Raw genomic sequence first — 57,163 nt, 5'->3', positions numbered from 1 at the left:
TGGATAGAGGAGGGCTCCGGCCCGCGCTTCCAGATCAACGCCCAGAACTGCGTCCACTGCAAGACCTGCGACGTGAAGGATCCCAACGGCAACATCACCTGGGTTCCCCCGGAGGGTGGCGGCGGCCCGAACTACGAGGCGATGTAAGGGCGGCCGAACAAGCGGACCTGGTCACGAAGGTGATCCAGCGCACGTTCGCGTGAGGATGAGGCCGCGGCTACCGGTCGCGGCCACGATAAGGCCATAGTAGCGGCGTCTTGGGGCTGCTTCTGACCAGTGACTGACCGATTTGGGGCGTGCGGAGGGGGCCGTCCGGTCCGAATCCTTGCGGCGAAGCGCCAAAAGCGGCATTGTCGGCCTGACGGTTCCGGGTCGCGATGCCACCGGCCGCGTTCGCATGCGATACGGCCTCCTGCTGCAAACCCAGGCACTACCAACTCAAGGCGAGCCCTGATGTTTTCAAATCGTTTCAACTGCTGGACTGCTGCCGCCATCGTCCTCATGGGCACCGCGATCGTGGCGGTCCCCGGCGCGGTCCTGGCGCAGACGCCGGATCACCCGGAGAACACGGCGGCGCAGTTTCCGACCCGAAACGATCTGAAGTCGCTGACCGGTGCCGGCAGCTATCTCGCCGCCCGCCACGCCAGCGTCGAGCGCGACGCGGCGTCCGCCGCCGCATTCTACCGTTCGGCGCTCCGCACCGATCCGAAGAACAACGAGCTGCTCGACCGTGCCTTCATCTCGTCGGTCGCCGACGGCGACATCGACGAGGCGGTCAAGCTCGCCGAGCGCATCCTCACCATCGACAAGACCAACCGTGTCGCGCGTCTCGTCGTCGGCGTGCATGATCTCAAGCTGAAGAAGTACGCTGCCGCGCAGACCAACATCAACCAGTCGATCCGCGGCCCGATCACCGATCTCGTCGCCACGCTGCTGTCGGGCTGGGCCGCCTATGGTGCCGGCGATGCCAAGGGCGGTGTCGCCACCATCGACAAGCTGGCCGGTCCGGAATGGTATCCGCTGTTCAAGGACCTCCATACCGGCATGATCCTCGAGCTCTCCGGCAAGGAGAAGGACGCCGGCACCCGCTTCGAGCGCGCCTACAAGCTCGACGATTCCATGCTGCGCGTGACCGAGGCCTATGCGCGCTGGCTCTCCCGTAACAAGGATTCAGCCGCCGCGACCACCATCTACCAAGCCTTCGACAAGAAGCTCGCGCGCCATCCGCTGATCCAGGACGGCCTGCGCGAGACCAAGGCCGGCAAGAAGATGCCGCCGCTGGTCGATTCCGCTCAGGCCGGCGCCGCCGAGGCGCTCTACGGCATCGGCGCCACGCTGACCCGCCGCGGCGGCGAGGATCTGGCGCTGGTCTATCTCCAGCTCTCGCTCTACCTCCAGCCGACCCATCCGCTGGCGCTGCTCTCGCTCGCCGATCTCTATGAATCGGTGAAGCGGCCGCAGATGGCGATCAAGGTCTACGAGCGCGTGCCCGCGACCTCGCCGCTGAAGCGCAATGCGCAGATTCAGCTCGCCATCGATCTCGACTCCGCCGACCGCACCGACGAGGCGATCAAGATCCTCAAGGGCGTCACGACGGAGGATGCCAAGGACCTCGAAGCCATCATGGCGCTCGGCAACATCGAGCGCGGCCGCAAGCGGTTCGGCGACTGCGGCGCGACCTATTCGCGAGGAATCGACGTGCTGCCGGCCGGCAGCGACAAGGCCAACAGCGTCTGGTACTACTATCGCGGCATCTGCGAGGAGCGCTCCAAGCAGTGGGCCAAGGCCGAGGCCGACATGAAGAAGGCGCTCGAGCTGCAGCCCGATCAGCCGCACGTCCTCAACTATCTCGGTTATTCCTGGATCGACCAGGGCGTGAATCTCGACGAAGGCATGAAGATGATCAAGCGGGCGGTCGAGCAGCGTCCCGACGACGGCTACATCGTCGATTCCCTCGGCTGGGCCTATTACCGCATCGGCAATTACGAGGAGGCGGTGAAGAACCTCGAGCGCGCGATCGATCTCAAGCCCGAGGATCCCACCATCAACGACCACCTTGGCGATGCCTATTGGCGCGTCGGCCGCACGCTGGAGGCAAAATTCCAGTGGTCGCATGCGCGCGATCTCAAGCCCGAGCCGGAAGAACTGCCGAAGATCGAGGCCAAGATCGCCAATGGTCTCGCCGACGACAACTCGAACTCTTCGGCCGCGCAGGCGGAGAAGAAGAAGGACGACGGCAAGGGCGGCTAAGAGAGCGTTTGGGGGCTGATCGCCAATGTCGGCGTTGATTGAAGAAGGGCGGGCGAAGGTCAATTTGAGCCTTCGCGTCGTCGGCCGTCGTGCCGACGGCTATCATGATCTCGAGAGCGTGGTCGCGTTTGCCGATTGCGCCGACCGGCTCACCTTGGAGCCGGGCGGCGAGCTGAAGCTCACCACCACCGGGCCGCTGGCTGCAGCCTGTGGCGAGACCTCCGACAATCTCGTGTTCAAGGCGGCCAAGCTTCTGGCCGAAGCCGTGCCGGGCCTGAAGCTCGGCGCCTTCGCGCTCGACAAGGTGCTCCCCGTGGCCGCCGGCATCGGCGGCGGCTCGGCCGATGCCGCGGCGGCGCTGCGGCTGCTCGCCCGTCTCAACAATCTCTCGCTCGACGATTCCCGTTTGCAGCAGGTCGCGCTTGCGACCGGCGCCGACGTGCCGGTGTGCCTGTTCTCGCGCGCCTGCGACATGACCGGCGTCGGCGAGCAGCTGCTGCCGCTCGCGCTGCCGAGCATGCCTTGCGTCATGGTCAATCCGCGCGTGCCTGTTGCCACCAAGGATGTGTTCCAGGCGCTGGGCCTGCGCAACGGCGAGCTTCTGGTTGGCGTCACCGACGTCATCCGGGCTCCGGCCTGGCCGGAGGAGGGCGCCTCGATTTCCGATTGGATCGAGGTTCTCGACACCGTCGCCAACGACCTCGAGGCGCCTGCGCTGCGGATCGAGCCCGTGATCGGCGAGGTGCTGGACGCCTTGCGCGATTCCGCCGGCGCCAAGCTCGCCCGCATGTCCGGCTCGGGCGCGACGTGCTTTGCGATCTATGGCGCGCCTGCGGAGGCGCATGCCGCCGCCGAAAAGATCCGGCGCGATCACCCCGGCTGGTGGGTGCATGCGGGGACGTTGAGCTAGGGTACCGCTGCCGTAGGGTGGGCAAAGGCGCGATAGCGCCGTGCCCACCGTTCACTCCCGTTGCGCGATGAAAGCGGTGGGCATGCTTCGCTTTGCCCACCCTACGACGGTCAGCTAGTCGCCGCTTTCCTCGGTCAATCCCAGAAACTGCCGGATCGCACCCAATACCTCCTGCGGCTTGTCGTGCTGCAGCCAGTGTCCCGCCCCGGCGATGGTCTCGATGCGCGCGTTCTGGAAATACCGCTCCAGGCCTGCGGCCTTTGCGCCCACCAGAAAACTTTCGCCGGCATTGAGCAGCAGCGTTGGGCAGGCGATGCGTGACCACAGCGTGATGTGGTCGTCCGGCCAGAGCCGGTGCGGCGCAGAGGCGCGCTGATAGGGATCGAACTTCCAGCTAAAAGTGCCGTCCTCGTTCTGCCGTGCGCCATGCGTGGCCAGATGCAGCGCGAGGTCGCGGGACAACCGCTTGTTGTGAAGCACCATCTGCGCCGCGGCGTGCTCGAGCGTCGCATATCGGCGTGGCGTGCGGTCGTGCAGCTTGTCGAGCTGGCCGACCCATTTGCCGATGCGCTCGTGCACCGGCGGCTTTGGTGTATCCGGCAACATGGTCACGCCGTCGAGGACGACGAGCTTGGTGACCTGCTCGGGGAACGAGCCCGAATAGATCAGGCTCACCATGCCGCCCATCGAATGGCCGATGAGAGTGACCCGAGGCGCTGCGATGCTGCGGACGAGTTGTGCGAGATCGTAGACATATTCGGTGAGCGCGTAGCTGCCGCCTTTCGTCCAGTCGGAATCGCCGTGGCCGCGCAGGTCGGGCGTGAGCACGTGAAAATGCGGCTGCAACGATCGGGCGATGTGATCCCAGCTGCGGCAATGATCGCGGCCGCCATGGACCAGGATCAGAGGTGGCGCGCCTTCGTTGCCCCAGTCGGCGTAGTGCAGCCGCAGGCCGTGCGATTCATAGAAGCGGTCTTGCGGGGAGCTATCCATTTGCCGGCCGCCGCGCCAGCGCGAGCGAGAGGCCGAGGCCTGCGATGAAGACGCCGGAGCCCTGCGTGAGGCGCCGCATCAGATGCGGACGTCCGATCAGCTGCGCGCGCGTCGCCGAGGCCATCAGCACCACCACGACGTCGGCGAGCGTGTTCAGCGCCACCGAGATCGCGCCAAGCGCGATGAATTGCAGCGTCGGGTTTGATCCCGCAGGATCGAGGAATTGCGGAATGAAGGCGAGGAAGAACGCCGCCGTCTTCGGGTTCAACGCCTCGACCAGCACGCCGTCGCGGAAGGCGCGCTTGTCGCCGACGGGCTCGCTCTCGAGCGATAGTGCGCGGCCGGCGCTGCGAAACGTCTTGATGCCGAGCCAGACCAGATAGAGCGCGCCGACGAATTTCACGGCGGCAAACAGCTCTGCGCTGGCCAGAATGACGGCCGAGATGCCGAGGCTGCCCGCGACCACATGAACCAGTCCGCCCAGCGCCGTGCCCGCGGTCGATGCAAAACCGCTGACGCGCCCCTCCGACAAGGTCCGCGCCGCGACGTAGAAGATGCCGGGGCCGGGAATTGCCGCTATGAGGAATGCTGCGGCCAGGAACAGCCAGAAACTGGTTTCGGTCATCCTGTTTTCGTAGCCGAGCGAGCGGCGATTGCAAGGCCTCTCGTTCAGCCCATCCGGCGGAAGATCACGCTGGCATTCACCCCGCCGAAGCCGAATCCGTTGGAGATGGCATGCTGCATCGGCATCGGCCGCGCTGCATCGGCGACGATGTCGATGCCGTCTGCGCCGGAATCCGGATTTTCGAGATTGAGCGTCGGCGGCGCGATCTGGTCGCGCAGAGCGAGCACGGTGAAGATCGCTTCCAGCCCGCCGGCGGCGCCGAGCAGGTGGCCGGTAGCCGATTTGGTCGCGCTCACGGCAATGCCGCGGTTGCGGCCGAACAACGCCGCGATTGCGCCGAGTTCGCTCTCGTCGCCAGCCGGTGTCGAGGTCGCATGCGCGTTCAGGTGCTGCAAATCCGCGGGCGCAAGGTTGGCTTGCCTGAGCGCGATCTCCATGGCGCGGCGGGCACCATCGCCATCCGGTGGACCCGATGTCATGTGATAGGCGTCCGCGGTCGTGCCGTAGCCGACGATCTCCGCGATCGGCGTCGCACCGCGCGCCAGTGCATGCTCCAGCGCCTCGATCACCAGGATGCCGGCACCTTCGCCCATGACAAAGCCGTCGCGGTCGCGATCGAACGGACGCGAGGCGCGTGCGGGCTCGTCGTTGAAGCCGCTCGACAGCGCGCGCGCCGCGGCAAAGCCACCGAGGCTGACGATATCGATGCAGGCTTCCGCGCCGCCGCAGATCGCGACATCGGCTTCGCCGGCGCGGATCATGCGCGCGGCATCGCCGATCGCCTGCACGCCGGCCGCGCAGGCCGTGACGGGCGTGCCCAGCGCTCCCTTGTAGCCGTATTTGATCGAGACGTGGCCGGCGGCGAGATTGGCGAGGAACGAGGGGATCGTGAACGGCGACAGCCGGCGCGCGCCGCGCTGCTCGGTGATGCGCACGGCTTCCGCCATTGCAGGAAAGCCGCCGACGCCGGAGGCGATGATCGTCGCTGTACGTTCCAGCGCGGCTGCATCCTGCGGCGTCCATTTGGCCTGCGCGACGGCTTCTGCGGTGGCGAGCAGCGCGAACAGGATGAAGCGGTCCATCTTGCGCTGGTCCTTTGGCGCCACGGCCTGCGCCGGGTCGAAGCCGCCCTCGGCATCATCGGCCTTGTCGGGCACGAGACCGGCGATGCGTGCGGGAAGCGCCTGCGCCCATTCCGGCAGAGGCCGCAGCCCGCTTTGGCCGGCGAGCAGCCGCCGCCAGGATAGCTCGACACCACAGGCCAGCGGCGACACCGCGCCCATTCCCGTCACGACGATACGACGCATGTCAATCTCCAGCCGGCGCGACGGCCGGGTTCATGGCCCTGAGCGAGGCAAGCCGCGCGCGCATGCCGCGGCTGGCGCGGGGACCGGGAATGGCGACCGTGTTGGCGAGCGTGATCGGGCGCATGTCGGCGGTGTCGACCACGACCGGATTGAGCGGGCGAGCGTCGCTCCGGTTCGCCAGCAGGATGGATTCACCTTTGGGTGCGAGATGCTTGTTGCCCCAGGCGAGCAGCGCGACGATGACCGGGAAGAAGTCCCGTGCCTTGTCCGTCAGCACATATTCGTAGCGCGGTGGCCGCTCCTGATAGCGGCGGCGGACGAACATGCCGCTCTCGACGAGATGCGCAAGCCGCCGCGACAGGATGTTCGGCGCGATCCCGAGGCTTTGAGAAAACTCGTCGAACTTCGTCGCCCCCTGGAAGGCATCCCGCAGGATCAAGATGCTCCACCATTCGCCGACCGTCTCCACGGCGCGGCCAACGGGGCATTCCAGGATGGAGGGGGATTTGGGCTGCATGGGAGGGAAGGCTAGGTCAGTTACTTGCAAAATGCAAGTTACTGGATAGGCCGGGTGCGGGTGGCGTGGGCGGTGGGAATGCGAAGGCCGGGTCGGCGGAGAAAAGGAGCTTTGGCGAGTGAGAATGCAGTGTATTTGCCGAACCGCTCTCGCGTGCCCCGGACGCAGCGCAGCGCCTCTTGGCGGTGCGCTGCAGAGCCGGGGCCCATGTCGCCGGTCGTCAGGTGCCACATGGGTCCCGGCTCAGCGCAGCAGCGTTTCACGCTGCAGCGCGTCCGGGACACGAGACGGAGTACGCCGCCGCGTCCCCAAACTCCGTCACTGCGAGCGCAGCGAAGCAATCAAGACTGTCTCCGCGGAGGGATTCTGGATTGCTTCGCGGAGCCTGTCATCGGGCCGCGCTACGCGCGGACCCGTTGGCTCGCAAAGACGGTGTTGATGCAGCGCGCACCTATCTATCGCCGTCACCCTGAGGTGCTCGTCTTTTCGACGAGCCTCGAAGGGCGACGGCCCGGCTGCATCCCGGCCGTACATCCTTCGAGGCTCGCGGCGCGATGCTTGGCATCGCGCCACTCACGCCTCCAGCGACAACGGCTTCGCCGTTGCGCGGGGATGACGGGGCCGGCAGTAGTGCGGAATCGGAGAGAGTCAGCCGCGCCTAGTGCGACCGCGCCAGGCAGAACGCCACGACCTGTTCCAGCGCGCTCTTCATCGGCGAGGGCGGGAACAGCGCGAGTGCGTCGACGGCCATGTCGCCGTAGTGCTGGGCGCGGCTCAGCGTATCCTCGAGCGCGCGATGCTTGTTCATCAACCCGATGGCGTGATCGAGGTCGCTGTCGCCGATCTCGCCGCGCTCCAGCGCCCGGATCCAGAACGCGCGCTCGGTGTCGTTGCCGCGGCGGAAGGCGAGCACGACCGGCAGGGTGATCTTGCCTTCGCGGAAATCGTCGCCGGTGTTCTTGCCGAGCTTGGCGCTCTTGCCGCCATAGTCGAGCACGTCGTCGACGAGCTGGAAGGCGATGCCGAGATTCATGCCGACCGAGCGGCAGGCGGTCTGCTCCGCCTTCGGGCGGTTGGCGATGACGGGGCCGACCTCGCAGGCGGCGGCAAACAGCTCGGCGGTCTTGCCGCGGATCACGGCGAGATATTCGTCCTCGGTGGTCGCGGTGTTCTTGGCTGCGGCGAGCTGCATCACCTCGCCCTCGGCGATGGTGGCGGCGGCCGCGGAGAGGATGTCGAGCGCGCGCAGCGAGCCGACCTCGACCATCATGCGGAAGGCCTGGCCGAGCAGGAAGTCACCGACCAAGACGCTCGCCTCGTTGCCCCAGAGCATGCGCGCCGAGAGCTTGCCGCGGCGCATCTCGCTCTCGTCGACGACGTCGTCGTGGAGCAGGGTGGCGGTATGCATGAACTCGACGCTGGCCGCGAGCTTGATATGGCCGTCGCCGGTATAGCCGGCGAGGTTGGCCATGGCGAGGGTCAGCATCGGGCGCAGGCGCTTGCCGCCGGAGGAGATCAGGTGGTTGGCCACTTCGGGGATCATGGTCACGTCCGAACCGGTCCGCGACAGGATCGTGGCGTTGACGCGCTCCATGTCAGGGGCGACAAGGGCAACCAGCTCTTCGATCGACGCGCCGGGAGTTTCGAAAGGTACGATGACGGCCACGCCGGTCTCCAATATTTGCCCCGGAAGGGCTATTCTGATGGAAATACAATAGAAACTGGCGGCGGATGCGGCAAGGCCCGCGGAACCATTGACATTTGCCGCTTTAGCCACCCTCAGGCAGGAGATCTGCGTTTTGCGTGAACTGGTTCGGACCAACGATATGGTGCTGGTGTCGGCGATCGGCGCGCTGCTCGACGGTGCCAACATCCATCATCTGGTGCTGGACCAGAACATGAGCATCATCGAGGGTTCGCTCGGCATATTGCCGCGGCGGATCCTGGTTCATGAGGACGACGCCCAGGAGGCTCGGGAGCTCCTCACCGCAGCCGGCCTCAGCCACGAACTGCGCGGCGATGATTGAGGCCGCAGATATTACCGAGGACGCCTTTCTCGGCGGGCAGTTGCGCTTGATGCAGAAGCGATCCGGCCATCGCGCCGGGCATGACGCCATCCTGCTTGCAGCGGCGACCGACGCCAAGACGGGGGACCGCGTGGTCGATTTCGGCGCCGGCGTCGGCACGGCCGGACTGGCGCTGGCCCGGCGCGTCGCCGGGATCAGGCTCAGCCTGGTCGAGATCGATCCGGAGCTGGCCGAGCTCGCGCGCGGCAACGCGGCGGCGAATGCGATTTCCGCCGAGACGATCGTGCTCGACGTCACGGCCGAGGCGCAGGCCTTTGCGTCAAACGGGCTGTCGCCCGACAGCTTCGACGTGGTCTTGATGAATCCGCCGTTCAACGATCCGGCCCGGCATCGCGGCTCGCCGGATCCGGCGCGTCACACCGCCCATGTGGCGACGGAGGAGACCCTGCATGCGTGGGTGCATGCAGCGCGGCGCATCCTCCGATCGAACGGCGTGCTGACTCTGATCTGGCGCGCGGACGGCCTAGCCGATGTCATGGCAGCGCTGTCACGCGGCTTCGGCAGTCTCGCGATCCTGCCGGTTCATGGCGAAGCGGGAAAGCCCGCGATCCGCGTGCTGGTGCGCGCAGTCAAAGGCGGCCGGGCTCCGACACGATTGCTGCCGGGCCTCATGCTTAGCGAAGAGTCAAACGTGCCAAAAAAAGAGGTGAGGGATATTCTGAAGGGGAGGGCGGCGTTGCCGCTGGCGGAGCCGTGACGGCTTACTGCGGAAGCGATTCCGTCTGCTGCTCTTGCGGGGACGTAAAGCGAATCGCCGTGAAAAGCGCACCGATCAGCAGCATCAGCAGATAGATCTTCATGGCGTTTCCTCCGCCGCCTATTGCAGCTTCCCAACGGGAAATCGCAAAACACGTTCCAGGCACTTCCAATGACACTCGCGTGATAAGAAATGGTTAATCAGAGGTAACGGCATGGCCGAGCAATTGAACGATCGAGAGAGTTCCGGCCTTGCCGACAAGCTCATGCAATATCTGCCGGCGCGCTTTCGGCCGGGCACGGCAGTCGTGCCGGTGGTGCGGCTGTCAGGCGTGATCGGTGCGGTGACGCCGCTGCGCCCCGGCCTGACGCTTGCCGGCGTCGCGCGGGTGCTCGAGCGCGCATTTTCGTATCGGCACGCCAAGGCCGTGGCGCTGGTGATCAATTCTCCCGGCGGCTCGCCGGTGCAGTCGCGCCAGATCTACCTGCGCATCAAGCAGCTGGCGGCCGAGAAGAAGCTGCCGGTGCTCGTGTTCGTCGAAGACGTCGCGGCCTCCGGCGGCTACATGATCGCCTGCGCCGGCGATGAGATCATCTGCGATCCGTCCTCGATTCTCGGCTCGATCGGCGTAGTTGGCGGCAGTTTTGGTTTCCAGGAGGCGATCAAGCGGCTCGGCATCGAGCGGCGCCTCTACACGGCAGGCGAGCACAAGGCGATGCTCGACCCGTTCCTCCCGGAGAACCCCGATGACGTCGTCAGGCTGAAGGCGATCCAGCGCGAGATCCACCAGATCTTCATTTCGCTGGTCAAGGAGAGCCGCGGCGCACGGCTGAAGGGAGCGGACGACGCGCTGTTCACGGGCGAATACTGGGCCGGCGAGAGCGCCATCTCGCTGGGGCTTGCCGACGGCATCGGCGATCTCCGCTCAACTCTTCGTGCCCGCTACGGCGAGAAGGTTCTCACCCCCGTGATCGCGCAGCCGACCGGGCTGCTCTCCGGCCTTTTGGGGCGGAGATCGCCCGGCGCGGGGCAGCTTTCAGCCCTGGAATCAATGGCCGGCTTGCCGGACGAGCTGATCTCGGCGGTCGAGACGCGGGCGATTTGGGCTAAATTCGGGTTCTAGTCCGGGCCCTCCCGCGCCATTTGGTCCGGGGCGAGACAATTGCGGCATAGCCCCGACTGCGCGACAATGCTCGTGGGGGCTGAGCACTAGACAAGGATCGACCGATGCCGCCGTTCGTCGCTTTCGCGGGCGTCCTGGGCGGGCTTGCCGTGGTCCGCTGGGCCTACAAGACCGCTGTCCGGATCAACCAGGAGCTGGAGGAGATGCGCCTGTCGCGCGTCGCCGAGGCCGCCCATATGGGGGAAATCCAGACGCTGAAGCGCGACCCCGTGACCGGAGCTTACCGGCCGGGTTAACCAGTGCCGTAGGGTGGGCAAAGGCGCTCTTGCGCCGTGCCCACCATCCCTTCCGCAATCGTAGTGACGATGGTGGGCACGCTTCGCTTTGCCCACCCTACCGCACCGTCCGGGATGAGGGACTGTTGGCCCGAATCCACCCCCTTCGCCTTGATTCCCATCCCCGCCGTCGATACGGTCCCGCGCGATTCAAAACCCCCCGCGAGAGCCTGATCTGACGATGGACGCCTCATTGCCCGCCCATATGCGCCCGGAACGCTCGTTCCAGGGCTTCATCCTCGCGCTCCAGCGGTTCTGGGCCGAGCAGGGCTGCGTGATCTTGCAGCCCTACGACATGGAGATGGGCGCGGGCACCTTCCATCCGGCGACCACGCTGCGCGCGCTCGGGCCAAAGCCGTGGAACGCGGCCTATGTGCAGCCCTCGCGCCGGCCCAAGGACGGCCGCTACGGCGAGAACCCGAACCGGATGCAGCACTACTACCAGTTCCAGGTGATCATGAAGCCGTCGCCGCCGAACCTGCAGGAGCTGTACCTGAAGTCGCTCGCGGCGATCGGCATCGATTCCGCCGTGCACGACATCCGTTTCGTCGAGGACGATTGGGAGAGCCCGACGCTGGGCGCCTGGGGACTCGGTTGGGAGTGCTGGTGCGACGGTATGGAGGTGAGCCAGTTCACCTATTTCCAGCAGGTCGCCGGCTTCGAATGCGCCCCGGTCGCGGGTGAGCTCACCTATGGCCTCGAGCGCCTCGCGATGTATGTGCAGGGCGTCGACCGCGTCTACGACCTCAACTTCAATGGCCGCGAGGGCGATGCCAAGGTCACCTATGGCGACGTCTTCCTGCAAGCGGAGCAGGAATATTCGCGGCACAACTTTGAAGTCGCCGACACCGCGATGCTGTTCGAGCAGTTCAAGATGGCGGAAGCGGCCTGCAGGAAATACCTCGACGCCGGCTGGCGCGAAGGCGGCAACAGCAAGCAGCACCTGATGGCGCTGCCGGCCTATGACCAGTGCATCAAGGCAAGCCACGTCTTCAACCTGCTCGATGCGCGCGGCGTGATTTCCGTGACCGAGCGGCAGAGCTACATTCTTCGCGTGCGCGAGCTGGCCAAGGCCTGCGGCGAGGCCTGGATCCATACTGAAGCGGGCGGAGCGGCCTGATGCCCGATCTTTTGCTTGAACTGTTCTCGGAAGAAATCCCCGCGCGCATGCAAGGGAAGGCGGCCGACGATTTGCGCCGCATGGTCACCGACAAGCTGGTTGCCGAAGGCCTGGTCTACGAGGGCGCGAAGGCGTTTGCGACGCCGCGGCGCCTTGCGCTGACCGTGCACGGCATCCCCGCGCGCCAGCCCGACCTCAAGACCGAGCGCCGCGGACCGAAGGTCGGCGCGCCCGATGCGGCCGTGCAGGGGTTCCTGAAAGCGACAGGTCTGAAATCGCTGGATGAGGCCAAGATCCAGCGCGACCCCAAGGGTGATTTCTACATCGGCTTGATCGAAAAGCCCGGCCGCGACGCGATCGACGTGCTCGCGGAAATCCTGCCCGTCATCATCCGCACCTTCCCCTGGCCGAAATCGATGCGCTGGGGCGCGCGTTCCGGAAAACCGGGATCGCTGAACTGGGTGCGTCCGCTGCACGCGATCACCGCGACGTTCGGGCTCGAGACCGAAGAGCCCGATGTCGTGAAGTTCGAGGTCGACGGCATCGAGAGCGGCCAGACCACCTACGGCCACCGCTTCCTCGCGCCGGCGGCGATCTCTGTGCGCCGTTTCGAGGACTACGAAGCAAAACTGCTCGACGCCAAGGTCGTGCTCGACCCCGAGCGCCGCAAGGACGCCATCCTCACCGACGCCAAGCAGCTCGCCTTCGCGCAAGGGTTCGAGCTGGTCGAGGACCCAAACCTGCTCGACGAGGTCGCGGGCCTCGTCGAATGGCCGGTCGTGCTGATGGGCTCGTTCGAGCCGGAATTTTTGGCGACTCCGGGCGAAGTGATCCGCGCCACCATCCGCAATAACCAGAAGTGCTTCGTGGTCAGCGATCCCAAGAGCACTGACAAGACCGGCAAGCTCGCCAACAAGTTCATCCTGGTCGCCAATATCGAGGCGACCGACGGCGGCAAGACCATCATCGCCGGTAACGAGCGCGTCATCCGCGCGCGCCTGAGCGATGCGAAGTTCTTCTACGAGACGGATCTCAAGACGAAGCTCGAGGACCGGCTGCCGAAGTTCGAGCAGATCGTGTTCCACGAGAAGCTCGGCACCCAGGCTGCGCGCATCAAGCGCATCGAGCGGCTTGCCGCCGAGATCGCGCCGCTGGTCGGCGCCGATGTCGCCAAGGCGACGCGGGCCGCGCATCTGGCGAAGGCGGATTTGCTGACCGAAGTCGTCGGCGAATTTCCCGAGGTGCAGGGCCTGATGGGCAAATACTACGCCCTGGCCCAGGGCGAGGATGCATCCGTCGCTGCGGCCTGCGAGGAGCATTACAAGCCGCAGGGCCCTGCCGATCGCGTGCCGACCGATCCGGTGAGCGTCGCGGTGGCGCTTGCCGACAAGATCGATACCTTGGTTGGGTTCTGGGCGATCGACGAGAAGCCGACCGGAAGCAAGGACCCATATGCGCTGCGGAGAGCGGCGCTGGGCGTGATCAGGATTGTGCTCGAAAATCAGACCCAGATTAGTTTACGAGAAGTCGCTTGGGGGCACTTAGAGCGCTCGTACGGCAAACAATACTTGGAAGTTGCAGAAAAGCTTGATGACCTAATGGTCTTTTTCGAAGACCGGCTTAAGGTCCAATTGCGAGATCAGAAGGCGCGTTACGATCTCGTCGATGCGGTTCTCAACACTGGATCGTTGGTTCAAGGGCATCCAATAGTGGCGGTCGTCCGCCGCGTCGAAGCACTCGGAAAATTCCTCGACACTGATGACGGCAAGAATCTGCTGGCAGGTACCAAGCGCGCCAGTAACATCCTCTCGATCGAGGAGAAGAAGGATAAGCGCTTGTTCGACGGCGCACCTGATGCCTCTCTCTATACTCTCGGCGAGGAGAAGGCGCTGGCCCGGGCGATTGATGAAGTGACGGCCGAAGCCCGTGCTGCCGTCGCCAAGGAGGACTTTGCTGCCGCGATGAGCGTGATGGCAGAACTGCGCCCGCCGGTCGATGCGTTCTTCGACAAGGTCCGCGTCAACGACGACGATCCGAAGGTGCGCGAGAACCGCCTGAAGCTGCTGAACGAGATCCGCAGCGCCACGCGTGCGGTGGCGGATTTCTCCAAGATCCAGGATTGAGGCGTGGTCGTGCTGCAAATACGACTGTCATTCCGGGGCGCGCCACTTGGCGCGAGCCCGGAATCCATTTGTCCGCGTCACGCGCGGTGCGATGGATTCCGGGCTCGCGCTTCGCGCGCCCCGGAATGACGAACGCAAAAAAGCCCCACCCGGCGGGGGGAGTCCGGGCAGGGCCTGATGTCCGATTTAACACTGCTCGCGCCAGCCTGATTGAAGTGGCGCGCCGGACATCTGGTCGATCAGTGGCGTTTTCACGCGAGGCAGATGCCGCTTCGCTTGAAGAAGACGCGTCCAAACGAGAATTTAGTCCAGCACCTCGACGATGCGGCGCGAGCGCGGCTCGACCAGCACGGTTTCGCCATTCACGACGGTATACCGATAGGTCGTGGCGCCGAAGCGTTGCGGCACGTCATAATAGGTGATGCCACTCTCGGGCAGGGTGGCGCCGACCACCACGCGATCCGGAGTGCGGAAGGCGGGCACACGTTGTTCGATGACATATTCGCGGAAGGCCGGCCGCTGTTCGACGGCAATCGTCGGGGCGCTGTCGACCACGGCGGGCGCGCGTCCGATGGTGACATCGCTTTGCGCCTGCGCCGCAAGGGGCGAGCCGATCGCGGCCGCGAGCGCTGCAAGAGTAAGAATCCTGTTCCGCATGGACAACTCCTTCGACGTGATTCTGCGGACGCGCCAGTGGCGCGACTGGTTGCCAATGCATGCCCAAAGCCAATGTTCCGGGAAAAGGCCTGCCGCATTCGCGGCAATTTCGGGCAATTTTCGTGGGTGCCGGGAACTCGTGGCGCGTCTTGCGCATCTCTACTCCCGGAACCTAGCCGGCTATGATCCGCGCGCGATTCGCCTCACCTCCACAGAAAGATTGTTCATGCACATCACCGTCGCCCACATTTCGCCGATCCTGTCGTTGATTGCGGGCGTGCTCATCCTGATCATGCCGCGGCTTCTCAACCTCATTGTCGCGATCTTCCTCATCGTCAACGGCGCGATCGGGCTCGGGCTCCTGAAGTGGCTCCGCTTCTAGGCGTTCACTTTTCGGAACTGTCCGACTTGCGCGGGCCCGCCCAAAATGGTGTAAGGCCCGCGATTTCCCATTCCTCTCGCAGGTTGTGTGCAAGCTATGGCCAAAGCCGCCTCGAAGCCCAAGAAAATCCCAGCGAAAATGCCAGCGAAATCAAAGTCCTCTGCCGTCGCGAAAGCCGCGCCGCCGGCCCGCAAGACGCTGGCCAAAAGCGCGCCGAAGCCGGTCGCCAAAGCCGCTGCAAAGCCCGCAGCCAAGCCGGCGGCAAAGGCCGTGACCAAGGCGGCTCTGCCGAAGGTCGCCGCGAAGCCCGCGCCGAAGAAGGCTGCGCCCGCCAAGGCGGCGCTAGCTGCGCCCAAGGCCGGCAAATGGGTGTTCACGTTCGGCGACGGGAAGGCCGAGGGCCGCTCGGAAATGCGTGACCTGCTCGGCGGCAAGGGTGCCAACCTCGCCGAGATGGCCAATCTCGGTCTGCCGGTGCCTCCCGGCTTCACCATCCCGACCTCGGTCTGCACCTACTTCTATGCACACGACAAGACCTACCCCAGGGAATTGCAATCGCAGGTTGAGAAGGCGCTGGACTATGTCGGCAAGTTGACCGGCAAGATCTTCGGCGATGCCAAGAACCCGCTGCTGGTCTCCGTGCGCTCCGGCGCGCGCGCCTCGATGCCGGGCATGATGGACACCGTGCTCAATCTCGGCCTCAACGACCAGACCGTGGAAGCGCTGGCCGAGCTGTCGGGCGACCGCCGCTTCGCCTATGACAGCTATCGTCGCTTCATCACCATGTATTCGGACGTGGTGCTCGGCTTCGAGCATCATCACTTCGAGGAAATCCTCGACACCTTCAAGGACAGCCAGGGCTACACGCTCGATACCGACCTCTCCGCCGACGACTGGGTCGAGCTGGTCGGCAAGTACAAGGACGCGGTCGCGCGCGAGACCGGCAAGGAATTCCCGCAGGATCCGCACGACCAGCTCTGGGGCGCGATCGGCGCGGTGTTCTCATCCTGGATGAACGCGCGCGCGGTGACCTACCGCAAGCTGCATGACATTCCGGAATCCTGGGGCACCGCGGTCAACGTGCAGGCCATGGTGTTCGGCAACATGGGCGAGACCTCGGCGACCGGCGTTGCCTTCACCCGCAACCCCTCGACCGGCGAGAGCAAGCTCTACGGCGAGTTCCTGATCAACGCGCAAGGCGAGGACGTGGTGGCGGGCATCCGCACGCCGCAGGACATCACCGAGGAGGCGCGGAAAGAGTCGGGCTCCGACAAGGCGTCGATGGAATCGGCGATGCCCGAGGCCTTCAAGGAGCTGACGCGGATCTACACGCTGCTCGAGAAGCACTACCGCGACATGCAGGACATGGAGTTCACGGTCGAGCAGGGCAAGCTCTGGATGCTCCAGACCCGCGGCGGCAAGCGCACCGCCAAGGCGGCGCTGCGCATCGCGGTCGAGCTCGCCAATGAGGGCCTGATCTCGAAGAAGGAAGCGGTGACGCGGATCGATCCGGCCTCGCTCGACCAGCTGTTGCATCCGACCATCGATCCCAACGCCAAGCGCGACGTGATCGCGACCGGCCTGCCGGCTTCGCCAGGCGCGGCTTCCGGCGAGATCGTGTTCTCCTCGGACGAGGCCGCCAAGCTTCAGGGCGACGGGCGCAAGGTCATTCTGGTCCGCATCGAGACCAGCCCCGAAGACATCCACGGCATGCATGCCGCCGAAGGCATTTTGACCACCCGCGGCGGCATGACCTCGCACGCGGCGGTGGTCGCGCGCGGCATGGGTAAGCCCTGCGTCTCCGGCTGCGGCACCATCCGCGTCGATTACGGCCGCGGCACCATGAGCATCGGCTCGCGCACCTTCAAGACCGGCGATGTCATCACCATCGACGGCTCGCTCGGCCAGGTGCTCGCCGGCCGCATGCCGATGATCGAACCGGAGCTCTCCGGCGAGTTCGGCACGCTGATGAACTGGGCCGATCAGGTCCGCAAGATCGGCGTCCGCGTCAACGGCGACACGCCTGATGACGCACGCACCGCGATCAAGTTCGGTGCCGAAGGCATCGGCCTCTGCCGCACCGAGCACATGTTCTTCGAGGAGACGCGCATCCGCACGGTGCGCGAGATGATCCTCTCCGAGGACGAGCAGTCGCGTCGTGCCGCGCTCGCCAAGCTGCTGCCGATGCAGCGCGCCGACTTCGTCGAGCTGTTCGAGATCATGAAGGGCCTGCCCGTCACGATCCGCCTGCTCGACCCGCCGCTGCACGAGTTCCTGCCGCACACCCACGCCGAGGTCGAGGAAGTGGCGCGCGCCATGAACACCGACCCGCGGCGCCTCGCCGACCGCGCCCGCGAGCTCTCGGAGTTCAATCCGATGCTCGGCTTCCGCGGCTGCCGTATCGCGATCGCTTATCCCGAGATCGCCGAGATGCAGGCCCGCGCGATCTTCGAGGCGGCAGTCGAGGCGCAGAAGCGCACCGGCAAGGCCGTCGGCCTCGAGGTGATGGTGCCGCTGATCGCGACCAAGGCCGAGCTCGATCTCGTCAAGGCGCGCATCGACTCCACCGCGCAGGCGGTGATGCGCGACACCAACACCAAGCTGGCCTATCAGGTCGGCACCATGATCGAGCTGCCGCGCGCCTGTCTGCTCGCGGCCGAGATCGCGCAGTCCGCCGAGTTCTTCTCGTTCGGCACCAATGACCTGACGCAGACGACCTACGGCATCAGCCGCGACGACGCGGCGAGCTTCCTCGGTCCCTACGTGGCGAAGGGCATCCTCACGGTCGATCCCTTCATCGCGCTCGACCAGGAAGGCGTCGGCGAGCTCGTCAAGATCGGCGTCGCGCGCGGCCGCAAGACGCGCCCGCAGCTCAAGGTCGGCATCTGCGGCGAGCACGGCGGCGATCCCGCCTCCGTCGCCTTCTGTCACCAAATCGGTCTCGACTACGTCTCCTGCTCGCCCTATCGCGTGCCGATCGCGCGGCTTGCAGCAGCGCAAGCCGCGCTCGGCAAGGCCGTCGCGAGCCAGGCGTAGGCTGAAGCGCAATTGAGTTGAGAGAGGCGGGGGCAAAACCCCGCCTCTTTCATTTGAGGCGACACTCTCGCCACACATTCGATGTCATCGCCCGGCTTGACCGGGCGATCCAGTACGCCGAGACGGTACTGATGGAATCGAGAAGCCGCGGCGTACTGATGCCCCGGTCAAGCCGGGTATGACGGCGTTTGTTGTCGTAGCACCGGGAACTCATCACGCGTCCCGTAATGATACGTGCGCAAGAGTTCCTTCACCATTCGCGTTGACCAGATGTTTACCGCTCTACGAGAGGCCGCATTTACCAACACGCGCGATCACCCCGTGAAAACACCTGTGTTCGCTTGAGTGTGCTGCACGCGCAACGCCGATTAACGCCCCGGCAACCTAAATTAGATACTTACGATAAAGATCGAATTGCACGGATGTACTGAGTTCGATCGGACGAGCGTAAGCGTAGCGTGAGCGTATCGATGTCAGTGTTGCGTAACCATCCGAAGGGCGCGCGGTTCGCGTCCTTCGGTATCGGTCTCTGCATCTTCGCATTGATGCCGAGAGAGACCGGCTATCAGGACATTGCCTCGCTGCTGGCGCGCCAACCCGGCGTCGCCGAGCGTTGGCAGAAGCAGGTGTTCTCCGCGGCGTCCTCGATCCAGCTCGCCACCTACAGCTTTTCGCGGCCGATCGGCACCTCCGCTCCGCAGAGCGCGATGGTTCGGCTCGCGAGCCTCGACGGCCGCGACGTCGCCGGCGCGATCAGCCGCAATCCCGCGCTTCAGGCGCCGCCGCGCTACCACGCTTCCGACTTTCCCAAGGTCGATCGCTCCCTGAAGGGCGATCGCCTCGCAATCGTCGCGCCGACGCAGGCTCCCGAGACGGTCGCGCCAGCAGCGGCACCGGCACAGGAAGATCCCGCGACGTCGAACAGCTCGGTCTTCGGCGCCAAGAGCGCCGCATTGCCTCAGGCGATGTCGCCGGAGTCCGCGGCCGCGCTCGACCCCGAGCTCCAGGAAGCGCTGCGCGCGCCGCCGCTGCCGCAATATTCCAATCCGCCGCAGGCCAGCGACGTCGCGCGTTCATTCGCGGTGCAGCCGCTGGAGGCGCTGAAGCGGGCCGCTGCGCCGACGACGCCCGTGCGCGATCCCTTCAGCGTCAAGACCTCGAGCCTGTTCTTCGGCAGCTCCTCGCTCGGAGGCAATCTCGAGAGCATCGAGAGCTGGCAGCCCGGCGCCGAGCCGCTGATCGTGATGCCCGACCCCGACATGAAGGCGACGGCCTCGCTGACCCCGCCGACGGCGGAGATCGCCAACGACATCGAGAGCGGCGAGAGCGTTGCGCCGAAGGGCGAGGTCAACGCCGACAACCAGCGCGCCAGATCGCCGGCGGAGCGGCTCGCACTCGACGACAAGTCGCGCGTGAAATCCGAGAAGTGCCTCGCCGAAGCCGTCTATTTCGAGTCCCGCGGCGAGGCCGTGCGCGGGCAGATGGCGGTCGCGCAAGTCGTGATGAACCGCGTGTTCTCCGGCAAATATCCCGACACCGTGTGCGGCGTGGTCTACCAGAACAAGTACCGCCATTTCGCCTGCCAGTTCACCTTCGCCTGCGACAACAATCCGGACGTGATCCGCGAGCCCGAAATGTGGGAGCGCGCCAAGAAGATTTCCAAGGCGATGCTCGACGGCCAGATCTGGCTGCCCGAGGTCGGCAAGTCGACGCACTACCACGCCTATTGGGTCCGCCCGTCATGGGTCGCCGAGATGAAGAAGATGTACAAGACCGGCGTGCACACCTTCTATCGGCCGCGCAACTGGGGCGACGGCAGCGAGGAGCCGAGCTGGGGCACCCCGGCCCAGACCGCTGCGCTCTCCGCCGAACTCGCGCAGGAAGCCAAGAGCTCCGCGGAGATGGGTGAGCGTCGGTAGTTTTCTTACCTCTCCCCGCTCGCGGGGAGAGGGAGAAGAATTCATCACGCCTCGATATCCAGCGCGCAGTCGAAATTCGGCGCCGAATGCGTCAGCGCGCCCGCCGAGGCGTAGTCGACGCCGGTCGCCGCGATCGCGGCGATCGAGTCCAGGGTGACGCCGCCGGACGCCTCCAGCTTGAGGCGGCCCTCATTGATCCTGACAGCCTCGCGCAGTGCGGTGAGGTCCATGTTGTCGAGCAGCACCGCGTCCGCCATTCCGCTGTCCAGCACCTCGCGCAGCTGCGCCAGCGTATCGACCTCGATCTCGATCTTGACGAGATGGCCGGCATGGGCACGGGCGCGCTCCAGCACCGGACGGATGCCGCCGGCGACTGCGATGTGGTTATCCTTGATCAGGATGGCATCGTCGAGGCCGAAGCGATGGTTGAAGCCGCCGCCGCAGCGCACCGCGTATTTCTCCAGCGCGCGCAAACCCGGCGTGGTTTTTCGCGTGCAGCAGATGCGCATCCCGGTGCCTTCGGTGCGCGCGACATAGTCCGCCGTGAGCGTGGCGATGCCCGACAGGCGGCCGACGAAGTTCAGCGCGGTCCGCTCGGCCGTGAGAATGGCGCGTGCGGGGCCCGAGATCGTCAGCACATGTTGGCCGCCAGCAACCCGCGCGGCATCGTGGACATGGGCGCGTACCTCGACGTCGGGCGACAGCTTCTGCAGGGTCGCGAGCGCCAGCGGCAGCCCGGCGATCACGCCGGACTGGCGCGCGACGAGGATCGCTTGCGCCCTCGTCGCTTCCGGGATCGTCGCAAGCGAGGTGATGTCGCCGGCGCGGCCGAGGTCCTCATCGAGCGCGCGCTGCACGGCCTCCTCGATCGCGAGCGGAGAGAGAAAGGCGCCGGCATGGAGCAGTGAGGTCGGGGTGATCATGGGGCCTCCTTCAGGCGATCATGGATTGCGCGATGCGTGGCAGCGGACGATCGTTCAGGCTCTCCGCGACCTCGCGCGCTGCGGCGAGCGTGGTCATCGTTCTCTGCGCCAGCGCGGATTTGTCGGCCGGATGATCGGAACGGAAATGCGCACCGCGGCTCTCGCGCCGCGTCCAGGCCGCAGCGGCGACGAGCAGGGCGGATGTCGCCATGTTGCGGACAGCGATGTTTCCAGCCTCGCGCTCGAGCGCGGCGAAGTGGCGCACGGCTTGCGCAAGGCCGTCGTCATCGCGGATCACGCCGACATGCCCACTCATCATCGCGCGCAGCCGCTTCACCGCTGCAGCATCCAGCGTGCCTGCGCTCGGCGCCACCAGCGCATCCGGAAGGCGGGCGGGCGAGGGCACCGTGCGGCCCGCGATGTCGTCGGCAATGCGGGCGGCATAGACGACGGCTTCGAGCAGCGAATTCGAGGCGAGCCGGTTGGCGCCATGCGCACCGGTCGAGGACACTTCGCCGCCGGCCCAGAGCCCGTCGATCGAGCTGCGCCCGCGCGCATCGACCGCGATGCCGCCCATGTGGTAGTGCGCGGCGGGCGCGATCGGAATGGCTTGCGTGGCGGGATCGATGCCGGCGGCGATGCAGCTCGCATGCACGGTCGGAAACTTCGTCGCGAAGCGCACACCCAGCGCCTGCCGCGCATCGAGGAAGGCGCCGCGACCGGCCGCGATCTCGGCGAACACGCCGCGGGCGACGATGTCGCGCGGCGCGAGCTCGGCGAGCGGGTGGCGCGCTCTCATGAATCGCTCGCCATGGCCGTTGATCAGCGTTGCGCCTTCGCCACGCAGGGCTTCGGTGGCAAGCGGCGCCGGATCGCGGCCGACCATGATGGCGGTGGGGTGGAACTGCACGAATTCAGGGTCGGCGATCACGGCGCCGGCGCGGGCCGCGATCGCAAGGCCCGAGCCGCTCGCTTCACACGGGTTGGTGGTGACGCCATAGAGATGGCCGAGTCCGCCAGTCGCTAGCACGATCGCGCGTGAAGCCAGCACGACCGGTCGTGCTGCGGGATTGCCTGCCTCGCGCAATTGAAGGCCGGTGAGGGCGCCGTCCTCGGTCAACAGTGCTTCTGCAACAAAGCCTTCCATCAGGCGGATCGAGGGCGTGCGACGTACGGCATCGCTCAACGCCGCGATGATCGCGGCGCCAGCGCCATCGCCGCGCACATGCACGATGCGACGCGTGGAATGCGCAGCTTCCCGCCCGACGGCAAGCCTGCCGTCGAGATCGCGATCGAACGGCACGCCATAGGCGAGAAGATCATGGATGCGCGACGCTGCCTCACGTGCGATCCCGAGTGCGACGGCTTCATCGACGAGGCCGCCGCCGACGGCAACTGTATCGGCGGCGTGTGCTTCCGGCGTGTCGCCTTCGGCCACTGCTGCCGCGATGCCGCCTTGCGCCCATGCGGACGATGCGCCCTGTCCGAGCGGTGCCGCCGAGATCAAGGTCACCGGCCGCGGCGCGAGCTTCAGCGCGCAGAACAGTCCGGCAAGGCCGCCGCCGACGATGACGACGTCGTCGGTTGAGCGGGTGAGGTTGTGGATGGTGTTGGTCATTGTCCTCTCCATTCACTCCGCCGTCGTCCCTGCGAAAGCAGGGACCCATACGCTGCGGCGGAGATTGTTGCGCGAAGCTGCGCAACGCCGTTCTTCGCCAAACATCTGCCTGTGATTATGGGTCCCGGATCTGCGCGCTCGAGGCGCGCTTGTCCGGGACGACAGCTGTGTTTGTGGCTGCGTCTCGTCCTAATTCTTCAGGTTGATCATTCGCTCGACCGAACACCGCGCGCGTTCCGCAAGCGCGGGATCGATCGTCACCTCCTCGCGGAGCGTCAGCAGGCTCTCCAGAATGTTGGCGAGCGTGATGCGCTTCATGTGCGGGCAGAGATTGCAGGGGCGCAGCATCTCCACATCAGGCAGCTCGGCCCGGACATTGTCGGCCATCGAGCATTCGGTGATCATGACGAGCCGCCGCGGCCGCTTCGCGCGCACCCAGTTGATCATGTGCGCGGTCGAACCGGTGAAGTCGGCTTCCGCCAGCACGTCCGGCGGGCACTCCGGATGCGCGATGATCTGGACGGACGGATCGGCCTCGCGAAAGCTCCGCAACTCCTCGCCCGTGAAGCGCTCATGCACCTCGCAGGCGCCTTTCCAGGCGATGATCTCCACGTCGGTCTTCGAGGCCACGTAAGTGGCGAGGTAGCGGTCGGGCAGGAAAATGACCCTCGGCGCGTTCAGACTCTCGACCACCTGCACCGCGTTCGAAGACGTGCAGCAGATATCGACCTCCGCCTTCACCTCTGCCGAGGTGTTGACATAGGCGACGACGGGCACGCCGGGAAATTTTTCGCGGAGCAGCCGCACGTCCGCGCCGGTAATGCTGGCGGCAAGCGAGCAGCCCGCGCGCGAGTCCGGGATCAGCACCGTCTTCTCCGGGTTGAGCAGCTTCGAGGTTTCCGCCATGAAGTGCACACCGCACTGTACGATGATGTCCGCCTTCACCTTGGTGGCTTCGACCGCGAGCTGCAGCGAGTCGCCGCCGATATCGGCCACACAGTGGAAGATCTCCGGGGCCTGGTAGTTGTGGGCGAGGATGACCGCGCCCCGAGCGCGCTTCAGCTCGTTGATCGCGTGAATCGTCGGCGCCATCAGCGGCCATTCGATCGGCGGGATGACGTGCTTCACGCGGTCGTAGAGCGGTGCGGTGGCGCGTTCGACCGCCGGCGTCCATTCCAGCGAGGGCATTGGTAATTTCGGTCCCGCGGGCACCGGTGCGGCGCGCGGGGAGGCGATAGGCTGGCCCTGCGGCCGGTTGGCAAGGTCGTCGGGGCCGTAAATTCCAGTAATCGGCATTGAAGCCTCCCATGCGTGGTTATTATGCTCAACTTGAGAATATATAGGGCCAGAGAAATCCGGCCGAGAGGCCGGGCGAACGTCGCTGCTACCCTAATATGCTCAATATGAGTAGATTGAAGATAGCACGCTCCGCTGCGGGCCGCTAGGTCCTGCCTCACACATTCCCGTCAATTCGCCCGTCAATTCGCGGCTGAAGCGCCAGGCGAGGCCAGATTGAAACGCAATGCTCCCGCGGCAGCTCCTCGTGGAATGCAACCGTTTTCCACTTGGGCCTTTCATGCAAATGCATTAAACGGGCTCTCCCGCGGCTGCTGATTTGCGGATCCGCCAACGACAGACGAGGAACACCATGTCGACACAGATCGGCGAGCTCGCACCGGCCTCACGTTCCTCCAACTGGCGCACCCCGGCCGTCATCATCCTCTGCGGTTGCGCCATCGGCATGCTCGGTTTCGGCCCGCGTTCGGCGCTCGGCTTCTTCGTGCAGCCGATGAGCCACGAATTCAGCTGGGGCCGCGACGTGTTCGGCCTCGCCATCGCCGTGCAGAATCTGTTGTGGGGGCTGGGCCAGCCGCTCGCCGGTGCGGTCGCAGATCGCTTCGGCCTATTTCGGGTGATGTGCGTCGGCGCTCTGCTCTATGCCGGCGGCCTGCTGTTGATGCGCTACTCCTCGACGCCGTTGTCGCTCGACATCGGCGCCGGTGTCATGATCGGCTTTGGCCTCGCCGGCTGCTCGTTCAATCTGGTACTGTCGGCCTTCAGCAAGCTCCTCCCGGCCGAGAAGCGCGGGCTTGCGCTCGGCGCCGGCACCGCGGCGGGCTCGTTCGGACAGTTCCTGTTCGCGCCCATTGGCGTCGCGCTGATCGACAATTTCGGCTGGCAGCAGGCGCTCTCCGTGTTCGGCTTCCTGATGCTGCTGATCATCCCGCTGTCGCTGGCGCTCTCGACGCCGCCGGTTGCAAGCACGGGCAACGCGGCGCCGGCGGATGAGCAGACCTTCACCAAGGCGCTGGCCGAAGCCTTCGGCCACCGCTCCTACGTGCTTTTGGTGCTCGGCTTCTTCACCTGCGGCTTCCAGCTCGCCTTCATCACCGTGCATCTGCCGGCGTTTCTGGTCGACCGCGGCATCTCGACGCAAACCGGCGGCTGGGTGATCGCTGCGATCGGCTTGTTCAACATCATCGGCTCGCTCAGCGTCGGCTACCTCCAGAACTACTTGCCCAAGCGTTACATCCTCTCGACGATCTATTTCACACGTGCGCTTGCGACGCTCGCCTTCATCTCGTTCCCGATCACGCCGTTCTCGGCGATAGCGTTCGGCGCGATCTCCGGCCTGACCTGGCTGTCGACGGTACCGCCGACCTCGGCGCTGGTGGCGCTGATGTTCGGCACACGCTGGCTCGCCACGCTCTATGGCTTTGCCTTCGTCAGCCACCAGGTCGGCGGCTTTCTCGGCGTCTGGCTCGGGGGCATCGTGTTCGAAAAGTTCGGTTCCTACACGCCGATCTGGTGGCTCTCGATCCTGTTCGGCGTGCTCTCGGCGCTGATCAATCTTCCGATCGTGGAGAAACCTGTCGCACGGGCGGTTGCGCAGCCGGCCTGATCGGCTAAACAATCCCGACAAGCAAAGTCAGGGAGTGCAGTCGTGGCCACATTCAAGGCGATCCGGATCGACAAGGCAGACAAGGGCACCACCGCGCGGCTCGCGCAGTTCGACGAAGCCGAGCTGATGGAGGGTGACGTCACCGTCCGGGTGGAATGGTCGACGCTGAACTACAAGGACGGCCTTGCGCTGACGGGCAAGGCGCCGGTGGTGCGCCGCTTCCCGATGATCGCCGGCATCGACTTTGCCGGCACGGTCGAAACGTCCTCGCATCCGCAGTGGAAGGCGGGCGACAAGGTCGTCTGCACCGGCTGGGGCATGGGCGAGACCCATCTCGGCGCCTATGCCGAGAAGGCGCGGGTGAAGGGCGACTGGCTGGTCGCCCTGCCGCAGGGCCTGTCGGCGCGCGATGCCATGGCGATCGGGACTGCGGGCTTCACTGCGATGCTCTCGGTGCTGGCGCTGGAGAAGCACGGCCTGTCGCCAAAGAGCGGTCCTGTGGTGGTAACGGGCGCGGCCGGCGGCGTCGGCTCGGTTGCGACCGCCGTGCTGTCCAAGCTCGGCTACCACGTCATCGCCTCGACCGGCCGTGCGGCGGAAGCCGACTACCTCAAGCACCTCGGTGCCGCCGAGGTCATCGATCGCAATGAATTGTCGGCGCCGGCAAAACCCCTCGCCAAGGAGCGCTGGGCCGGCGGCGTCGACAGCGTCGGCTCGACCACCCTCGCCAACCTGCTCTCGATGACCAAATATGGCGGAGCGATTGCGGCTTGCGGCCTGGCCGCCGGTATGGACCTGCCGTCCTCGGTCGCGCCGTTTATTTTGCGCGGAGTGTGCCTTCTCGGCATCGATTCCGTGATGTGCCCGATCGAACCGAGGAAGGCGGCCTGGCAACGCCTCGCGTCCGATCTGGATCGGACAAAACTATCTGAAATAACTCAGGAAATTTCGCTTGACGAGGTTTCGGAGTGGGGCGCGAAAATCCTTGCCGGCCAGGTCCGGGGCCGTATCGTGGTTAAAATTGTCTAATGGCGTTTAGACTTTACCAACCAAGCTGCTCCAATGTTGCCTTGGTTCGTATGGTAAGCAGCGGGTAAAGAGATAGGGCATCGCCCGCTGCGGGGGTTGAGTTCGGAGTTGAGCATGCTTGCGCGTATTATGTTGGGGGCTGTCACGGCGGCAGCGACGTTTGCGCCGGCCATTGCAGGAAGCATGAACGCCGACGAGGCGCGCCGCTTCGTCGCCGGCAAGGTGTTCGCCTTCACCTGTTTCGACGGCACCCGCGGCGCAGGCCGCATCCTCGACGATCTCGGCGCCGCCGGCGCGGTGCAGTTCTCGGGCGCAGGCCCGGTCAAGCATCTCCGCCTGCCCGGCAATACGCTCCAGATCCGCGGCCAGAACGTCTGCGCCTCGATCAAGGGCATTCCGTTCGAGCCCTGTTTCAACCTGGAAAAGACCGATGATCGCAGCTTCCGCGGCTCGGTGTCGGGCATGGGCTTCGCCTATTGCGACTTCCATCACCAGGGCGGCAATCAGATGCTGATGGCGCGGGCATCGGCGCGGCCGCGCTCGCTGCGCTCCGCAGAGCACACCGGTTCGGTCGCCTCATCGAACACCGAGGTTGCGGCGCGCGTGGAGACCCCGCGTGTCGAGAGCAGCCGGCTCGAGCCGGTGAAGTCCGAGCCGGCGAAGAACGAAGGCCCGCTGGAGCTGCGCCGGTCGACCCAGTGAGCTGGCCTGCGCGGGACGATCCGCGCATTTCGTCGTCGAAGACGTTCCATCGAACACGAAGCCGGCGTGCCGTAGTCATACGGACGGCGGCCTTCATGCGTTGGTAGCTGTTCGCGTCTCAGTTTGCGTGCGGCCGGGGGGCGGCCCCACGCAAGGGTTCAACGATGTCGCTGTATTTCTTCCGCATCAGCACCGGCCGCTATTCCGGCGCCGCCGACCTGCCGTACGAGTTCGAGGATCGCGCGGCTGCCTGGACCGAGATGACCGAGGTATGCGCCAATCTGCTCGGCGGCATCGCGCGCAGCCTGAAGCCGAACGCCGAGTGGTGCATGGAGCTGCTCGACGAGAACAGGAAGCCGGTGTTCCGAATCAGCCTCGTCGGTGAGGCCGTCGGATGCAAGGCGTCCTAGATCCGACTTGAAGCTGCAATTTACAACTATGACGAGATCATTTCCCTTCGCATTCAATCAATTAGCGTGCAAAATCAGTATTTCTGCGAGGGATCTCGTTAACCAGAAGATGGCCTCTGACCGGTAGCTTCGCAGTAAGGGCGATCAACGTCCGTGCAGCCAACAATGACTTGGCAGCTCGTTTCCAGGGGAAACGCACCGATGTCGAGTCTCTTTCGGAATCTGCAGATCGGGACCAAGCTGGCGATCGCTTCGGCTCTCGGAGGGCTGCTGGTTGGAGCCATGATCGCAAGCCAGATGCTCGGCAATGCGAGCATCCGCGAGACCAGCCAGAGCGCGCTTGCACAGCAGCAGATCGCGCGCGACGCAGTGAAGGCCGAGGCCGCAGTTCGCGGCATGCAGCTCGCGGTCCGCGACCTTCGTCTCGCCAATAGCTCGGCCGATATTCAGAAGGCCACCCGGAGCCTGGGCGAGCAGCAGAAATCGACGAATTTGCTGGTCGATGAGATGCTGAGGCTTTCTCACGAGACGGAGAACCGCGCTCGTATGGAGAAACTGAGATCGCTGGCCGCGAATTACGAAAAGGCTGCGCAGCAGATCGCAGGCCTACGCGGTGAAGCCTTGGCCGCGAGCGCTGCAGACGGCGCCACGCGCGCTGTGAAGCTGAATGAAGACGTCATTCGCATCGCACGCGAGATTACCCTGCCGATCGCCGGCGAGCTCGACGTGCTGATCGGTCAGATCGCCGACTACGCGAGACGCAAATCCGAGGAGAAAAATGCCGCGGCCGCCGCACAAATGCGATCGAGCGAGCAGCTTGCGATCCTGGTCGGCGCACTCGCCATGCTCGTCCTCGTCGGCTCCTGGCTGATGTCGTTCCTGAGCATCGCGCGGCCGATCCGCGCGCTCACCGTGGCCATGGACAAGCTCGCCGGCGGCGATTTCTCCGTGGTGCTGCCCGGCCTCGGCCGCAAGGATGAGGTCGGCGGCGTCGCTGCGGCGGTCGAAAAGTTCAAGACCGTGTCCGAACAAAAGGCGCGCGAGGAGGCCGAAGCCAAGATCAGGCAGGACCAGATTGCGGCCGCGCAGCGCAAGACCGAGATGCACAAGCTCGCGAACAGCTTCGAAGCCGCGATCGGTGAAATTGTCGATACCGTGTCCTCGGCCGCGACCGAACTGGAAGCTTCTGCGTCGACGCTGACGTCGACCGCGGCGCGCGGGCAGGAGCTCACGACCATGGTTGCTGCCGCCTCCGAGGAGGCGTCCACCAATGTGCAGTCGGTGGCGTCGGCGACCGAAGAGCTGTCGTCGTCGATCACCGAGATCAGCCGGCAGGTGCAGGAATCGGCCCGCGTTGCAGGCGATGCGGTGAACCAGGCCCGCACCACGACCGATCGTGTCGGCGAGCTCTCCGCTGCCGCGTCGCGGATCGGCGACGTCGTCGAACTGATCAATACCATCGCCGGCCAGACCAATCTCCTGGCGCTCAATGCAACCATCGAGGCCGCGCGCGCCGGCGAGGCGGGCCGCGGCTTTGCCGTCGTCGCCTCCGAGGTCAAGGCGCTTGCCGAGCAGACCGCGAAGGCGACCGGCGAGATCGGCCAGCAGATCGCCGGCATCCAGACCGCCACCGAGCATTCGGTCGGCGCGATCGGGGACATCAGCCGCACCATCGAGAAGCTGGCGGAGATCTCCTCGACCATCGCTGCCGCGGTGGAAGAGCAGGGCGCCGCAACGCAGGAGATTTCCCGCAACGTGCAGCAGGCGGCGGAAGGCACCCATCAGGTCTCGTCCAACATCGTCGATGTGCAGCACGGCGCGAGCGAGACCGGCTCGGCGTCCTCGCAGGTGCTGGCGGCGGCGCAATCGCTGTCCGGCGACAGCAACCGGCTGAAGCTGGAGGTCGGAAAGTTCCTGGGTACCGTACGCGCGGCCTGACACGCGCCGTCCGTAAGCTGCGTTCGCATCGCAGCAGTAGATGTCCGTGCGGCTGCAACAGATGGTTGAAGAGAAAATAGCGTACGCCGGGCCCTTCGCGTAGTCTTACGTAGGCTCCCGTTAACGCCTGTTTGGAATTATGGGCGCAATCTTACGGGATAAGAACCAGCCAGCATTGTTGAACTGACCTCCGCTCGGTCGTCCGTCGTGATGCCTGCGGCGCAGGTGACGTGCGCGTTGCCGGGTAATCATCGGGATTTGTGTGATGTCGAAGTTGTCGATCGTATTCAAGCTGCTGACCGTGCTGTCGGTCCTCGTGCTCTCGCTCGCCGGCGTCGGCGTGATGGCGATCGGCACGATGCAGAACATCAACGCCCATACGGTCGAGATCGCGGAGAGCTGGCTGCCGAGCGTGCGTGCGCTCGGCTCGATGCGCGCCGACATCAATGAGCTGCGCGTCGTCCTGCGACTACACCTGATGCAGGAGAGCATTGAAGGCAAGGACGCCGCTGAGAAACGCATGGCCCCGCTACGCGAGCGCATCGAGAAGACGCGCAAGGTCTATGAAGGCCTGATCACCTTGCCGGAGGAACGCTCGATCTATGAGCAGTGGACCAAGGCCTGGGCCGAATACCTGAACGGCGTTCGGGAGACGATGGCGCTGTCGCGCAAGAGCCCCGGCCGCTTCCCGACCGATGCCAACGAGCTATTGCAGACCAAGGTCGCGAAGATGGCTCAGGCGGCGGATCCCCTGCTCCTGAAGAGCATCGAGCTCAACAACAGTGGTGCCGAAGCTGAAACGAAGCAGGCGGCCGACAGCTACGCCACCATCTTCCGCGTGCTGGTCGGCATCATCGTTGCAGCCGTCGCGATCGCGATCGGCGCCGCCTACTATCTCGTGCGCGACGTCTCGCGCGGCATCGCCTCGATCATTCGCCCCATGCAGTCGCTCGGCGAGGGCGACCTGTCGGCCGATGTGCCGCATCGCGGCGAGAAGACCGAGATCGGTTCGATGGCGGATGCGCTCCAGATCTTCAAGGAGGCGTTGATCGCCAAGAAGGCTGCCGACGAGGCGGCGGCGCGCGACGCTGAAGCCAAGATCGAACGCGGCCGCCGCGTCGATGCCATCACCCGCAATTTCGAGGCCATGATCGGCGAGGTCGTCGAGACCGTGTCATCGGCCTCGACCGAGCTCGAGGCGTCCGCGGTCACGCTGAGCGGCACGGCGCAGCGCGGCCAGGAGCTCGCGACCGTCGTTGCGGCTGCGTCGGAGGAAGCTTCCACCAACGTCCAGGCGGTGGCGTCCGCCTCCGAGGAGCTGTCGTCCTCCATCACCGAGATCAGCCGCCGCGTGCAGGATTCGGCACGGATGGCTGCGGAAGCCGTCGAGCAGGCGGCGCGGACCAACGAGCGCGTCAACGCGCTGTCGCAGGCGGCCGCCCGCATCGGCGACGTGGTCGAGCTCATCAACACCATCGCGGGCCAGACCAACCTCCTCGCGCTGAACGCGACCATCGAGGCGGCGCGCGCGGGCGAAGCCGGCCGCGGCTTTGCCGTCGTCGCCTCCGAGGTCAAGGCACTGGCCGAGCAGACTGCGAAAGCGACCGGCGAAATCGGCGCGCAAGTTTCGGGCATCCAGGCCGCGACGCAAGAATCCGTCAGCGCCATCCAGGAGATCGGCGGCACCATCGAGCGGCTGTCGGAGGTGTCCTCGGCCATCGCCGCCGCCGTGGAGGAGCAGGGCGCGGCCACACAGGAGATCTCGCGCAACGTTCAGCAGGCCTCGCTCGGCACGCAGGAAGTCTCGTCCAACGTCACCAACGTGCAGCGCGGCGCGATCGAGACCGGCTCGGCCTCCGGCGAAGTGCTGTCGGCGGCGAAGTCGCTGGCGACCGACAGCACCCGCCTGAAGGTCGAAGTCGCGCAGTTCCTGGAATCGGTCCGCGCGGCCTGACCTTCACGCGCCCGGCTGCGGCGCGGCCGGCGGCGGTGTAACCTGCCGCCGGAACAGGATGCGTTGGTACAGCCAGCCGATCGCGACCAGCACAATGCCGAGGCACATGAACGAGAGCGCGCGGTAGACGCCTGTCAGCGTCGACATGTCGATGACGAAGGCCTTCAGGATCGTCAGCGCAATGACGGCTGCAGACGCCAGCCGCGCGCGTTCCGAGTTGACGAGGATGCCGACGCCGAGCAGCACCACGCCGAAGCCGAGCCAGCCGATCGAATAGCTGTATTGCTCCGCGCCCGTGGTCGGTCCGGTGGACAGGATCGGCCCGTGATAGAACCGGCGGATCTCCAGCGTGACATAAGCGAGCGCGAACACGAGCGCGCCACCCGCAATCGTGTTGGCGTAGACCTTGCCGCGCTCGCCGACCACCGCATAGGAGAGCAGCAGCATCAGCACGGCCGGCAGCGCGTAGCCGAGCAGCAGCAGATTGAACACGGCGCCGCCGACGTCGGTGCGCCACAGCAGCGGATTCTCCAGGATCAAGAGGCCGAACACGCTGATGAGGCCGGCGATCGCCGTCAGCACGACCGCGCCGACATTGTGCACGATGCTGCGGCTCCGCAGCCGCAAGCGCTCCAGCCCGATCGCCATCGCCAGCGTGACACAGATTTGCAGCGCGAATTCGAGCAGTGACGGCGGCGCCGTCATGCGGCCGCCGGTCGCGAAGTGCCGGATCTCCATGAAGGCGAGCAGGGCGGTGAACAGGATCGCGGCGGTTTCGACCATGCGCAGCGGCGCATCGTCGGCGCCGCGGCGCAGGAAGACGCTCGCGGCCCAGAACGAGAGTGTCGGCAGGCCATAGCCCCAAAGCAGCCAGTTGAAAATCGGCGTGGTGCCGACGGCATCGCCGACGATGCGCGGATCGTAGGCGATGCGCGCGGTGACGAGCGCCGCGAAGATCGCGGCGAGCCATCGCAGGAACGGAATCGGCCGCTGCATCGAGATCCAGGCCGTGCCGAGCGACATCAGCGCCAGTGCGATGGTGAGCCACCCCTTCTCCAGCGCGAAGGTCAGCGCCAGCGCCAGCGCGCCGAGCGTGCCGGTCGCGAACAGGGCCGTGGAGACCGCGATGCCCGGCCGCGTCTCGCGGCGCGTGAGCGCTTCGGTCGCAGCGCCGAAGGCGGCGGCGAGCAGCACCGCGAGGATCGCGAACGGGATCGAGCGGTCGAGATGAGCGATGCGCGCGTACAGCGCGACCAGGATCGCAATCGGCGTCGCGACTGCAGATGCGGACCACACCACCGGAATGATCGCCGAGTTCGAGCGGCCCTGCGCCAGGAAACCCGCGATGCCGAAGCCGGCGGCGAAGATCGCGGCCGTCACCAGATGCAGCGTCACCGCGCTGTCGGTCGCGGTCGGTCCGATGCCGGGCATGGGGCCGCCCGGAAGCACCAGCATGTCGGGATTGGCGCGCACCGCCCATTCGGCGAACACGATGAACACGGTCGCTGCAGCCGCGCCGAGGGTGCCCGTGGCTGCCGGCGCACGCCAGGCGACGAACAGCGTTCCTGCGACCAGCAGCGTGAAGGCAATCAACGCCAGATCGGCATGACCGCTCGACAGCACGATCAGCATCGCGCCAAACAGATAGGCGCCGAGCGCGCCCGATGAGACCGGCTCGATCTCGCCGTCCTCGAAGCTGGGTCCGAACATGAAGCCGCAGACGACGAGCAGCGCGGCCAGCACGAAGCCGGCGATGACGTGGAAGGCGTGCGGCGCGACCTGCACCTGTTCGGTATCGAGACCCGGGAAGATCCAGAGCACCGCGAAAGCGATCGTCGTGACTGCGAGCCAGCGCCACAGCCGGATGCGGGCGAGGCCGAAGCTCGCGGCGGTGACGATCGCAAGATAGATGTAGAGCGCCCAATAATCCGGCTTGCCAGAGGAGACGAGGATCGGCGTCACGAAGGCGCCGACGACGCCGAGGCCGGCGAGCGCGGGCCCATGCAGCAGCGCTGCGGCCAGCGTGCCCATCGCAACGATGCCGAGCAGCACGAAGGCCGTCGCAGGCACGAGGAAGCCGTAGAGCGCGTAGGCCGCGTAGATGGTCGCGAACGCCACCGCCGTGCCGGCTGCGGTGAGGATCGCGGGGATGTTGGCGATCGGCAGCGCCTGGATGCTCGAGATGCTCTCCTTGCGCCGGGTCCATTCGCCGGCACCCAGCAGCGCAGCTGCGAACAGGCCGCCGAGGAACACGCGCACGCCGGGGCCGAGAAGGCCAGCCTCGATCGAATAGCGCACCATGAAGAAGCCGCCGAGCGCGAGCGCAAGCCCGCCGATCCACACCACCCAGCGGGTGCCGAGCCGCTCCTCGAAGCCGGGTGCTGCCTCCGGTACCGGCGGCGGCGCATCGGCGCCCGTGCTCGGCTCAAGCGGGGGCGGTGAAATCTCTTCGGTGAGGAGCGAAGGCGGCGTCGTTTCGGCTTCCGGCGCCAGCGGCGGCGGCTCGGCGGCTGCAGTCGTCGCGGGCGCTTCGGCCTGCACCTGCGCGGGCATCAGCGGCGGCGGCTGCACCGTCCGCTGCGCATAAAACTTCTCTTCGAGCGAGTTGAGCCGGCGGCGCAGCTCGGTCGCCCGGCTGGACGCCTTGATCGCGATCAGGAAGGCGATGATCGCAATGATCAGGGCAAAGACGTCAAACGGGCCGTCGAACATGAAGCCTCCAGGCAACCGGCGGGCGGGGGCCGGTAGCACAAATATCAGGATCTAGCGCCGGGAGCGCACGCGCAAGCCCGGCGCGGGTCGCTCCTGGAGCACCTCGCGGCGGAAGCGGTAGAGCGCTGCCGGCCGTCCGCCCGTCTGTGTCGACATGATGCCGGTCGGTTCGACCAGGGCCTCCATTTCGACCAGGCGGCGGAAATTCTGCTTGTGCAGGTGCCGGCCGGAGATCGCCTCCACCGTGTGCTGCAGTTCGGTAAGTGTGAATTCAGCTGGCAAAAGTTCAAAGACGACAGGACGATACTTCAGTTTTGCACGCAGCCGCGCAATCGCCGTGGCGAGAATCCGGCGGTGGTCGAACCGCATCGAGGTCCCGAGCGGGGGAAGCGTTTTGCGTGCTAATGCCGCAGGACGGCCGTCGCGCCGCGCCTCCTCGATCAGCCCGGCCTCGTACAGCAGCTCATAGCGGTCGAGCACGCGTTCCTCGTCCCAGGGCGCGCCGTCGAGACCGAAATAGAACCGCACGCGATCCTTCCGCGGCAGCGCGCGCGTCGTTTCCGGCGTCTCCTCCTCGGCCCATTTGGTCAGCGCCGGGATGATGTCGCGGGCGATGATCCCTGGCGGCTGCTCGCGCCAGTCTTCCCAGGGGAAGAAGCGGTACCATGGCGCGAAGCTCGCCGCGTTTGCTGCGAGCTCGCCGTCTACAGGGCGCGTCAGTGCGAGATAGCCGATCGACACCATATGCGCGCCGGTGTCGCCGGCTTCGGCATGACGGCCGCGATCGCCGAAAGTGTAGAGCTGCTCGACATAGCCGAGACGCAGGCCCGCCTGTTGCTCGACCCAGGCGCGCAGGCCGATCTCGAAGGTGCGATGGCTCACCGCGTCGAACGGACCGAACGGCAGGCCGGCAAGCCCGTCAGCACCGCGTGCGGTCAGGATCAGCGGCTCGTGGTTCTCGATCGCGACGATTGCGGCGGTGAGGCCAATCTCGATCGGCGTCAGCTGCGTGTCGCTCATGCGGCTGCCGTGTCGTTCAATTGAACAGAATGCCGCTTGGTTGAGACGGCCCATCCGCGGACTCGCTGCACCTCTCCCGCTTGCGGGAGAGGTCGCGTCGCATCGACAGATGCGAGGCGGGAGAGGGCTTTTTCCTCTGGGAGAGTCTTCGTCGCGGAGATACCCTCTCCCCAACCCTCTCCCGCAGGCGGGAGAGGGGGCGCACCTCCATTGTGGCGCGCAGCTGTCATTCGAGCTCGATCACGAAGGGGCGCCCCTCCACCATCATCGCGCCGGGGCCCATCTCGTCGAGCGCGCGCAGCATGCGGCCGTTGCGCCCGAGTGCACGATCGGCGAGGCTGACGATGCGCCGGTTGGGCGAGGCGATCGGCGAGGCCGCGCGGATCTTCCTGGCGATCTCGATCTCGTCGCGATTGGGGTTGAGCGCGCACACGGCCGCGAACGCGCTCGCGGTGGAGCGGCTGATGCCGGCGTAGCAATGCACCACCAGCGGCGCGCTACGGTCCCAGCCGCGCACGAAGGTCAGCACCTGCTCGATATGCGTCTCCGACGGCGCGACGAAGCCGTCCATCTCCTCGATGATGTCGTCCATCGACACCTTGAGGTGGTTGGCGGGGAGCACCGACACGGGACGCGCCACCTGCTCGACATTGGCCATCACCGTCAGCACATGGCTGGCGCCTGTGGTGCGGACGGTCTCGGGAAGGGCGGCAAGGGAACAGACGTGGATCATGGCGGACCTTTTTGCCAGCGATTATAGCGAGCGCTCGTAGGGTGGGCAAAGGCGCATCGCGCCGTGCCCACCATCTCGCAACTGCGCGCATCGCGCTTGGTTTGGTGGGCACGCTCTCGCTTTGCCCACCCGAAGGGATGACGCTACGCAAATACGGCGCCAAACCGTTCCAGAAACTGCTTCTCAGCCCGCGCCGCCGTCCAGGGCGTCAGGTAATCGCGCCGGACGCTGTCGGACAGGCCGGGATCTTTGCCGAACAGGCGCCTCGCCTCGGGCTGCTTGAATCCGGCCAGCACGGTTGCCTCCAGATAGGCCGCACCGCGATCGGCGGCCTTGATGGCCTGCGTGATCTCCTCAGGCAATACTGGCGGCAAACCGAACCGGATATGGATGGCGCCGAGCAACCGTTTCTCGACCGCCTTGTAGTGGCCGTCGAGCACCGCCTTGAACGGCGAGATCATGTCGCCGATCACATATTCCGGCGCATCGTGCAACAGGGCCGCGAGCCTCACGCGCTGATCGACACGTGGTATCTCGTGCCGCAGCACGGCCTCCACCAGCAACGTGTGCTGCGCGACCGAAAAGATGTGTGCGCCAAAGGTCTGCCCGTTCCAGCGCGCCACCCGCGCCAGCCCATGGGCGATGTCGCTGATCTCGATGTCGAGCGGAGAGGGATCGAGCAGGTCGAGCCGCCGGCCCGACAGCATGCGCTGCCAGGCGCGGGACTGCGCATCGCGCGCGGTCTTCTTCGCGGTCATTTGGCCTTGAGGCGCGGCTTGCGCTGCGTCTTGCCGCAAGCGGCGTGACAGTGGCAATCGACCAGATGGTCGTTGACCATGCCGGTCGCCTGCATGAAGGCATAGACGATGGTTGGGCCGACGAATTTGAAGCCGCGCGAGGACAGCTCCTTGGAGATCTGCACCGACAGCGGTGTCGAGGCCGGCACGCTCGCGCTGGTCTTGAACTGGTTGACCTTGGGCCGCCCGTCCATGAAGTCCCACATCAGCTTCGAGAAGCCCGGGCCTTTCTCCATGATATCGAGATACGACTTCGCGCTCAGGATCGCGCCTTCGATCTTGGCCTTGTTGCGCACGATGCCGGCATCGTTCATCAGCGCGTGAACTTTCCTGGCATTGTAGCGCGCGATCTTCTCCGGCTGGAAATCGTCGAAGGCTTTGCGGAAATTGTCGCGCTTGCGCAGGATCGTGATCCAGGACAGGCCGGCCTGGAAACCGTCCAGAATCAGCTTCTCGTACAGCGCGCGGTCGTCATATTCCGGCACGCCCCATTCGGTGTCGTGATAGGCGACATAAAGCGGATCTTCGCCCGGCCAGGGGCAGCGGGTCAGACCATCGGGATGCAGACGGGGAGCGCGGCTCATGCGATGGGCTGCTTGGCTGGAATTCGAACGGCGTCTGGTTCAGCGAGCGTCAAAGCCAGTCCTCCAGCGGTGAGCGCCTGGCCCGCGTCGAGCGCATCGGCCACGCGGTCGATCCGCACCAGCGCGATGCCCTTGCCGCCGGCGGTCGAGCCGATCGTGCCGACCGGCTTGTCGCCGGCAAGAATGGTCGCGCCGATTTCGGGTGAAGGACCGTCGAGCAGCACCTTGACGCTGCGGGTGCGTGCAGTGCCGCGATGCTGCATGCGCGAGACCACCTCCTGGCCGACATAGCAGCCCTTGTCGAAATCGACGCCGGCGAGACGATCCATGTTGGTCTCGTGCGGGAACGCATCGCTGTACATGAAATCGAGCCCGCCGCGCGGCACGCCGAGCCCGATACGGTGCGCCTCGTATGCGGCCGCATCGACCAGCTCGGCGCCGATAAGCTCGGACAGCTTCTGCTTGAGATCTTCGGGGATCAGGATGCGGTAGCCGAGCCCGTCATTCCGCGGATCGGCGAAGGCCAGGTCGGGCTGGACCGCGGGCTGGCCGTCCCAGGCCGCGAGCACGCCGAGATCGCCGGAAAGGTCGTCCACCGTGACCTTGGCGCGCAATTTGTAGAACTTCAGCTTGGTGGCCAGGGTGTCCGCCAGCGCTTTCGGGCAGTCGATCAGGAACCCGCCGCCGTGACCCGCGGGCGCCTCCGTGATCAGGAAGTCCACGATGATCTTGCCCTGCGGCGTCAGCAGCGCGCCGAATCGCCCCAGGCCGGGTTTCAGCCGGTCGACGTCGGTCGTGACCAGGCCGTTGAGGAAGTTGCGCGCATCCTCGCCCGCGACCTTGACCACGCCCCGGTCGGGAAGAAACGCCGATTTCATGCGAAAATCTCTTGCGACATGTTGCTCCGGAACGTAAGCCCGCAACGCATAAACGACAAGACCTCGAGCCCTGCGCTTGGGGATGAGAGGCCTTCAGCCATGAGCCAGCGTTTCGATGTGATCCTCAAGGGCGGCACCGTGGTCAACCAGGACGGCGAGGGCGTGCGCGATATCGGCATCGCGGGCGGTCGCATCGCCGAGCTCGGTCCGCTGTCGCAAGGCTCAGCCGCCGAGGTGATCGACTGCAAGGGCCTGCACATCCTGCCCGGCGTGATGGACACGCAGGTGCATTTCCGCGAGCCCGGGCTGACGCACAAGGAAGACCTCGAGACCGGCTCGCGCAGCGCCGTGATGGGCGGCGTCACCGCCGTGTTCGAAATGCCGAACACCGCGCCGCTGACGGTGACGGAGACCGAATTCACCGACAAGGTGAAGCGGGCCCATCACCGCATGCATTGCGATTTCGCCTTCTTCATCGGCGGCACCCGCGAGAACGTGCAGGACCTGCCGGTGCTCGAGCGCGCACCCGGCTGCGCCGGCGTCAAGGTCTTCATCGGCTCCTCGACCGGCGCGCTCCTGGTAGAGGACGACGAAAGCCTGCGCCGCATCTTTCAGGTGATCCGCCGCCGTGCCGCCTTCCACGCCGAGGACGAGTATCGGCTCAATGAGCGCAAATCGCAGCGCATCGAGGGCGATGCCCGCTCGCATCCGGTCTGGCGCGATGAGACGGCGGCGCTGATGGCGACGCAGCGTCTGGTCAAGCTCGCGCACGAGACGGGCAAGCGCATCCACGTGCTGCACATCTCGACCAAGGAAGAGATCGAGTTCCTGCGCGACCACAAGGATGTCGCCTCCTGCGAAGCGACGCCGCATCATCTCACGCTGGCCGCGCCCGAATGCTACGAGCGGCTCGGCACGCTCGCTCAGATGAACCCGCCGGTGCGCGGCGCCGATCATCGCGCCGGCATCTGGCGCGGCATCGAGCAGGGCATCATCGACGTGCTCGGCTCCGACCACGCCCCGCATACGCTCGAGGAGAAGCAGAAGACCTATCCGGCCTCGCCGTCGGGCATGACCGGCGTGCAGACGCTGGTGCCGATCATGCTCGATCACGTCAACGCGGGTCGGCTCTCGCTGGCGCGCTTCGTCGACCTCACCAGCGCCGGCCCTGCGCGCATCTACAACATGGCCTGCAAGGGCCGCATCGCCGCCGGTTACGATGCCGACTTCACCATCGTCGACCTGAAGCGCAGCGAGACCATCACCAGCAAATGGGTCGCGTCCAAAGCCGGCTGGACTCCCTATGACGGCGTCCGTGTCACCGGCTGGCCCGTCGGCACCTTCATCCGCGGCCGCCGCGTGATGTGGCAGGGCGAGCTGGTGACGCCGTCGCAGGGCGAGGCGGTGCGGTTTCTGGAGACGCTGAAGCAGTAGGGTGACGTGACGTGTGGGGATGCACACTGCTTCCCCTCCCGTCATTGCGAGCGCAGCGAAGCAATCCAGTCTGTCGCCGCGGAAAGACTCTGGATTGCTTCGCTGCGCTCGCAATGACGAGGGGAGGGGTCTACACTTCCTCTCGAACGGGAGTGCAGTCTGATGTCCCAACCCGCCGCCCTCATCACCACCGAGCAGCTCGCCTCGATCCTCGGCGACCCCAATCTTCGCCTCTACGACTGCACGACGTACAACGAACCGGTCCCGCCGGGCAGCGATGTACCGTATCGCGCGGTACCCGGCGACAAGACGTTCGCGGCCGGCCACATCCCGGGCGCCGATTTCCTCGACCTGCAAGGTGAGTTCTCCGACACCTCGTCGCAACACTTCTTCATGATGCCCGATGTCGCCCAGCTGGAGGCCACCTTCGGCCGCCACGGCCTCGATGCGGGCAAGACAATCGTGCTCTACAGCATCGGGACGATGATGTGGGCAACGCGGTTCTGGTGGATGCTTCGCGCGCTCGGCGTCGATGCCCACGTGCTCGACGGCGGCTTCGACAAATGGAAGGAGGAGGGGCGGCCGGTCGAGACGGGCGCACCGAAGGGCTATCCAGCGACGACCTTCAGGGCCGCGCCGCGCGCAGGCTTTTTCGTCGACAAGGAAGCCGTGCTGGCGCGGATCGGCGATCCCTCGACCGTCATCGTCAATGCGCTAGGGCCGCAGTTTCACCGCGGCCTCGAGCCGAGCCGCTACGGCCGGCCGGGCCGCGTGCCCGGCAGCGTCAACGTATCAGCCGCAACGCTCGTGAACGCCGACAAGACGCTGACGAGTCTTGCGGATGCGGAAGCGAAGTTCGCGGCCCAGGGCGTCACACACGACAAGACCGTGATTCTCTATTGCGGCGGCGGCATCTCGGCGACGATCGACCTCTTGCTGCTGACGCAGCTCGGCTACGACAAGCTGACGCTCTACGACGCTTCGATGGGCGAATGGGCGCGGGATCCCTCCCTGCCGATCGAGACGGACTGAGGCGCGCGTTCCCGGCTCTGTCGGGAACATCTCCCGGTCATCGCGAGACTAATGCTTGGCCGCGAGGAACGGCTTCTGTGCGATAAGAGCGGCAGACTTCGCGACGACTTTCGCAAAGTCATTCATCCGTCAACTGGCCCCGCCCGAATGGCGGGGTCATTTTCGAGACGGCTTACTGCCTGGAGATGCCGACCGAAAATTCGCCGTTGCGAATGCGGCCGGGAAAGCCCTCGACGAACTTCGCCACCGCGTCCTCGCCATAGGTGCCGACGAGCTCGGCCAATGCCGCGAACAGGCTCGCCTGCGCCAGGCAGTCGCCATCGACGCCGTCATGGCGCGCCTCGGCCCAGGCCTCGTTGAGATAGCTCAGGGCGGCTTGTTTCTGCTCGTGATCGGGCAGCGGCGCGCGGGCGGGGGCGTAGGAAATCGGCTGGCTCATGAAACTCGATCAGGGCTGGGGCGCGATCCACGGCGATGCGCTGTGCGAGAGGTGTAGCACGGGCGTTAACGACCGCTAGGCCACATCTTTAAGAACGGTTAACGGCTGTGAACAAAGTCGATGACAGGGTTCCAGCCTGCGTCATTCCGGGACGCGCGCAGCGCGAACCCGGAATCCATCTGGCGTCAGAGTTGGTGGTGCGATGGATTCTCAGATGCGCAATTGCGCATCATAGCTCGCGACTTCGTCGCGCCCCGGAATGACGAGTAGAGAGAAATCAGTTCGCGTAGCGCGCCGTGAGATCTCGCGAGATCTTCGAGCCTTCCTCGATGTAGCGGCGGATCGCCACCGTCGCGGCCGGCGTGCAGCTGCGGTAGGTCTGCTGAAAGCCGTTATAGCCGCGGTTGAATCCGGCGATCATGCGGGTGCGGCGCTCCCCGGAGGGGGTCTCGGCATCGATCAGCGCCTGCATCTCGTTGCGCCATTTGTTGCCCTCGTTGGATCCGCAGATGCCGCGCAGATAGTGCAGCCCGCCGAGGATCTCGGCCAGCCGCTGCAAATCGGCGTCGAACGGCGCCGCCACGTCCTGGGCCCGCACGGACCCGGCGGCGCAGGCGAGAATCAGGGCAAAAATGGCCAGAAATCGCGTCGACATCGGCGGCTGTATGCCCCCTCGGGACGGCGGGCGCAAGGCGGGCCGTCAGGCCCCAAGCAGCCGGTGGGCGGACAGGATGACCTCCTCCAGCCCCCCGGTCAGCTTCAGGTCGCCGAGGCTCGCGAGGGCATCCGGCGCGATCCAGCGGTAATCGTCGAGCTCGTCGTTCAAGGCCGGTTCCTTCGCCGTCCAGCGGGCGGCAAAGGACATGATCAGGTAGTGGCCGGCGCCGGCCGCGGCCGGCAGCACCTCGCGCCAGCCCGCGAGGCCAATGATCTCGATGCGAAGGCCGGTTTCCTCGTCGACCTCGCGGCTCAAGGCCTGATGCAGCGATTCGCCGAATTCGACCCGGCCGCCCGGCAGCGAATAGAACCCCTTGGCGGGCGAGCGGGCGCGGCGGACCAGCAGCACCTTGCCGTCGCGGAAGATGGCCGCGCTGACCGCAAGCTGGGGGTGGGTGGGCTGGACGACTGCGGCCAATCTCGTCACCTATCCGGCCGAGTTCGCCATGATGGTGTCGACGTCGGCTTCCGCCCCGCCATTGATGATGCCGCCGCAGGCCGCAATCAGCGGCTTGACCCAGAGGGTGGCCTGCTCGGCGAGGCGGACGCGGGTCGTGTCCTTCTCGACCTCGCGCATGGCCGAGCCCACCGCGGTCAGGATCGAGGTCATGGTATCAGTGATGTGGTCGAACTGGGCGCGCACGTTGGGATCGGCCTTCTCATAGGCCTCGATGGCAAGGTCCCGTGCCTTGAAATTCGAGGCCGTGAAATGCTCGGCATAGGACAGCGGCGTCCAGGTCAAGAAGTCTTCGGCACATTCCGGCATGTCCGGGACCATTTCGAGCAGCATCACGGCTTCATTGAAATGGTTGAGATAGTCGGTGGCAAGCCCGGTCCGCGGGTTGATGTTGGCCACGCGCAGCCGTTCGGCCCAGGCCTCAGCCTCTGGGCCCGTCTGTACATGCGTCCGCGCGGGTTGGGAGGCCGTTGAGCTCATCTGCCGCAGTGTTAACGTTCGGGGTTAAAAGGACCTGAACGGACCCTATATAGATACCCAAGGATGTGCGGACGCTTCGTCATAACTTCGGCCCCCGCGGCTTTGCGGCAACTGTTCGGCTATGTCGAGCAGCCGAATTTCCCGCCCCGGTACAATGTCGCCCCGACACAACCGATTCCGGTCGTATTGGTCGAGAACGGCGCGCGCCATTTCCGCCTGATGCGCTGGGGCCTGCTGCCGGGCTGGGTCAAGGACCCCCGCGGATTTGCGTTGTTGATCAACGCCCGCTCCGAGACGGTGCTGGAGAAGCCCGCCTTCAAGATCGCGATTCGCCGCAGGCGCGGCCTGATTCCGGCCGATGGCTATTACGAGTGGAAGTCGGAGGGCGGCCGCAAGCAGCCCTTCTTCATCCACCGTGCCGACGGCGCACCGCTCGGCTTTGCCGCGCTGTTCGAAACCTGGGTCGGGCCGAACGGCGAGGAGCTCGACACGGTCGCGATCGTCACCGCGGCGGCGGGAGAGGACCTCGCCGCGCTGCATGACCGGGTGCCGGTGACCATCAGCCCGCGTGATTTCGAGCGTTGGCTCGATAGTCGCGGAGACGAGGTCGACGCGATCCTGCCGTTGATGACCGCTCCGCACATCGGCGAATTCGCCTGGCACCCCGTCTCCACCCGTGTCAACCGCGTTGCCAATGACGACGAGCAGTTGCTCCTGCCGATCAGTGCGGAGGAGATGGAGGCCGAGGCGGTTAAGCCGAAGAAGGCGGTGCGGAAGGTTGCCGCTAGCTCGGCGGATGACGGGCAGGGGTCGTTGTTCTAGCTAGCTCCGCTTTCGTCCCGGACAAGCGCGCTCTTAAGCGCGCGCAGATCCGGGACCCATAACCACAGGAAGCGGCTGTGGCGCGCGCTGGCAACCACGAATCTTCGCCAAACATCATCCTGAGGGTATGGGTCCCGGATCTGCGCTGGCGCTTGTCCGGGACGACAGCGAGTGTGTGGCGCTCTACACAATCTCCCTCGCCCGCAACCCCGCGATCTCCGCCGCATCGAATCCCAGCTCGCCGAGCACCGCGTCCGTATCCGCGCCTAACTCCGGCGCCATCCGATCCAGCCTGCCGCCGCCATGGGCGAGCTTGAAGCCGCTGCCGGCAAAGCGCAGGCGGCCGTGGGGCGTGTCGAGCTCCTGGATGGCGCCGCGGGCCTTCACTTGCGGATGGTCGATGACCTCCTCGACCTTCCAGATGCTGGCACAGGGCGCGCCGGCGTCTTCCAAAATCGTCTCCCATTCGCGCGCCGGCCGTTTCGCCAGCGCCTCCTCGATGATCGCGCGGAGCGCGGGCTCATTCTCGTTGCGCGAAAACCAGTCGGCGAAGCGCGGGTCGCTCAGCGCGTCCTCGCGGCCGAGCGTGGACATCAGCGCGCGGTACTGCTTCTCGTTATTGACGGCGAGCAGGATGTGGCCGTCACCGCACTTGAACAAATTCGCCGTGGTCCTGCGGCTTACCGCCTGATTGCCCGAGAGTGTTTGGCGATGGCCGGCCACCGACCAGTCGGCGATCTGGCCCGAGAGAAACGCCAGCGTCGCCTCCAGCATGGAGACGTCGATGAGCTGCCCCTTGCCGGTGCGGTCGCGCTGGTACAGCGCGCTCGACACGCCGAACGCGGCGGTGGCGCCCGAGAGCACGTCGCACACCGCAAAGCCTGCGCGGGTCGGTCCAGTCTCGGGATGGCCGGTGATGGCCATGATGCCCGACAGCGCCTGCATCTTGCCGTCATAGCCGGGCCGGAGGCGGTCCGGGCCGGTCCGGCCAAAGCCTGACACTGCGCAATAGATCAGCTTGGGATTGATCGCGGACAGCGCCTCATAGCCGATGCCGAGCTTGTCCATCACGCCGGGGCGAAAATTCTCCATGACGACGTCGACGGTCTCTGCGAGCTTCTTCACGATCGCGATCGCCTCCGGCTTTTGGAGGTCGAGCGTCAGGCTGCGCTTGTTGCCGTTGATGGCCTGGAACGCCGGCGCCAGCCCGCGCTCGGCCCATTCGCGGGAGAGCGGCGTGCGGCGCATGTCCTCGCCCTCGCGCCGCTCGACCTTGATGACGTCCGCACCCAAGAGCGCGAGCTGATAGCTCGCATAGGGGCCGGCCAGCACTTGCGTGAAGTCCAGGATCTTCACGCCCTCGAACGGTCGCGTCACGTCGCTCTCCCTTGGTTTATTGTTGTTGGAGGACGTCAGGCGGCGCGGTTGCCGCGCGCGATCTCCTTCTGCTTGTCGAATTCGGCGCGGCGGCGCGCCAGCTCATCAGGGGAGAGCTGCGCGACGTTGTTGTAGTCGAGCTTCCAGGAGGCATCCTCGCTCCAGCGCAGCGGCGACTGCATCGTGGTCTGCGGACCGCTTGCCGTCTCCAGCAGCTTGAGCGCCAGCTCCAGCGTCTGCGCCTGCGAGGCGATGTCGTGCGGCTTGCCGGCGGAATTGCCGAGCGGGAAATCGCTGAACAGGAAGCGCGGCACGGCGGCGTGCTCGATGATGTCCTTGGCGCAGCCCATGATCACGGTCGGAATGCCGTTGCGCTCGAGGTGCCGTGCCACCAGCGCGGTGGTCTGGTGGCACACCGGGCAGTTCGGCACCAGCACCGCGGCATCCACCTTGTCGGCCAGGCAGCGCGACAGAATCTCCGGCGCGTCGGTGTCGAGCGTGACACGATGGCTGCGGTTGGTCGGTGCGCCGAAGAAGCGTTGGCTCACTTCGCCGATCCGTCCCGCGGCGCTGGCCTTCAAGAGCTGCGGCAGCGGAAACCAGGTGCCGCTGTCGGTCGCCGAGGTGTGCTTGCGGTCGTAGCCGATGTGCGAGATGCGCAGGTCGTGTTGCTTGGACGTGTCGCCGTCATAGACCTGATAGAACTTCGCGCTGCCATTGTACGCCGCGCCCGGTCCCTGGTCGCCCTTGGCCGGATCGAACGGCGCGGCCGTGGTGATGATGGTCACGCGCGACTGTGCCAGCGGCTTCTTCAGCGGTTGGAACGGCGCCTCGATGTAATGCGCCCAGCGGTACGGCGTGGTGTAGCCGATCGCCGCGTAATAGTCGCGGGTGCGCTGCATGTAAGGGACGGGGGAGTCATGGTCGGGCGCAAAGCCGAATTCGTCGTCGCGCGGAGCAGACATGGGGCGCGTCTCCTGTTCTTGGTTGGGGCCAGACTAGAGATAGTTTTGGGCTTGCTCAACGGGGAGAGCGGCGGCGCAGGACAGAATTGCATTGCGCAATGGCTCGCCGCGCGGCAGGTGCCTCTTACCCCTTCCCCTCCAGGGGAGGGCGAAGAGCGCACCTACCTGAACACATGCAGCGCCGCGTATTGCAGCAGCATGATCGCCTTGGCGTCGATGATGCGGCCGTCGGTGATCATCGCTAAGGCCTCGTCCATGCCGAGCTCCAGCACCTCGATGTCCTCGCCCTCGTGCTCGAGGCCGCCGCCGTCGCTGACGCGCATCGAAGGCTCGTATTCGGCGACGAAGAAATGCAGCTTCTCGGTGATGGCGCCCGGGCTCATGAAGGCCTCGAACACCTTGTGGACGTGGTGCAGGCGATAGCCGGTTTCCTCCTCGGCCTCGGCGCGGATGCGCACCTCCGGGGCGGCATCATCGAGCACGCCGGCCGCCGCCTCGATCAAGAGATCGTCATGGCCGCGGATGAATGCCGGCAGGCGGAACTGGCGCACCAGGATCACGGTGCGCCGGGCGAGATTGTAGGGCAGCACGGCGGCGGCGTTGTCGCGCTCATAGGTCTCGCGCTGCTGCGTCTGCCACTCGCCATTGGTGCGCCGGTACTCGAAGGTCGTGGTCTTCAGCGTGGTCCAGCCGTCCGAGAGCACGCGGACGTCCTTGATGCGGACGCGGTCGGAAATGGTCATGGCTGGATCTCAGTTGGCTGGCGTGGTCTCGCGGCCGTCGAGCCACTTCTGGAACATCACGGACGTCGATAGCTCGAAGCCCAGCGAGCCATAGAACGCATTGGCCTGCGCGTTCTCGCGGCGGACCAGGAGCTGCAGTTTTGGAATTCCGGCCGCGCGTAGCCAATCCTCCGCCGCCGCCATGATGGCGCGGCCATGGCCGCGCTTCTGGCTATCCGGATCGACCGCGACGTAATAGACCCAGCCGCGATGGCCGTCATGGCCGACCATGATCGTGGCGACGATCGCGCCGTTGTCGCGGCCGATCAGCACGGTGGAGTTCTGCCGCCGCCGCGCCAGCGCGATGTCGGCATGCGGGTCGTTCCAGGGCCGCGTCAGGCCGCAGCGCTGCCACAGCGCGACGACCCTCTCGACATCGGCGTCGGCGATGGGGTCGATCGCAAGCGGAGCAGGCGAGACCGACGCGCTCACAGCACCTTCCCCGGGTTCATGATGCCCTGCGGATCGAGCATCGCCTTGATGGAACGCATCAGCTCGATCGCGGTCTTGTCCTTCACTTCGGGCAGCTCATCGCGCTTCAGCACGCCGATGCCATGCTCGGCCGAGATCGAGCCGCCCATGCGCAGCACGATTTCGAACACCACCGCGTTCATCTCGTGCCAGCGCGCCAGAAAATCGGCGGTGTCGGCGCCGATCGGCTGGCTGACATTGTAGTGCAGATTGCCGTCGCCGAGATGGCCGAACGGCACCGGCCGCGCGCCGGGGATCAGCTTCACCACCGCGGCATCTGCCTCGGCGATGAAGGCAGGCACGGCCGCAACGGGCACGGAGATGTCGTGCTTGATCGAGCCGCCCTCCGGCTTCTGCGCCGCCGACATCTCGTCGCGCAGCTTCCAGAAGCCGGCGCGCTGGGTGAGGTTGGCCGCGATCACGGCGTCATCGACGATCTCCTGCTCCAGGGCGCGGGCGAGGATCGTCTCCAGCGGCGTGCGGGCATCCTCGCTGGATGCGGACAGCTCCATCAGCACGTACCAGGGATGCTTCTCCGCGAGCGGATCGCGCACGTCGATGCCGTGGCGGACCGAGAAGTCGACCGCCATCTCCGACAGCAGCTCGAAGCTCGTCAGCGCATTGGCGGCTTCGCCTTGCGCGATCGTCAGCAGCTTGAGCGCCGCCGCCGGCGACTTCAGCCCGACGAAGGCGGTTTCGATCGCCCGCGGCTTCGGAAACAATTTGAGCGTCGCCGCCGTGATGATGCCGAGCGTGCCTTCGGCGCCGATGAAGAGGTTGTGCAGATTGTAGCCGGTGTTGTCCTTCTTCAGCTTCGACAGCGAATTGAGCACGCGCCCGTCGGCCAACACCACCTCGAGCCCGAGCGCCATCTCGCGCGCGACGCCAAAGGCGAGCGCCGCGGTGCCGCCGGCATTGGTCGAGAGATTGCCGCCGATGGTGCAGCTTCCTTCCGCACCCAGCGACAGCGGAAACAGCCGGTCCACCTCGGCCGCCTTCGCTTGCGCGATCTGCAGCACCACGCCGGCCTCGCAGGTCATGGTGTTGGAGGCGGTGTCGACCTCGCGGATCTTGTCGAGCCGGCGCAGCGACACCACCACCTCGCCATTGTGCGGCGTCTGCCCGCCGACGAGCCCGGTGTTGCCGCCCTGCGGCACCAGCGCGATGTTGTGCGCGGAGGCGAGCTTGCAGATCGCGGAGACCTCGGCCGTCGAGCCCGGGCGCAGCACCAGCGGCGAGCGGCCGTGAAACAGATTACGCTCCTCGGTGACGTAAGGCTCGATGTCGGCGGCATCGGTGATCGCGTGGCGCTCGCCGACGATCTTGCGAAATTGGTCGATCAACTCGGGCGCAAGCGGCGGGGTGGCGGATTTATTGACGTTCATTCTCGTGTCTCTGCTCAAGCTTCTTATCGGGCAATTGCGGCCCGGCGCAGCCGGTCGTTGATCGCTTCGCCAAGTCCTTGTTCGGGGATCGCCATCACCGCGATCGCCCGCGGGCTTTGCGCATCGAGGCTGCGAAGATAGCCGAACAGATTGGCAGCGGCTTCATCGAGATCACCGGTGGGCGACAAATTCATGACGGCCGCGGCATCGTCAATGCCGGGCAGGCGCGACGGCCCAAACGCCAGCAGCGCCTCGCCCGGCATGACCTCGCGCGCATCGAGCCGCACATTGGCGCGCGGCGCGTAATGCGAGGCCAGCATGCCCGGCGCCAGCGGCTGGCTGTCGTCGCTCTCGGCCTCCACGGGCGGCCGTGCCAGCGGCGCACCGAGCACCGCCTCGATCCGTTCGCGTGAGAGCCCGCCGGGACGGAGCAGCATCGGCACCTCGAAGCAGCCGACAATGGTCGATTCGACGCCGACCGCGACCGGCCCGCCGTCGACGATCAGGTCGATCCGCCCCGATAAGTCGCTCTCGACATGGGCGGCCAGCGTCGGCGAGACGTGGCCGGAGATGTTGGCGGACGGCGCCACCACCGCGCCGCCAAAGGCGCGCAGGATCGCCTGCGCCACCGGATGGGCGGGAATGCGGATCGCGACCGTGTCGAGGCCGGCGGTGGCGAGATCGGCCACCGGGCAGTCGTCCGCCTTCGGCACCACCAGGGTCAGCGGCCCCGGCCAGAACGCCTCCGCAAGCCTCAGCGCGCGGGCGTCGAACCGGCCGATCCGGCGCGCAGCGGCGATGTCCGCAACATGCGCGATCAGCGGATTGAACGCCGGCCGCCCTTTGGCGGCATAGAGATGGGCGATTGCGGCTGCATTGGCAGCGTCGGCCCCGAGCCCGTAGACCGTCTCGGTTGGAAACGCGACCAGCCCGCCGGCCGCCAGGGTCCGGGCGGCGGCTTCCGCGCCGGCCTCGCCAGCCGGCAAAATCAGCGTTTCAAGACCCGTCTTCACAGGGATAAAATTCCTCATCTCGGCCGCTTGCAGTGCGTCAAACCCGACGCTATAAGCCGCCTTCTTGTCGGAGTGTGGCTCAGCCCGGTAGAGCACTGCGTTCGGGACGCAGGGGTCGCAGGTTCGAATCCTGCCACTCCGACCAGAAATCATTAGGTTTTTCCTTCTGATCGTTGGTCCTTCCCGAGTCAACCACCGTTTCAACCACCGAAACATACCGTCCCTTTTGACCAATGGCGGTAGCGGCTCCCTGCAGAAAATCGGGGTGGTGGTGGCCATAGGTGTCTTGCAGGACTTCGGGAGACATGCCCAGGAACCCCGTCGCCTCCCAGATTGGCATGCCGCGCTGCATGAGCCATGTCGCGGCGGTATGGCGTAGGGTTGTGGGGTGTCACCTTCCCGGGTAGGCCAGCAAGCCCCACGGCGGTCCTAAAGCCCTTTTCACCGAGGCGACCGGCTTGCCATTGAATTCAACGAAGCACTGCGCGATCAGCTTGCGATTCCACCAGCGTCGAAGGTGGGCAAGGAGCCGAGGTGGTATCGGGGCCGGCGTCTGTCGCTTCTTGGTCGTGCGCTTGCCAATGGCCTTCCTATAAAAAATGCCGCACTCCAGATCCACGTAAGATCGCCCCGAGACGGCATAGGGCTACGCTGTCCTGCGGTGCAATTCGAGCAATCGAGAAGGGGAACCGCCGAGCCGGCGTAGGCAGGCCGACGGCCATGGGGCTCAATAGACGTCCTGACCCGTGAGCGTTACAGCGGTCCGGATCATGATGCGAATGTCCAGCCAAATGCTCCAATTGGTGACGTACCAGACATCGTACTCAACGCGCTTCTTCATCAGGTCGATGGTCGGTGTCTCGCCGCGGAAGCCGTTCACCTGAGCCCAGCCAGTGAGGCCGGGTTTGACGTGACGACGACAGGCATAATTGCCGATCATCTGGTCGTAATAATTGTCATGCGCGAGGGCGTGCGGCCGCGGACCCACCAGCGACATTTCTCCGCGCAGCACGTTCCACAGCTGGGGTAATTCGTCGATGCTGGTCTTGCGCAAGATCCGCCCGATCCTGGTGACCCGCGCATCCTGCTTGCTTGCCTGCTTGATCTCGGAGCCATTCTCCGAGACCGTCATGCTGCGGAACTTCCAGATGTCGAACAGCTCGCCGTTGAAGCCACGGCGTGTCTGACGGAAAATAATGCTGCCCGGCGAATCGAGCTTGACCAGAAGCGCCGTCATCATCAGCAAAGGCGCGAGGAACAGAAGACCGACCGAGGCAAGACCAACATCGACGGCGCGCTTCACGCCCCGCTCTGTGACCGAAAGAGGCGCTCGCTGGATTTCGATCGCGACGGATCCGCCGATGGGTGCGAATGGTCGCGATACGAGGTCGGCGATCTCGGAATCCGGCAGCAGGCGCACCGGCTTCGGCACCTGGCGCAAACATTGGCCGATGTGTTGAAACAGTGGCAGGTCGTTCCAATTGAAGGCCAGAAGGAATTCGTCGGCGCCTGCCGCGCGCGAGCTTTGAATGATAGTCGCCAGCTCGCGCTCCATGGCTGCGTCGTCGGACTTCAGCGCGGCGTCCAGCACGAAGTGACGCACCACCTGAAAGCCGTTCCTGCGCAAATCCTTGAAGCGGCTCGAAGTAAAGTCGAGCGGCTCGCCGCTGATCAGCACGACTCTTCTCTTGACGGAATGTCTGCGCGCGAAAGAAGAGTTCAGGGCGAGGCGCCAGATCGCGCGATGCCCGCCCAAGCCGACAAGGCCAACCACTGCGAACAGAACGATGGTGATGCGGGACAGCTCGGCCGTCGATCTGAGCAGGAAAGCAGAAAATACCAGAATCGCGAGTGACAGGAGCCACACGGATGAGGCCATGCGCAATTGCGAGCTCGTATTGACGAGATTGTGACGGTCGTAGCAGCCTCTGAAAAATGCGATCGCAACGAATGCCGTTGCCACGAGAAGCGCGACGCCGAACGAAACGTCTCGCTCGGCCAGCGCTGGCAATAACTTGCGGTGGATCAGGTTTGCGATGGCATAACTGAGCAGGATGAGCAGGAAGTCGCCAGCCATGATGACCGGCTGAAACGGTCTCTGCAGCGCGATGCCGCGCCTCGTCAACATCGAGGATGAGTGCTTCGAACCGTAAGTGGTTAATGACATGAAAGGCTTCATCCCAAAAACTGTACGCGGCAATGCGCTTACGAAAGAAAGATGGCTTCCGAAGCTGACGACAATCCAACGACAAAGCGTGCGAGCACGAACCGTGAGAGAAGGTCGGTGCCTATCGCGGCGCCAAGGTCCTCAGGCATGGCGATGCTCCAGCTGTCGTGCGCTGCGCGCCAGCTGCTGAGGCAGGAAGCGGAGACTCGGCCAGGGGAGGAGGCGGATCTGCGACGAACTGAGCGGTGCTGCCCGAAAAGAAGTAGAGCGTGGACCAGTCTGCGGAGAGTTCGACCCAGTTGCTGTTGCCAGCTCCTCGATTGTTGGCGCCGTTGTGCGGCAAGTCCGAAGAACGCCACCAGTCGGCCCCCACGTTGGCGACCACCTTCATCTCGGGGTCCGTCGTCTTCATGTCGATCTGGACGTAAACAGAATCGACAGCTCCGGCGGCGAAGCTGCCGCGTCTCTCAAGCCATATCAGGTCGTTGCGGCCGGGTGGAGGGCCGTCGACCAGGGTGCCTCCATCCGTTTGAACCGCGACCTTCATTGGGAGCGCAGCGTTCTTGGGCACCATTGCGTCAAAATGGCCTCCGACGATCTCGTTCTCCGTCTGATCCTGTACCAGGATCCACTCCTTCGTGGCGCGGAGGCGCACATAGGTCTTTCCGTTGGCGACGAGGATCTTGCCGTTCTTGTTCGGTGTGGCCGCGCCAAATTTTGGAAATATCGACGCCATTCCCGTGACGGCAGTGAAGTCGGCGGGAGGTTCGCCGTTCTCGGGCTTGGAGGCGCCGTTGCACCAGGACGATGTCTTCGGGGCGCCGGCTGGATATGCCTGGCTGTATCCGATGCTGTTCTGTTCGATGACACTCGAGGCGAGACCCACGGACGCGATGGCGTCCGGTCTCCCACTCGCCGCATCGGCACTCCTCGTAGAGATCGCGATAATTCCAATGAGGCCGAGTGGCAGCAGCCAAGCCGAGACGGATTGCTCGAGGACACAAATCAAACGCGCAGCAGCAGTCGGCGAGCGGAACGGGACGAAATGGCGGGTGTCAGACATAGGCCGACCCATAACCAGTTGAACGTTTCCATCCTAGGGGTCGGAGGCGCTGCAGACTTGACGATCGTCAAGAATGAACCTGCGACTTAAGAGTCGAGCAACTGAATCGGCACGGTCGCAACATTCTGTGTCGCGACGGCTGAATAGTTCCGCCTCTCCCCGACAGCCATAGTGACCAACCGCCTGCGACAAGAACAAGCGAGGCCGCCGCGAGAAGACCGAGCCTTGATCTGACCGCCGCCCAGGCGAAGAGCGGAAACATCAGATACATCAGCATTTCCGCGCCGATCGATCAGGATACACTGCTGCTGTTATGCCCAGTTTGTTCGTTTGCGGCTTGGCTCATTGCTCCATCGGATTCGAGCCAATGCTCCCAGCGTCAGGGCGAAAGCCAAAAGGCAGTCGCTCGACAACGTATGGACCGTCGTGGCTGGCTCGCCGAGCATGGAGCGTGAACTGGAGTTGATCGAGGGCTGCCGGGTCTCTTCCGCTGGAGAGGACCGCTCGGTTCCGTTCGCAGTGGTATGCTTCTCTCTGGAGGTGGAGACAGTTTCACCCTGTCCGTTCTGGATGAGATTTTCGCCGTGCCGCGCAGGCGTCGAGGGGAGCGCGGGCGGCATCTCTCTCACCAGATCGCGCAGTGGCGGAGCTGGGTTCGCGCGGAAACTATCAGTGCTCATGGAATAGAATCCGATCGTCTTCCACTGGCTCGAAAGCTCGATCCAGTTGCTGCCGCCGATGCCTGGATTGTTGCTGTGGTCGTCGAGATAGGGCGCCCGGGCCTCGCGCCACCAGTCGGCGCCAACCATCGCCACGAGACGCAGGTTCGGATCGGTAACCCTCATCTCCATCTGAACGTAGACGGCATCCACCGTGCCGGCCGGGTAAGTTCCACGCGCCTTGTACCAGAAATGATTGTTGTAGCCGGCCGGGGGCACATCAAAGGCGATCGTCGCGCCGGCCAGAGGGGTGGCCTTCATGGGAATGGCAACATTGCCAACGAAGTCCGGGACGAAATGTCCCCCAGTCAGCTGCATTTTCGACTGGTCCTGGACCAACGTCCATTCACCGGCTTGTTTGATGCGAACGTAGGTCTTGGCGTTGGCGACCTCGACCGTCGCGCCGGGACTTGAATAGGGTGGTGCGCCCACCTTCGGATAGACCTGTCCCCAGCCTTCGACCGCGGTGAAATCCGCAGGCGGCGACCAAAGCCCTCCGTCATTCCAACCGTAATACCAATTGTAGCTCGGAGGCACGCCTGCGGGAAAGCCTTCACTATTCCCGGGAGTGTTCTGCCTGATGAGCTCGGAAAGCGAGAAGTCCATCGACCGTACTTCTCGCTCACGCGCTGGACGGGTCGCGTACCGGCCATTTTGGCGACGTAAACCGGCCTGCATAGCAAAAGAACAGCGTCATCGAGGTGAAATTGTCGATGAGGTTTTCGGACAGGAAGTAGATGAGAAGCACCGTGTACATCGTCTTCGCCGCCCGATCCTTCAGCGAAAGGACGATGCTGAAGACGAAGACGACGAAGACCAGGAAGTTCAGAAGTCCGTACTCTGCCAGGACGCGCAGGTAGTCATTGTGCGGCGGTAGCGGCAAGACCGTCAGGACGCCGGTCTGGCTCGCGCCATATCCGAACAATATTCCGCCGAGTCCCAGCGACGAATATATCTGCCAGATGTTGGTCCAGTGGGTGATGCGGAAGAACGCGGACATGTCCGTCGACCCGGTCAAATCGATCAGCTGCTTCGTCGTCATCCGGGCGACAGTGCCGGGGTCGAGGTTCCAGATGAGCGCGATGGCATTCAAGCCGATGATCAGTCGATCGAGCGCGCCGACGGCGTAGGCGGCAACGCTGGCGCACGCCAACAGGACGATCACCAGGAAGACTTGTGGCCGCAAGGGAAAGAAGGACCAGAGGCCGATCGAGACGATGGTTGCCAGGGCGGGCCCAACGCGGTTCATGACGGCGGCGTTTATGAACTGGGCGATCAAGACCCTGTTTCCGAACCAGGGAGAAAGGGCAAAGAACAAGGCCGAGAAGTACAGCGCCGCCGTATTCGTGTTCGGGAAGTAGGAGAATACGTCAGGATATTCGATGCCAGTGTAGACCTGAGTCTGGCCGATCACCTTGAACAGCAGCGGCAATGCCGCAAGCACATAGACGCAACGCTTTTCGGCCGGGTGCATCGGCTCGGCCATGCCGCGGCCGGCGACGTAGAACGAGTAGATCGAGACGAGCTTCAAACCATCGGATAGCTCGAAGGCGCCGAAGTTCACGAGGTAACTCGCGCCCGTGAAGATGCAGGCAAGCACCAGCAGGAGAGTGTAAAAGTAGCTTCTCTCGTTCGTGATCAGCACGTGGCGGGCCGACCACAGGATCAGAAGCAGACTGGTCGAATTGCTCAGGACGTTGAATACAGTCGATCCGGTGAAATGATAGAGAAAGGTCAGGCAATTCAGGAACACGAGGCCAAAGCAGGTCACCACGAAGAAGCGGCCCTGCATGGTCGTAGAACCGGAAGCGAGGTGCGGTGCTCCCTCTCTTCCCAGAGCTAGATCGTTCACGGCAAGCGTACTCCGCGCTTCTGAGCTTTCGGTTCCGCGGCGCCGCTCCCAACGGGAGCGACCCACTGGGGACCGACCTGTCGGCCAAGATGTCGGGAATTGCCAAGTGTGAGTTGACAGCCGTCAATACCTGCCCGGACGCTTCGTTGGACGCTAAGGCGCCAAAAGAAGTGGAGTCGGCGGTGGAACGTGACACGAGCAGTTTATTCGCCAGAGCGTTCGGTCTGTTATGGCGGCGGCAATGGGTGATTTATCTGTGCCTGTTGCTGACGTCCGGCGCGGCCTTTCTTTACTACGCGGCCGTTGGAGACCGCTACGAGGCATATGTTCTGCTTCGCGCCGGCCAAGGGATCAAGGAACGATCTTCCAGCAATGCGGCAGGCTCGCCGTTCGGGGAGGGCATCGACCTCCAAAGCCGGATGGAATCGCTGTCGCGGATCGCCAAGATCGATCTGGTCCTCCTGGAGGCGGCGAAGAACGTCGGATACGAGAGATTATCGTCCGATTCAAACCCCACGCTTCTGGCCAAATTCATGGCATGGGGCAGGGAGATCGACCTTCGCGACATGTTCGCCAAGGAGTCCGAGCAAACGAAGGCGCGGGCGAAGCCCGTTGACGAAACGGAAGAAGATATCGAGCGTAACCAGCAGGGCATTCTCAGTTTGCGAGATCGCGTGAATGCGAAACAGGAGGGGCGCTCCGATCTGTTGAGGATCACGTTTCGCCACAAGGATCCGGTGATCGCAGCGGGCTATCTGAACGAGCTCGCGAACACGTTGGTCACCGTACAAAGCCTCGACGTTCAGATGCCCGGTGCACAGGAGTTCTTTCAGCAACAAACGAAGCGGCTGGAGGAGGACGCCGAGATTGCAGCCGCAGATCTGAAGCGCTTCTCCGTCGAGGCCTCCATCTATGCCGTCGACGAACAGCGGCAGCTTCTGCTCAAACGCGCCAGCGATCTGTCGGCGTTGATCGCCACGACGCGTGGAACGATCGAGGACAAGAAGGGACAGAAACTGTCCGTCGCCGATCAATTGGCGATACTGCGGCCCGTCGCGCAGAACAAGGCCGTCAGTCGGATGGTTACCACGCTCGGAGGCCAAGATGGCCGTAAGAGCCTTGATCCGGTCGCAAAGCCGCCGGAGCAGTTTGAGGAGCAGCCGCCATTGCTCCTGATCAAGGTCTATCAGGACAACATGGCAACGTTGATGAAGCTGAATGCCGAACTGAACGGTCAGATGGAACTCCTGCATCAACTCGGCACCGAGCTCGAGAAGGTAAATAAGGAGCTGGCATCGCTCTCCGCGAAAGAGGCGGAATACGGCAGGTTGAAGCGGGTTCTGACGACCGCCTCGGCGGCTGCCGCACAATATGCGACGCGCATTCTCGAAGAGCAGATTAGCTCCGAGGTCGCCAAGAAGAGCCAGCTTTCCAGCCTCAGAGTGGTGCAGAAGGCGATAACGCCGACAGCGCCCGTCTTCCCGCAAGTCTCGCAGCTGGTCGCATTGGCCCTGGCTGGCGGAGTTCTGCTTGGCTTGGGCGGCATCTTCGGTCCCGAGATTGCCAGGAGCACCATGCATCCGGTGTCGAGGTCCGTCTCCGGCATTGAGGAGTACGATCCGATCAAGAACCTGCTGATCGCCGCTCAAAGGGGGGATGGGGTGAAGGGGCTGCATCCTGCCGGACGGGCCGACTACGAGGAAAACA

General features: G+C 65.1%; 51 protein-coding genes and 1 tRNA gene (2 of these 52 only partly in view). 23 read left to right on the top strand and 29 right to left on the bottom strand.

The window, feature by feature from the left end:
• From JQ566_RS17210 to JQ566_RS17200, 3 genes are all read left to right on the top strand, one after another.
• Nucleotides 1-147 carry the final stretch of an electron transfer flavoprotein-ubiquinone oxidoreductase gene (locus JQ566_RS17210; RefSeq protein WP_212373734.1) on the top strand. It extends 1,515 nt beyond the left edge of the window, so only the last 147 of its 1,662 coding nucleotides appear in the window; its start codon lies off the left edge, out of view; it ends in the stop codon at nt 145-147.
• Nucleotides 148-453: 306 nt separating this feature from the next.
• The gene (locus JQ566_RS17205) at nt 454-2,250 is read left to right on the top strand and encodes a tetratricopeptide repeat protein (RefSeq protein ID WP_212373732.1); all 1,797 of its coding nucleotides are present in this window, start codon (nt 454-456) and stop codon (nt 2,248-2,250) included.
• A gap of 25 nt (nt 2,251-2,275) precedes the next feature.
• Nucleotides 2,276-3,160: a 4-(cytidine 5'-diphospho)-2-C-methyl-D-erythritol kinase gene (locus JQ566_RS17200; RefSeq protein ID WP_212373730.1), complete on the top strand. Its 885-nt coding sequence runs from the start codon at nt 2,276-2,278 to the stop codon at nt 3,158-3,160.
• Between the two features lie 114 nt (nt 3,161-3,274).
• On the opposite strand, the gene JQ566_RS17195 is transcribed toward JQ566_RS17200, so the two are convergent.
• The 5 genes from JQ566_RS17195 to JQ566_RS17175 form a co-directional block, all read right to left on the bottom strand.
• Complete coding sequence (locus JQ566_RS17195) at nt 3,275-4,153, bottom strand: alpha/beta fold hydrolase (protein ID WP_212373728.1); 879 nt, start codon at nt 4,151-4,153, stop codon at nt 3,275-3,277.
• Entirely contained in the window at nt 4,146-4,778 is a 633-nt protein-coding gene (locus JQ566_RS17190; protein ID WP_212373726.1) for a LysE family translocator, read from the bottom strand. The genes JQ566_RS17195 and JQ566_RS17190 overlap by 8 nt, the downstream gene beginning before the upstream one ends.
• Before the next feature lie 44 nt (nt 4,779-4,822).
• Nucleotides 4,823-6,085 (bottom strand): beta-ketoacyl-ACP synthase II, encoded by a 1,263-nt coding sequence (gene fabF / locus JQ566_RS17185; RefSeq protein WP_212373725.1) that lies wholly within the window; start codon nt 6,083-6,085, stop codon nt 4,823-4,825.
• 1 nt (nt 6,086) lies between these two features.
• Nucleotides 6,087-6,602 carry a winged helix-turn-helix transcriptional regulator gene (locus JQ566_RS17180; protein ID WP_212373723.1) on the bottom strand — a complete coding sequence of 172 codons (516 nt, stop codon included), beginning with the start codon at nt 6,600-6,602 and terminating at the stop codon, nt 6,087-6,089.
• A 658-nt stretch (nt 6,603-7,260) separates the two neighbouring features.
• Nucleotides 7,261-8,268, bottom strand: coding sequence for a polyprenyl synthetase family protein (locus tag JQ566_RS17175; RefSeq protein WP_212373721.1), 1,008 nt, complete (start codon nt 8,266-8,268; stop codon nt 7,261-7,263).
• 133 nt (nt 8,269-8,401) lie between these two features.
• Between JQ566_RS17175 and JQ566_RS17170 the strand changes: the two genes are divergently transcribed.
• The 6 genes from JQ566_RS17170 (at nt 8,402) to glyS (ending at nt 14,087) form a co-directional block, all read left to right on the top strand.
• The gene (locus JQ566_RS17170; protein ID WP_212373719.1) at nt 8,402-8,629 is read left to right on the top strand and encodes a putative signal transducing protein; all 228 of its coding nucleotides are present in this window, start codon (nt 8,402-8,404) and stop codon (nt 8,627-8,629) included.
• Complete coding sequence (locus tag JQ566_RS17165) at nt 8,622-9,386, top strand: tRNA1(Val) (adenine(37)-N6)-methyltransferase (protein ID WP_212373717.1); 765 nt, start codon at nt 8,622-8,624, stop codon at nt 9,384-9,386. Before JQ566_RS17170 ends, JQ566_RS17165 begins: the two co-directional genes overlap by 8 nt.
• 214 nt (nt 9,387-9,600) lie before the next feature.
• Nucleotides 9,601-10,509: a S49 family peptidase gene (locus JQ566_RS17160; protein ID WP_212373715.1), complete on the top strand. Its 909-nt coding sequence runs from the start codon at nt 9,601-9,603 to the stop codon at nt 10,507-10,509.
• A gap of 104 nt (nt 10,510-10,613) precedes the next feature.
• The gene (locus JQ566_RS17155; protein ID WP_018648788.1) at nt 10,614-10,805 is read left to right on the top strand and encodes a hypothetical protein; all 192 of its coding nucleotides are present in this window, start codon (nt 10,614-10,616) and stop codon (nt 10,803-10,805) included.
• Between the two features lie 220 nt (nt 10,806-11,025).
• Nucleotides 11,026-11,964, top strand: coding sequence for a glycine--tRNA ligase subunit alpha (locus tag JQ566_RS17150; RefSeq protein ID WP_212373713.1), 939 nt, complete (start codon nt 11,026-11,028; stop codon nt 11,962-11,964).
• Nucleotides 11,964-14,087, top strand: a complete 2,124-nt coding sequence (gene glyS, locus JQ566_RS17145; RefSeq protein ID WP_212373711.1) for a glycine--tRNA ligase subunit beta — start codon at nt 11,964-11,966, stop codon at nt 14,085-14,087. Before JQ566_RS17150 ends, glyS begins: the two co-directional genes overlap by 1 nt.
• A gap of 303 nt (nt 14,088-14,390) precedes the next feature.
• On the opposite strand, the gene JQ566_RS17140 is transcribed toward glyS, so the two are convergent.
• The gene (locus JQ566_RS17140; protein WP_212373709.1) at nt 14,391-14,744 is read right to left on the bottom strand and encodes a DUF1236 domain-containing protein; all 354 of its coding nucleotides are present in this window, start codon (nt 14,742-14,744) and stop codon (nt 14,391-14,393) included.
• A gap of 226 nt (nt 14,745-14,970) precedes the next feature.
• Here JQ566_RS17140 and JQ566_RS17135 point away from each other — a divergent pair, with 226 nt between their 5' ends.
• The 3 genes from JQ566_RS17135 to JQ566_RS17125 all read left to right on the top strand — a co-directional run bounded on the left by JQ566_RS17135 (nt 14,971) and on the right by JQ566_RS17125 (nt 20,081).
• On the top strand, nt 14,971-15,126 hold the full coding sequence (locus tag JQ566_RS17135) for a DUF3096 domain-containing protein (protein WP_008562090.1): 156 nt from the start codon (nt 14,971-14,973) through the stop codon (nt 15,124-15,126).
• A gap of 96 nt (nt 15,127-15,222) precedes the next feature.
• A complete protein-coding gene (ppdK, locus tag JQ566_RS17130) occupies nt 15,223-18,162 on the top strand; it encodes a pyruvate, phosphate dikinase (RefSeq protein WP_212373707.1) in 2,940 nt (979 codons plus the stop codon).
• A gap of 470 nt (nt 18,163-18,632) precedes the next feature.
• On the top strand, nt 18,633-20,081 hold the full coding sequence (locus tag JQ566_RS17125; RefSeq protein ID WP_212373706.1) for a cell wall hydrolase: 1,449 nt from the start codon (nt 18,633-18,635) through the stop codon (nt 20,079-20,081).
• 44 nt (nt 20,082-20,125) lie between these two features.
• On the opposite strand, the gene nadC is transcribed toward JQ566_RS17125, so the two are convergent.
• The 3 genes from nadC to nadA form a co-directional block, all read right to left on the bottom strand.
• Nucleotides 20,126-21,004 carry a carboxylating nicotinate-nucleotide diphosphorylase gene (gene nadC, locus JQ566_RS17120; protein ID WP_212373704.1) on the bottom strand — a complete coding sequence of 293 codons (879 nt, stop codon included), beginning with the start codon at nt 21,002-21,004 and terminating at the stop codon, nt 20,126-20,128.
• 10 nt (nt 21,005-21,014) lie between these two features.
• Nucleotides 21,015-22,622 carry an L-aspartate oxidase gene (locus JQ566_RS17115; protein WP_212373702.1) on the bottom strand — a complete coding sequence of 536 codons (1,608 nt, stop codon included), beginning with the start codon at nt 22,620-22,622 and terminating at the stop codon, nt 21,015-21,017.
• 189 nt (nt 22,623-22,811) lie between these two features.
• Entirely contained in the window at nt 22,812-23,918 is a 1,107-nt protein-coding gene (gene nadA, locus JQ566_RS17110; protein WP_212373700.1) for a quinolinate synthase NadA, read from the bottom strand.
• 352 nt (nt 23,919-24,270) lie between these two features.
• Here nadA and JQ566_RS17105 point away from each other — a divergent pair, with 352 nt between their 5' ends.
• The 6 genes from JQ566_RS17105 (at nt 24,271) to JQ566_RS17080 (ending at nt 31,557) form a co-directional block, all read left to right on the top strand.
• Nucleotides 24,271-25,524, top strand: a complete 1,254-nt coding sequence (locus tag JQ566_RS17105; RefSeq protein ID WP_212373698.1) for an MFS transporter — start codon at nt 24,271-24,273, stop codon at nt 25,522-25,524.
• 42 nt (nt 25,525-25,566) lie between these two features.
• Complete coding sequence (gene acuI / locus JQ566_RS17100) at nt 25,567-26,553, top strand: acrylyl-CoA reductase (NADPH) (RefSeq protein ID WP_212373696.1); 987 nt, start codon at nt 25,567-25,569, stop codon at nt 26,551-26,553.
• A 114-nt stretch (nt 26,554-26,667) separates the two neighbouring features.
• Entirely contained in the window at nt 26,668-27,255 is a 588-nt protein-coding gene (locus JQ566_RS17095) for a hypothetical protein (RefSeq protein ID WP_212373694.1), read from the top strand.
• 164 nt (nt 27,256-27,419) lie between these two features.
• Nucleotides 27,420-27,665, top strand: coding sequence for a DUF6894 family protein (locus JQ566_RS17090; protein ID WP_212373692.1), 246 nt, complete (start codon nt 27,420-27,422; stop codon nt 27,663-27,665).
• A 201-nt stretch (nt 27,666-27,866) separates the two neighbouring features.
• Nucleotides 27,867-29,603, top strand: a complete 1,737-nt coding sequence (locus tag JQ566_RS17085; protein WP_212373690.1) for a methyl-accepting chemotaxis protein — start codon at nt 27,867-27,869, stop codon at nt 29,601-29,603.
• 265 nt (nt 29,604-29,868) lie between these two features.
• Nucleotides 29,869-31,557: a methyl-accepting chemotaxis protein gene (locus JQ566_RS17080; RefSeq protein WP_212373688.1), complete on the top strand. Its 1,689-nt coding sequence runs from the start codon at nt 29,869-29,871 to the stop codon at nt 31,555-31,557.
• 3 nt (nt 31,558-31,560) lie between these two features.
• On the opposite strand, the gene JQ566_RS17075 is transcribed toward JQ566_RS17080, so the two are convergent.
• From JQ566_RS17075 to ygfZ, 6 genes are all read right to left on the bottom strand, one after another.
• A complete protein-coding gene (locus tag JQ566_RS17075; protein WP_212373686.1) occupies nt 31,561-34,269 on the bottom strand; it encodes a DUF2339 domain-containing protein in 2,709 nt (902 codons plus the stop codon).
• A gap of 51 nt (nt 34,270-34,320) precedes the next feature.
• Entirely contained in the window at nt 34,321-35,289 is a 969-nt protein-coding gene (locus tag JQ566_RS17070; RefSeq protein WP_212373684.1) for an NUDIX hydrolase, read from the bottom strand.
• A gap of 226 nt (nt 35,290-35,515) precedes the next feature.
• On the bottom strand, nt 35,516-36,022 hold the full coding sequence (locus JQ566_RS17065) for a tyrosine phosphatase family protein (RefSeq protein WP_212373682.1): 507 nt from the start codon (nt 36,020-36,022) through the stop codon (nt 35,516-35,518).
• A gap of 143 nt (nt 36,023-36,165) precedes the next feature.
• Nucleotides 36,166-36,780 (bottom strand): YfbR-like 5'-deoxynucleotidase, encoded by a 615-nt coding sequence (locus JQ566_RS17060; protein WP_212373680.1) that lies wholly within the window; start codon nt 36,778-36,780, stop codon nt 36,166-36,168.
• Entirely contained in the window at nt 36,777-37,403 is a 627-nt protein-coding gene (locus JQ566_RS17055) for a DNA-3-methyladenine glycosylase I (protein WP_212373678.1), read from the bottom strand. Before JQ566_RS17055 ends, JQ566_RS17060 begins: the two co-directional genes overlap by 4 nt.
• The gene (gene ygfZ, locus JQ566_RS17050; RefSeq protein ID WP_212373677.1) at nt 37,400-38,281 is read right to left on the bottom strand and encodes a CAF17-like 4Fe-4S cluster assembly/insertion protein YgfZ; all 882 of its coding nucleotides are present in this window, start codon (nt 38,279-38,281) and stop codon (nt 37,400-37,402) included. The genes JQ566_RS17055 and ygfZ overlap by 4 nt, the downstream gene beginning before the upstream one ends.
• Nucleotides 38,282-38,380: 99 nt before the next feature.
• Here ygfZ and JQ566_RS17045 point away from each other — a divergent pair, with 99 nt between their 5' ends.
• Nucleotides 38,381-39,715, top strand: coding sequence for a dihydroorotase (locus tag JQ566_RS17045; RefSeq protein ID WP_212373675.1), 1,335 nt, complete (start codon nt 38,381-38,383; stop codon nt 39,713-39,715).
• Nucleotides 39,716-39,877: 162 nt separating this feature from the next.
• A complete protein-coding gene (locus JQ566_RS17040; RefSeq protein ID WP_212373673.1) occupies nt 39,878-40,747 on the top strand; it encodes a sulfurtransferase in 870 nt (289 codons plus the stop codon).
• A 172-nt stretch (nt 40,748-40,919) separates the two neighbouring features.
• On the opposite strand, the gene JQ566_RS17035 is transcribed toward JQ566_RS17040, so the two are convergent.
• From JQ566_RS17035 to JQ566_RS17020, 4 genes are all read right to left on the bottom strand, one after another.
• A complete protein-coding gene (locus JQ566_RS17035; RefSeq protein ID WP_025034564.1) occupies nt 40,920-41,186 on the bottom strand; it encodes a hypothetical protein in 267 nt (88 codons plus the stop codon).
• 277 nt (nt 41,187-41,463) lie between these two features.
• Nucleotides 41,464-41,841, bottom strand: coding sequence for a TIGR02301 family protein (locus JQ566_RS17030; RefSeq protein ID WP_212373671.1), 378 nt, complete (start codon nt 41,839-41,841; stop codon nt 41,464-41,466).
• Between the two features lie 45 nt (nt 41,842-41,886).
• Nucleotides 41,887-42,321 carry an NUDIX hydrolase gene (locus JQ566_RS17025; protein ID WP_212373669.1) on the bottom strand — a complete coding sequence of 145 codons (435 nt, stop codon included), beginning with the start codon at nt 42,319-42,321 and terminating at the stop codon, nt 41,887-41,889.
• Between the two features lie 9 nt (nt 42,322-42,330).
• Nucleotides 42,331-42,840, bottom strand: a complete 510-nt coding sequence (locus JQ566_RS17020; RefSeq protein WP_194389156.1) for a hypothetical protein — start codon at nt 42,838-42,840, stop codon at nt 42,331-42,333.
• Between the two features lie 63 nt (nt 42,841-42,903).
• On the opposite strand from JQ566_RS17020, the gene JQ566_RS17015 reads away from it, so the two are divergent.
• Nucleotides 42,904-43,662 (top strand): SOS response-associated peptidase, encoded by a 759-nt coding sequence (locus JQ566_RS17015; protein ID WP_212373667.1) that lies wholly within the window; start codon nt 42,904-42,906, stop codon nt 43,660-43,662.
• A gap of 183 nt (nt 43,663-43,845) precedes the next feature.
• Here the strand turns inward: JQ566_RS17015 and JQ566_RS17010 are convergent, their stop codons facing one another.
• From JQ566_RS17010 to JQ566_RS16985, 6 genes are all read right to left on the bottom strand, one after another.
• Entirely contained in the window at nt 43,846-45,039 is a 1,194-nt protein-coding gene (locus tag JQ566_RS17010) for a CaiB/BaiF CoA transferase family protein (RefSeq protein WP_212373665.1), read from the bottom strand.
• A gap of 35 nt (nt 45,040-45,074) precedes the next feature.
• Entirely contained in the window at nt 45,075-46,004 is a 930-nt protein-coding gene (locus JQ566_RS17005; protein WP_212373663.1) for a glycine/sarcosine/betaine reductase selenoprotein B family protein, read from the bottom strand.
• Nucleotides 46,005-46,165: 161 nt separating this feature from the next.
• Nucleotides 46,166-46,747 (bottom strand): NUDIX hydrolase, encoded by a 582-nt coding sequence (locus JQ566_RS17000; protein WP_212373660.1) that lies wholly within the window; start codon nt 46,745-46,747, stop codon nt 46,166-46,168.
• 9 nt (nt 46,748-46,756) lie between these two features.
• Nucleotides 46,757-47,218 carry a GNAT family acetyltransferase gene (locus JQ566_RS16995; protein WP_212373658.1) on the bottom strand — a complete coding sequence of 154 codons (462 nt, stop codon included), beginning with the start codon at nt 47,216-47,218 and terminating at the stop codon, nt 46,757-46,759.
• On the bottom strand, nt 47,215-48,642 hold the full coding sequence (locus tag JQ566_RS16990; RefSeq protein ID WP_212373657.1) for an FAD-binding oxidoreductase: 1,428 nt from the start codon (nt 48,640-48,642) through the stop codon (nt 47,215-47,217). Before JQ566_RS16990 ends, JQ566_RS16995 begins: the two co-directional genes overlap by 4 nt.
• Before the next feature lie 23 nt (nt 48,643-48,665).
• Nucleotides 48,666-49,655: an L-threonylcarbamoyladenylate synthase gene (locus tag JQ566_RS16985; protein WP_212373655.1), complete on the bottom strand. Its 990-nt coding sequence runs from the start codon at nt 49,653-49,655 to the stop codon at nt 48,666-48,668.
• Nucleotides 49,656-49,723: 68 nt separating this feature from the next.
• On the opposite strand from JQ566_RS16985, the gene JQ566_RS16980 reads away from it, so the two are divergent.
• Nucleotides 49,724-49,800, top strand: a tRNA-Pro gene (locus tag JQ566_RS16980).
• A 582-nt stretch (nt 49,801-50,382) separates the two neighbouring features.
• Here the strand turns inward: JQ566_RS16980 and JQ566_RS16975 are convergent.
• The 4 genes from JQ566_RS16975 to JQ566_RS34980 form a co-directional block, all read right to left on the bottom strand.
• Nucleotides 50,383-51,822 (bottom strand): undecaprenyl-phosphate glucose phosphotransferase, encoded by a 1,440-nt coding sequence (locus JQ566_RS16975; protein WP_212374117.1) that lies wholly within the window; start codon nt 51,820-51,822, stop codon nt 50,383-50,385.
• Between the two features lie 121 nt (nt 51,823-51,943).
• Nucleotides 51,944-52,885 carry a hypothetical protein gene (locus JQ566_RS16970; RefSeq protein WP_212373654.1) on the bottom strand — a complete coding sequence of 314 codons (942 nt, stop codon included), beginning with the start codon at nt 52,883-52,885 and terminating at the stop codon, nt 51,944-51,946.
• A 311-nt stretch (nt 52,886-53,196) separates the two neighbouring features.
• Nucleotides 53,197-54,210 carry a hypothetical protein gene (locus JQ566_RS16965; RefSeq protein ID WP_212373653.1) on the bottom strand — a complete coding sequence of 338 codons (1,014 nt, stop codon included), beginning with the start codon at nt 54,208-54,210 and terminating at the stop codon, nt 53,197-53,199.
• Nucleotides 54,211-54,226: 16 nt separating this feature from the next.
• A complete protein-coding gene (locus JQ566_RS34980; protein ID WP_212373652.1) occupies nt 54,227-55,522 on the bottom strand; it encodes an O-antigen ligase family protein in 1,296 nt (431 codons plus the stop codon).
• Nucleotides 55,523-55,638: 116 nt separating this feature from the next.
• On the opposite strand from JQ566_RS34980, the gene JQ566_RS16955 reads away from it, so the two are divergent.
• Nucleotides 55,639-57,163: the 5' portion of a GumC domain-containing protein gene (locus tag JQ566_RS16955; protein WP_212373651.1), read on the top strand. The gene runs 50 nt beyond the window's last position; 1,525 of the gene's 1,575 nt are visible here — the first part of the coding sequence; the start codon lies at nt 55,639-55,641; the stop codon falls past the right edge of the window.

Source organism: Bradyrhizobium sp. SZCCT0231 (assembly GCF_018130245.1).
GTDB lineage: Bacteria > Pseudomonadota > Alphaproteobacteria > Rhizobiales > Xanthobacteraceae > Bradyrhizobium > Bradyrhizobium japonicum_F.
This window is presented reverse-complemented; position numbering and strand designations above follow the sequence as displayed.

Bases quoted from the DNA above. Each gene is read 5' to 3' on its own strand.
- JQ566_RS17205 (WP_212373732.1), top strand. From the start codon at position 454: ATGTTTTCAAATCGTTTCAACTGCTGGACTGCTGCCGCCATCGTCCTC.
- JQ566_RS17200 (WP_212373730.1), top strand. From the start codon at position 2,276: ATGTCGGCGTTGATTGAAGAAGGGCGGGCGAAGGTCAATTTGAGCCTT.
- JQ566_RS17195 (WP_212373728.1), bottom strand. From the start codon at position 4,153: ATGGATAGCTCCCCGCAAGACCGCTTCTATGAATCGCACGGCCTGCGG.
- JQ566_RS17190 (WP_212373726.1), bottom strand. From the start codon at position 4,778: ATGACCGAAACCAGTTTCTGGCTGTTCCTGGCCGCAGCATTCCTCATA.
- fabF (WP_212373725.1), bottom strand. From the start codon at position 6,085: ATGCGTCGTATCGTCGTGACGGGAATGGGCGCGGTGTCGCCGCTGGCC.
- JQ566_RS17180 (WP_212373723.1), bottom strand. From the start codon at position 6,602: ATGCAGCCCAAATCCCCCTCCATCCTGGAATGCCCCGTTGGCCGCGCC.
- JQ566_RS17165 (WP_212373717.1), top strand. From the start codon at position 8,622: ATGATTGAGGCCGCAGATATTACCGAGGACGCCTTTCTCGGCGGGCAG.
- JQ566_RS17160 (WP_212373715.1), top strand. From the start codon at position 9,601: ATGGCCGAGCAATTGAACGATCGAGAGAGTTCCGGCCTTGCCGACAAG.
- JQ566_RS17155 (WP_018648788.1), top strand. From the start codon at position 10,614: ATGCCGCCGTTCGTCGCTTTCGCGGGCGTCCTGGGCGGGCTTGCCGTG.
- JQ566_RS17150 (WP_212373713.1), top strand. From the start codon at position 11,026: ATGGACGCCTCATTGCCCGCCCATATGCGCCCGGAACGCTCGTTCCAG.
- glyS (WP_212373711.1), top strand. From the start codon at position 11,964: ATGCCCGATCTTTTGCTTGAACTGTTCTCGGAAGAAATCCCCGCGCGC.
- JQ566_RS17140 (WP_212373709.1), bottom strand. From the start codon at position 14,744: ATGCGGAACAGGATTCTTACTCTTGCAGCGCTCGCGGCCGCGATCGGC.
- JQ566_RS17135 (WP_008562090.1), top strand. From the start codon at position 14,971: ATGCACATCACCGTCGCCCACATTTCGCCGATCCTGTCGTTGATTGCG.
- ppdK (WP_212373707.1), top strand. From the start codon at position 15,223: ATGGCCAAAGCCGCCTCGAAGCCCAAGAAAATCCCAGCGAAAATGCCA.
- JQ566_RS17125 (WP_212373706.1), top strand. From the start codon at position 18,633: ATGTCAGTGTTGCGTAACCATCCGAAGGGCGCGCGGTTCGCGTCCTTC.
- nadC (WP_212373704.1), bottom strand. From the start codon at position 21,004: ATGATCACCCCGACCTCACTGCTCCATGCCGGCGCCTTTCTCTCTCCG.
- JQ566_RS17115 (WP_212373702.1), bottom strand. From the start codon at position 22,622: ATGACCAACACCATCCACAACCTCACCCGCTCAACCGACGACGTCGTC.
- nadA (WP_212373700.1), bottom strand. From the start codon at position 23,918: ATGCCGATTACTGGAATTTACGGCCCCGACGACCTTGCCAACCGGCCG.
- JQ566_RS17105 (WP_212373698.1), top strand. From the start codon at position 24,271: ATGTCGACACAGATCGGCGAGCTCGCACCGGCCTCACGTTCCTCCAAC.
- JQ566_RS17095 (WP_212373694.1), top strand. From the start codon at position 26,668: ATGCTTGCGCGTATTATGTTGGGGGCTGTCACGGCGGCAGCGACGTTT.
- JQ566_RS17090 (WP_212373692.1), top strand. From the start codon at position 27,420: ATGTCGCTGTATTTCTTCCGCATCAGCACCGGCCGCTATTCCGGCGCC.
- JQ566_RS17085 (WP_212373690.1), top strand. From the start codon at position 27,867: ATGTCGAGTCTCTTTCGGAATCTGCAGATCGGGACCAAGCTGGCGATC.
- JQ566_RS17080 (WP_212373688.1), top strand. From the start codon at position 29,869: ATGTCGAAGTTGTCGATCGTATTCAAGCTGCTGACCGTGCTGTCGGTC.
- JQ566_RS17075 (WP_212373686.1), bottom strand. From the start codon at position 34,269: ATGTTCGACGGCCCGTTTGACGTCTTTGCCCTGATCATTGCGATCATC.
- JQ566_RS17070 (WP_212373684.1), bottom strand. From the start codon at position 35,289: ATGAGCGACACGCAGCTGACGCCGATCGAGATTGGCCTCACCGCCGCA.
- JQ566_RS17065 (WP_212373682.1), bottom strand. From the start codon at position 36,022: ATGATCCACGTCTGTTCCCTTGCCGCCCTTCCCGAGACCGTCCGCACC.
- JQ566_RS17060 (WP_212373680.1), bottom strand. From the start codon at position 36,780: ATGACCGCGAAGAAGACCGCGCGCGATGCGCAGTCCCGCGCCTGGCAG.
- JQ566_RS17055 (WP_212373678.1), bottom strand. From the start codon at position 37,403: ATGAGCCGCGCTCCCCGTCTGCATCCCGATGGTCTGACCCGCTGCCCC.
- ygfZ (WP_212373677.1), bottom strand. From the start codon at position 38,281: ATGAAATCGGCGTTTCTTCCCGACCGGGGCGTGGTCAAGGTCGCGGGC.
- JQ566_RS17045 (WP_212373675.1), top strand. From the start codon at position 38,381: ATGAGCCAGCGTTTCGATGTGATCCTCAAGGGCGGCACCGTGGTCAAC.
- JQ566_RS17040 (WP_212373673.1), top strand. From the start codon at position 39,878: ATGTCCCAACCCGCCGCCCTCATCACCACCGAGCAGCTCGCCTCGATC.
- JQ566_RS17035 (WP_025034564.1), bottom strand. From the start codon at position 41,186: ATGAGCCAGCCGATTTCCTACGCCCCCGCCCGCGCGCCGCTGCCCGAT.
- JQ566_RS17030 (WP_212373671.1), bottom strand. From the start codon at position 41,841: ATGTCGACGCGATTTCTGGCCATTTTTGCCCTGATTCTCGCCTGCGCC.
- JQ566_RS17020 (WP_194389156.1), bottom strand. From the start codon at position 42,840: ATGAGCTCAACGGCCTCCCAACCCGCGCGGACGCATGTACAGACGGGC.
- JQ566_RS17015 (WP_212373667.1), top strand. From the start codon at position 42,904: ATGTGCGGACGCTTCGTCATAACTTCGGCCCCCGCGGCTTTGCGGCAA.
- JQ566_RS17005 (WP_212373663.1), bottom strand. From the start codon at position 46,004: ATGTCTGCTCCGCGCGACGACGAATTCGGCTTTGCGCCCGACCATGAC.
- JQ566_RS17000 (WP_212373660.1), bottom strand. From the start codon at position 46,747: ATGACCATTTCCGACCGCGTCCGCATCAAGGACGTCCGCGTGCTCTCG.
- JQ566_RS16990 (WP_212373657.1), bottom strand. From the start codon at position 48,642: ATGAACGTCAATAAATCCGCCACCCCGCCGCTTGCGCCCGAGTTGATC.
- JQ566_RS16975 (WP_212374117.1), bottom strand. From the start codon at position 51,822: ATGTCATTAACCACTTACGGTTCGAAGCACTCATCCTCGATGTTGACG.
- JQ566_RS16970 (WP_212373654.1), bottom strand. From the start codon at position 52,885: ATGTCTGACACCCGCCATTTCGTCCCGTTCCGCTCGCCGACTGCTGCT.
- JQ566_RS16965 (WP_212373653.1), bottom strand. From the start codon at position 54,210: ATGGACTTCTCGCTTTCCGAGCTCATCAGGCAGAACACTCCCGGGAAT.